The organism is Rhizobium sp. 862_C5_N1_2 (assembly GCF_051811205.1).
Taxonomy (GTDB): Bacteria; Pseudomonadota; Alphaproteobacteria; order Rhizobiales; family Rhizobiaceae; genus Rhizobium; species Rhizobium leguminosarum.
The window spans coordinates 1969161-2024558 of record NZ_JBPWPT010000001.1 but is presented as its reverse complement, the minus strand read 5'-3'; the positions used below and the strand labels follow the sequence as shown (position 1 = coordinate 2024558).

Annotated in this window: 60 protein-coding genes and 1 tRNA gene (1 of these 61 cut by a window edge); 35 read left to right on the top strand and 26 right to left on the bottom strand. The window is 61.0% G+C overall.

Annotated features, from left to right (window positions below):
* Positions 1-377, bottom strand: partial view of a hypothetical protein gene (locus ACD590_RS10265; protein WP_028733740.1) — the 5' end (the start) only. 721 nt of this gene lie to the left of the window's left edge; 377 of the gene's 1098 nt are visible here — the first part of the coding sequence; the start codon lies at positions 375-377; its stop codon lies off the left edge, out of view.
* A 114-nt stretch (positions 378-491) separates the two neighbouring features.
* Here ACD590_RS10265 and ACD590_RS10260 point away from each other — a divergent pair, with 114 nt between their 5' ends.
* The 3 genes from ACD590_RS10260 (at position 492) to ACD590_RS10250 (ending at position 2938) form a co-directional block, all read left to right on the top strand.
* Positions 492-1076 (top strand): nitroreductase family protein, encoded by a 585-nt coding sequence (locus ACD590_RS10260; protein ID WP_130652442.1) that lies wholly within the window; start codon positions 492-494, stop codon positions 1074-1076.
* Positions 1076-1687 carry a flavin reductase family protein gene (locus tag ACD590_RS10255; RefSeq protein ID WP_130652441.1) on the top strand — a complete coding sequence of 204 codons (612 nt, stop codon included), beginning with the start codon at positions 1076-1078 and terminating at the stop codon, positions 1685-1687. The genes ACD590_RS10260 and ACD590_RS10255 overlap by 1 nt, the downstream gene beginning before the upstream one ends.
* A 108-nt stretch (positions 1688-1795) precedes the next feature.
* Positions 1796-2938 carry a DUF2336 domain-containing protein gene (locus ACD590_RS10250; RefSeq protein WP_026230507.1) on the top strand — a complete coding sequence of 381 codons (1143 nt, stop codon included), beginning with the start codon at positions 1796-1798 and terminating at the stop codon, positions 2936-2938.
* On the opposite strand, the gene ACD590_RS10245 is transcribed toward ACD590_RS10250, so the two are convergent.
* Positions 2935-3357, bottom strand: a complete 423-nt coding sequence (locus ACD590_RS10245; RefSeq protein ID WP_130652440.1) for a hypothetical protein — start codon at positions 3355-3357, stop codon at positions 2935-2937. The genes ACD590_RS10250 and ACD590_RS10245 overlap by 4 nt on opposite strands.
* Positions 3358-3486: 129 nt before the next feature.
* Between ACD590_RS10245 and ACD590_RS10240 the strand changes: the two genes are divergently transcribed.
* Positions 3487-3945: a GNAT family N-acetyltransferase gene (locus ACD590_RS10240; protein WP_439002515.1), complete on the top strand. Its 459-nt coding sequence runs from the start codon at positions 3487-3489 to the stop codon at positions 3943-3945.
* Positions 3946-3965: 20 nt separating this feature from the next.
* Here ACD590_RS10240 and ACD590_RS10235 read toward each other — a convergent pair whose 3' ends face one another.
* The 3 genes from ACD590_RS10235 to parE form a co-directional block, all read right to left on the bottom strand.
* The gene (locus ACD590_RS10235; protein WP_018242106.1) at positions 3966-5162 is read right to left on the bottom strand and encodes an AI-2E family transporter; all 1197 of its coding nucleotides are present in this window, start codon (positions 5160-5162) and stop codon (positions 3966-3968) included.
* A 116-nt stretch (positions 5163-5278) separates the two neighbouring features.
* Entirely contained in the window at positions 5279-6412 is a 1134-nt protein-coding gene (locus ACD590_RS10230) for an esterase-like activity of phytase family protein (RefSeq protein ID WP_439002514.1), read from the bottom strand.
* A gap of 162 nt (positions 6413-6574) precedes the next feature.
* A complete protein-coding gene (gene parE, locus ACD590_RS10225; protein ID WP_130652437.1) occupies positions 6575-8674 on the bottom strand; it encodes a DNA topoisomerase IV subunit B in 2100 nt (699 codons plus the stop codon).
* Between the two features lie 208 nt (positions 8675-8882).
* Here parE and ACD590_RS10220 point away from each other — a divergent pair, with 208 nt between their 5' ends.
* Positions 8883-9782 (top strand): alpha/beta hydrolase, encoded by a 900-nt coding sequence (locus ACD590_RS10220; protein ID WP_130652436.1) that lies wholly within the window; start codon positions 8883-8885, stop codon positions 9780-9782.
* Between the two features lie 51 nt (positions 9783-9833).
* On the opposite strand, the gene ACD590_RS10215 is transcribed toward ACD590_RS10220, so the two are convergent.
* Complete coding sequence (locus ACD590_RS10215) at positions 9834-10058, bottom strand: hypothetical protein (protein WP_163925544.1); 225 nt, start codon at positions 10056-10058, stop codon at positions 9834-9836.
* Between ACD590_RS10215 and tpiA the strand changes: the two genes are divergently transcribed.
* The 4 genes from tpiA (at position 10006) to ACD590_RS10195 (ending at position 13762) form a co-directional block, all read left to right on the top strand.
* Positions 10006-10776, top strand: a complete 771-nt coding sequence (gene tpiA / locus ACD590_RS10210; protein ID WP_439020859.1) for a triose-phosphate isomerase — start codon at positions 10006-10008, stop codon at positions 10774-10776. The genes ACD590_RS10215 and tpiA overlap by 53 nt on opposite strands.
* 139 nt (positions 10777-10915) lie before the next feature.
* On the top strand, positions 10916-11446 hold the full coding sequence (gene secG / locus ACD590_RS10205; RefSeq protein WP_439002513.1) for a preprotein translocase subunit SecG: 531 nt from the start codon (positions 10916-10918) through the stop codon (positions 11444-11446).
* 143 nt (positions 11447-11589) lie between these two features.
* Positions 11590-13218, top strand: coding sequence for a CTP synthase (locus ACD590_RS10200; protein ID WP_018445280.1), 1629 nt, complete (start codon positions 11590-11592; stop codon positions 13216-13218).
* A 73-nt stretch (positions 13219-13291) separates the two neighbouring features.
* On the top strand, positions 13292-13762 hold the full coding sequence (locus ACD590_RS10195) for an SRPBCC family protein (RefSeq protein WP_018242099.1): 471 nt from the start codon (positions 13292-13294) through the stop codon (positions 13760-13762).
* A 41-nt stretch (positions 13763-13803) separates the two neighbouring features.
* On the opposite strand, the gene ACD590_RS10190 is transcribed toward ACD590_RS10195, so the two are convergent.
* Positions 13804-14892: a citrate synthase/methylcitrate synthase gene (locus ACD590_RS10190; RefSeq protein WP_439002512.1), complete on the bottom strand. Its 1089-nt coding sequence runs from the start codon at positions 14890-14892 to the stop codon at positions 13804-13806.
* Positions 14893-14976: 84 nt separating this feature from the next.
* Here ACD590_RS10190 and ACD590_RS10185 point away from each other — a divergent pair, with 84 nt between their 5' ends.
* From ACD590_RS10185 to ACD590_RS10160, 6 genes are all read left to right on the top strand, one after another.
* A complete protein-coding gene (locus tag ACD590_RS10185) occupies positions 14977-16122 on the top strand; it encodes a citrate synthase (RefSeq protein WP_130652433.1) in 1146 nt (381 codons plus the stop codon).
* 139 nt (positions 16123-16261) lie between these two features.
* On the top strand, positions 16262-16780 hold the full coding sequence (locus tag ACD590_RS10180; protein ID WP_130652432.1) for a FecR domain-containing protein: 519 nt from the start codon (positions 16262-16264) through the stop codon (positions 16778-16780).
* 5 nt (positions 16781-16785) lie between these two features.
* Positions 16786-18642 carry a CHASE2 domain-containing protein gene (locus ACD590_RS10175; RefSeq protein WP_130652431.1) on the top strand — a complete coding sequence of 619 codons (1857 nt, stop codon included), beginning with the start codon at positions 16786-16788 and terminating at the stop codon, positions 18640-18642.
* Between the two features lie 99 nt (positions 18643-18741).
* Positions 18742-20697 (top strand): DEAD/DEAH box helicase, encoded by a 1956-nt coding sequence (locus ACD590_RS10170; protein WP_130652430.1) that lies wholly within the window; start codon positions 18742-18744, stop codon positions 20695-20697.
* Between the two features lie 144 nt (positions 20698-20841).
* A complete protein-coding gene (locus ACD590_RS10165) occupies positions 20842-21276 on the top strand; it encodes a GNAT family N-acetyltransferase (protein WP_439003526.1) in 435 nt (144 codons plus the stop codon).
* 28 nt (positions 21277-21304) lie between these two features.
* Complete coding sequence (locus tag ACD590_RS10160; protein ID WP_439002511.1) at positions 21305-21967, top strand: class I SAM-dependent methyltransferase; 663 nt, start codon at positions 21305-21307, stop codon at positions 21965-21967.
* Positions 21968-21977: 10 nt separating this feature from the next.
* On the opposite strand, the gene ACD590_RS10155 is transcribed toward ACD590_RS10160, so the two are convergent.
* Genes ACD590_RS10155 through ACD590_RS10135 form a run of 5 tightly spaced genes read right to left on the bottom strand, consistent with a single transcriptional unit; the run spans position 21978 to position 27434 of the window.
* The gene (locus ACD590_RS10155) at positions 21978-23201 is read right to left on the bottom strand and encodes a molybdopterin molybdotransferase MoeA (RefSeq protein ID WP_130652428.1); all 1224 of its coding nucleotides are present in this window, start codon (positions 23199-23201) and stop codon (positions 21978-21980) included.
* Positions 23198-23695 carry a cyclic pyranopterin monophosphate synthase MoaC gene (gene moaC / locus ACD590_RS10150; RefSeq protein WP_130652427.1) on the bottom strand — a complete coding sequence of 166 codons (498 nt, stop codon included), beginning with the start codon at positions 23693-23695 and terminating at the stop codon, positions 23198-23200. Before moaC ends, ACD590_RS10155 begins: the two co-directional genes overlap by 4 nt.
* Positions 23695-24507, bottom strand: coding sequence for an indole-3-glycerol phosphate synthase TrpC (gene trpC, locus ACD590_RS10145; protein WP_130652426.1), 813 nt, complete (start codon positions 24505-24507; stop codon positions 23695-23697). Before trpC ends, moaC begins: the two co-directional genes overlap by 1 nt.
* A 9-nt stretch (positions 24508-24516) precedes the next feature.
* The gene (trpD, locus tag ACD590_RS10140; protein ID WP_130652425.1) at positions 24517-25533 is read right to left on the bottom strand and encodes an anthranilate phosphoribosyltransferase; all 1017 of its coding nucleotides are present in this window, start codon (positions 25531-25533) and stop codon (positions 24517-24519) included.
* A gap of 8 nt (positions 25534-25541) precedes the next feature.
* On the bottom strand, positions 25542-27434 hold the full coding sequence (locus ACD590_RS10135; protein WP_130652424.1) for a peptidylprolyl isomerase: 1893 nt from the start codon (positions 27432-27434) through the stop codon (positions 25542-25544).
* A gap of 219 nt (positions 27435-27653) precedes the next feature.
* Here ACD590_RS10135 and ACD590_RS10130 point away from each other — a divergent pair, with 219 nt between their 5' ends.
* A complete protein-coding gene (locus ACD590_RS10130; protein ID WP_026188395.1) occupies positions 27654-27935 on the top strand; it encodes a hypothetical protein in 282 nt (93 codons plus the stop codon).
* A gap of 78 nt (positions 27936-28013) precedes the next feature.
* Here the strand turns inward: ACD590_RS10130 and ACD590_RS10125 are convergent, their stop codons facing one another.
* On the bottom strand, positions 28014-28268 hold the full coding sequence (locus tag ACD590_RS10125; protein ID WP_018242084.1) for a GlsB/YeaQ/YmgE family stress response membrane protein: 255 nt from the start codon (positions 28266-28268) through the stop codon (positions 28014-28016).
* A gap of 900 nt (positions 28269-29168) precedes the next feature.
* Here ACD590_RS10125 and ACD590_RS10120 point away from each other — a divergent pair.
* The 3 genes from ACD590_RS10120 (at position 29169) to ACD590_RS10110 (ending at position 31649) form a co-directional block, all read left to right on the top strand.
* Positions 29169-29324 carry a hypothetical protein gene (locus tag ACD590_RS10120; protein WP_047622869.1) on the top strand — a complete coding sequence of 52 codons (156 nt, stop codon included), beginning with the start codon at positions 29169-29171 and terminating at the stop codon, positions 29322-29324.
* 518 nt (positions 29325-29842) lie between these two features.
* Positions 29843-30724 (top strand): transglutaminase family protein, encoded by an 882-nt coding sequence (locus ACD590_RS10115; RefSeq protein WP_028733729.1) that lies wholly within the window; start codon positions 29843-29845, stop codon positions 30722-30724.
* A 97-nt stretch (positions 30725-30821) separates the two neighbouring features.
* Positions 30822-31649, top strand: a complete 828-nt coding sequence (locus ACD590_RS10110) for a transglutaminase-like domain-containing protein (RefSeq protein ID WP_018242079.1) — start codon at positions 30822-30824, stop codon at positions 31647-31649.
* A gap of 19 nt (positions 31650-31668) precedes the next feature.
* On the opposite strand, the gene ACD590_RS10105 is transcribed toward ACD590_RS10110, so the two are convergent.
* Together ACD590_RS10105 and ACD590_RS10100 are read right to left on the bottom strand one after the other, a co-directional pair.
* Complete coding sequence (locus ACD590_RS10105) at positions 31669-31890, bottom strand: alkylphosphonate utilization protein (RefSeq protein ID WP_018242078.1); 222 nt, start codon at positions 31888-31890, stop codon at positions 31669-31671.
* A 566-nt stretch (positions 31891-32456) separates the two neighbouring features.
* Complete coding sequence (locus tag ACD590_RS10100; protein ID WP_130652422.1) at positions 32457-33182, bottom strand: 3-keto-5-aminohexanoate cleavage protein; 726 nt, start codon at positions 33180-33182, stop codon at positions 32457-32459.
* A gap of 468 nt (positions 33183-33650) precedes the next feature.
* Here ACD590_RS10100 and ACD590_RS10095 point away from each other — a divergent pair, with 468 nt between their 5' ends.
* The 4 genes from ACD590_RS10095 to ACD590_RS10080 all read left to right on the top strand — a co-directional run bounded on the left by ACD590_RS10095 (position 33651) and on the right by ACD590_RS10080 (position 35842).
* The gene (locus ACD590_RS10095; protein ID WP_130652421.1) at positions 33651-33932 is read left to right on the top strand and encodes a hypothetical protein; all 282 of its coding nucleotides are present in this window, start codon (positions 33651-33653) and stop codon (positions 33930-33932) included.
* A gap of 119 nt (positions 33933-34051) precedes the next feature.
* Entirely contained in the window at positions 34052-34384 is a 333-nt protein-coding gene (locus ACD590_RS10090; RefSeq protein ID WP_197728260.1) for a hypothetical protein, read from the top strand.
* A 714-nt stretch (positions 34385-35098) separates the two neighbouring features.
* On the top strand, positions 35099-35356 hold the full coding sequence (locus tag ACD590_RS10085) for a hypothetical protein (RefSeq protein WP_130759114.1): 258 nt from the start codon (positions 35099-35101) through the stop codon (positions 35354-35356).
* A gap of 123 nt (positions 35357-35479) precedes the next feature.
* Positions 35480-35842, top strand: coding sequence for a hypothetical protein (locus tag ACD590_RS10080; protein WP_205936027.1), 363 nt, complete (start codon positions 35480-35482; stop codon positions 35840-35842).
* A gap of 159 nt (positions 35843-36001) precedes the next feature.
* On the opposite strand, the gene ACD590_RS10075 is transcribed toward ACD590_RS10080, so the two are convergent.
* The 5 genes from ACD590_RS10075 to ACD590_RS10055 all read right to left on the bottom strand — a co-directional run bounded on the left by ACD590_RS10075 (position 36002) and on the right by ACD590_RS10055 (position 38454).
* The gene (locus tag ACD590_RS10075) at positions 36002-36673 is read right to left on the bottom strand and encodes a hypothetical protein (protein ID WP_439002509.1); all 672 of its coding nucleotides are present in this window, start codon (positions 36671-36673) and stop codon (positions 36002-36004) included.
* Positions 36674-36918: 245 nt separating this feature from the next.
* Positions 36919-37305 (bottom strand): hypothetical protein, encoded by a 387-nt coding sequence (locus tag ACD590_RS10070; protein WP_113543489.1) that lies wholly within the window; start codon positions 37303-37305, stop codon positions 36919-36921.
* Positions 37306-37510: 205 nt separating this feature from the next.
* Positions 37511-37654: a hypothetical protein gene (locus tag ACD590_RS10065; protein WP_162769136.1), complete on the bottom strand. Its 144-nt coding sequence runs from the start codon at positions 37652-37654 to the stop codon at positions 37511-37513.
* A 100-nt stretch (positions 37655-37754) separates the two neighbouring features.
* A tRNA-Ser gene (locus tag ACD590_RS10060) sits at positions 37755-37844 on the bottom strand.
* Between the two features lie 298 nt (positions 37845-38142).
* The gene (locus ACD590_RS10055) at positions 38143-38454 is read right to left on the bottom strand and encodes a hypothetical protein (protein ID WP_130652420.1); all 312 of its coding nucleotides are present in this window, start codon (positions 38452-38454) and stop codon (positions 38143-38145) included.
* Between the two features lie 309 nt (positions 38455-38763).
* On the opposite strand from ACD590_RS10055, the gene ACD590_RS10050 reads away from it, so the two are divergent.
* Positions 38764-39819 (top strand): type I restriction endonuclease, encoded by a 1056-nt coding sequence (locus ACD590_RS10050; RefSeq protein ID WP_439002508.1) that lies wholly within the window; start codon positions 38764-38766, stop codon positions 39817-39819.
* 234 nt (positions 39820-40053) lie between these two features.
* Complete coding sequence (locus ACD590_RS10045) at positions 40054-40380, top strand: GYD domain-containing protein (protein ID WP_165403090.1); 327 nt, start codon at positions 40054-40056, stop codon at positions 40378-40380.
* A 91-nt stretch (positions 40381-40471) separates the two neighbouring features.
* Here the strand turns inward: ACD590_RS10045 and ACD590_RS10040 are convergent, their stop codons facing one another.
* Both ACD590_RS10040 and ACD590_RS10035 read right to left on the bottom strand, forming a co-directional pair.
* Complete coding sequence (locus ACD590_RS10040) at positions 40472-40675, bottom strand: hypothetical protein (protein ID WP_028733723.1); 204 nt, start codon at positions 40673-40675, stop codon at positions 40472-40474.
* Positions 40676-40791: 116 nt separating this feature from the next.
* Positions 40792-41301 carry a hypothetical protein gene (locus tag ACD590_RS10035; RefSeq protein ID WP_439002507.1) on the bottom strand — a complete coding sequence of 170 codons (510 nt, stop codon included), beginning with the start codon at positions 41299-41301 and terminating at the stop codon, positions 40792-40794.
* A gap of 395 nt (positions 41302-41696) precedes the next feature.
* On the opposite strand from ACD590_RS10035, the gene ACD590_RS10030 reads away from it, so the two are divergent.
* The 4 genes from ACD590_RS10030 (at position 41697) to ACD590_RS10015 (ending at position 45904) form a co-directional block, all read left to right on the top strand.
* A complete protein-coding gene (locus ACD590_RS10030; protein ID WP_439002506.1) occupies positions 41697-42791 on the top strand; it encodes a septal ring lytic transglycosylase RlpA family protein in 1095 nt (364 codons plus the stop codon).
* Between the two features lie 71 nt (positions 42792-42862).
* Complete coding sequence (locus tag ACD590_RS10025; RefSeq protein ID WP_439002505.1) at positions 42863-44056, top strand: D-alanyl-D-alanine carboxypeptidase family protein; 1194 nt, start codon at positions 42863-42865, stop codon at positions 44054-44056.
* Between the two features lie 133 nt (positions 44057-44189).
* On the top strand, positions 44190-44870 hold the full coding sequence (gene tmk / locus ACD590_RS10020; RefSeq protein ID WP_018242067.1) for a dTMP kinase: 681 nt from the start codon (positions 44190-44192) through the stop codon (positions 44868-44870).
* Between the two features lie 8 nt (positions 44871-44878).
* Positions 44879-45904 (top strand): DNA polymerase III subunit delta', encoded by a 1026-nt coding sequence (locus tag ACD590_RS10015; protein WP_439002504.1) that lies wholly within the window; start codon positions 44879-44881, stop codon positions 45902-45904.
* Between the two features lie 39 nt (positions 45905-45943).
* Here the strand turns inward: ACD590_RS10015 and ACD590_RS10010 are convergent, their stop codons facing one another.
* Entirely contained in the window at positions 45944-46732 is a 789-nt protein-coding gene (locus ACD590_RS10010) for a sulfite exporter TauE/SafE family protein (protein WP_018242065.1), read from the bottom strand.
* Between the two features lie 234 nt (positions 46733-46966).
* Here ACD590_RS10010 and metG point away from each other — a divergent pair, with 234 nt between their 5' ends.
* The 3 genes from metG to ACD590_RS09995 are packed head-to-tail and all read left to right on the top strand — an operon-like array spanning position 46967 to position 50133.
* On the top strand, positions 46967-48517 hold the full coding sequence (metG, locus tag ACD590_RS10005) for a methionine--tRNA ligase (RefSeq protein ID WP_439002503.1): 1551 nt from the start codon (positions 46967-46969) through the stop codon (positions 48515-48517).
* Positions 48518-48521: 4 nt separating this feature from the next.
* On the top strand, positions 48522-49304 hold the full coding sequence (locus tag ACD590_RS10000; RefSeq protein ID WP_018242063.1) for a TatD family hydrolase: 783 nt from the start codon (positions 48522-48524) through the stop codon (positions 49302-49304).
* Positions 49305-49308: 4 nt separating this feature from the next.
* A complete protein-coding gene (locus ACD590_RS09995; protein WP_018242062.1) occupies positions 49309-50133 on the top strand; it encodes an MBL fold metallo-hydrolase in 825 nt (274 codons plus the stop codon).
* 36 nt (positions 50134-50169) lie between these two features.
* Here ACD590_RS09995 and ACD590_RS09990 read toward each other — a convergent pair whose 3' ends face one another.
* Positions 50170-50778: a TerC family protein gene (locus tag ACD590_RS09990; RefSeq protein WP_018445305.1), complete on the bottom strand. Its 609-nt coding sequence runs from the start codon at positions 50776-50778 to the stop codon at positions 50170-50172.
* Between the two features lie 271 nt (positions 50779-51049).
* Between ACD590_RS09990 and ACD590_RS09985 the strand changes: the two genes are divergently transcribed.
* Positions 51050-51712 (top strand): hypothetical protein, encoded by a 663-nt coding sequence (locus ACD590_RS09985; protein ID WP_439003525.1) that lies wholly within the window; start codon positions 51050-51052, stop codon positions 51710-51712.
* Between the two features lie 66 nt (positions 51713-51778).
* Entirely contained in the window at positions 51779-52156 is a 378-nt protein-coding gene (locus ACD590_RS09980; protein WP_018242059.1) for a hypothetical protein, read from the top strand.
* Positions 52157-52235: 79 nt separating this feature from the next.
* Here ACD590_RS09980 and ACD590_RS09975 read toward each other — a convergent pair whose 3' ends face one another.
* Complete coding sequence (locus ACD590_RS09975) at positions 52236-53498, bottom strand: MgtC/SapB family protein (protein ID WP_112903125.1); 1263 nt, start codon at positions 53496-53498, stop codon at positions 52236-52238.
* A gap of 288 nt (positions 53499-53786) precedes the next feature.
* On the opposite strand from ACD590_RS09975, the gene ACD590_RS09970 reads away from it, so the two are divergent.
* Entirely contained in the window at positions 53787-54608 is an 822-nt protein-coding gene (locus ACD590_RS09970; protein ID WP_018242056.1) for a universal stress protein, read from the top strand.
* A gap of 148 nt (positions 54609-54756) precedes the next feature.
* Here the strand turns inward: ACD590_RS09970 and ACD590_RS09965 are convergent, their stop codons facing one another.
* On the bottom strand, positions 54757-55281 hold the full coding sequence (locus tag ACD590_RS09965; protein ID WP_018242055.1) for a PAS domain-containing protein: 525 nt from the start codon (positions 55279-55281) through the stop codon (positions 54757-54759).
* Positions 55282-55398 lie beyond the last annotated feature (117 nt).

Here is a 55398-nt window from a genome sequence, read left to right as displayed (position 1 = left end):
ACGCCGGCGCGGCCGAAGGAGACGTTGACGAAATAATCGCCCGGAGCGAGCTGGAAGGCGGCGGGCCCGCCCTTGGCGCTGGCGATCAGCGGCAGCTTGCCGTCGGATCCGGCGATCGGGCTGAAGACGTACCAGGAGAGGCCTTCCTCAATCGGAGTGCCGTCCGCCGTCAGCTTGGCCTCCATCGGGACGTCGCGCAGCTTGACCCCTTCGGGCGCCGCACCGGGCGCGATGAAGGCATCGAGCTTCGGCATCTTCGGCGTCGATTCAAGCTGTTTGAATCCCTTGAAGGCATCCTGAGCGCCGGCGCCGAAGGGCGTCAGTATGATCAGGGCAATGGCAAGGCCGATGCGTGCAAAAGGCAAAATGCCAAACATCTGTTTCGTGAACCGATTGACTTCTGAAATCGCAAAGGCCACTTCAAGACCAACGCGATGGCAAATTCAAGACCCACCCTTTGCAGCAGCATAAATAATGAGAGCCTCTCCCGCATGAAATCCGATATCAAGCTGATCGACTACCTCGCCGTGCGCCGCTCCATCCCCGCTTTCCAGATGTGCGAACCAGGCCCCGAGAAGGCCGAGATCGAGGAGATCCTGCGTCTCGCCTCGCGTGTTCCCGATCACGGCAAGATCGCCCCCTGGCGGTTCATCGTCTATCGCGGAGAGCAGCGCGTGCGTCTCGGCGAGGAGCTTCTGACGCTGGCACTTCAGACAAAGCCCGAACTTTCCGAAGAGATGATCCAGGTCGAGCGTACCCGTTTCACCCGTGCGCCCGTGGTCGTCGCCGTCGTCAGCAAGGCAGGACCGCATATCAAGATCCCGGAATGGGAGCAACTGATGTCGGCCGGCGCGCTTTGCTTCAACGTCATTCTCGCCGCCAACGCCAATGGTTATGTCGCCAACTGGCTGACGGAGTGGTTCGCCTATGACGAGCGCGCCTATCCGCTGCTCGGCGTCGGTCCGGATGAAAAGGTGGCAGGCTTCATCCATATCGGCTCGACCACATTTCCGGCAATTGAGCGGCCGCGGCCGGAACTTGCCGATACGGTAACCTGGGTCGGCGGAGACGACTGATGTTCTACACCACCGACAGCAACCGGCACGGGCTCGCGCATGACCCGTTCAAGGCGATCGTGTCGCCGCGCCCGATCGGCTGGATTGGCAGCAAGGGCAGGGATGGCTCGATCAATCTCGCGCCCTATTCGTTCTTCAATGCCGTTGCCGACCGGCCGAAGCTGGTGATGTTTTCTTCCGCCGGGCGCAAGCACAGCCAGCGCAATGCGGCCGAGACCGGCGTCTTCACCTGCAATTTCGTCGGCCGCGATCTCGCTGAGAAGATGAATCTCTCCTCGGCGGCGCTGCCCTACGGCGACAGCGAATTCGATTTCGCCGGCCTGACGCCGAAGCCGGCCGAACTGATCGACGCGCCCTATGTCGGCGAGGCTTTCGCGGTGCTCGAATGCAAGGTCACGGAGATCATCGAGCCGAAGACGCTGTCGGGGGAACCGTCCGAAAACGTCCTGGTCTTCGGCGAAGTGGTCGGCATACGCATCGACGAAGCGATCGTCAGGGACGGCCGCCTCGACATGTCGATCGCCCGACCTGTCGCCCGCATGGGTTACATGGATTACAGCGAAGGCAGCGATGTTTTCGAGATGGTTCGGCCGAAGCCGCAGCAAGGCTGAGCCGAACCGGTAAGGCGTATAAAGACTTAAGAAATATGGTGAACCAATCTTAAACCTTTTACCGCTACGGTCGCAGCATTGAATGGAGCGCGAGGGAATCGCGTTCAAGTGCTGGGGCGTCGCGTGATCGTAGAAGCTTTCCTTCGTTGGATCGAAACGGCCAAGACCGGTGACCGGGCCCGAGCCGCAAACGCACTCGGGCGCGCCTATCTGCAGTCCGAAATGTCTGCGGACGAGCGGGCGGCGGCCGAAATGGCGATGACCTTTCTTCTCGACGATCCGTCGCCACGCGTGCGGCTTGCGCTTGCCGAGGCGATCGCCTGGTCGCCCGATGCGCCGCGCAGCCTGATCCTTTCGCTTGCCGAAGACCAGCCCGAGGTTGCCTGCCATGCGGTGACCTGTTCGCCACTTTTGAGCGACGCTGATCTGGTCGACCTTGCCGCGCGCGGCAATGGCGCGACCCGCATGCTGATCGCGGCGAGGGCGCATGTGACGCGCCCGGTCTCCGCCGCGCTTGCGGAGGTCGGCGACGAGGAAGAACTCCTCTGCCTGCTCGAGAATGACGGCGCGGTGATCTCCAGCCTGTCGTTGAAGCGCATCGCCGAACGGCTCGGGGACTGCTGCGATATCCGCAACCTGCTTCTCGACCGAAGCGACCTTCCGGCCGATGCCCGCCAGTTGCTCACCCAGCATGTCAGCAATGCGCTGATCGGGCTGCCGTTGGTGCAGGCGGCGATCGGCCTGCAGCGGCTCCAGCGCATCAGCCGCGAGGCGACCGAGGCTGCCATCGTCTCGATCGCCGGCGATATTGCCCCGCGCGAAATCCCCGACCTCGTCCAGCATCTGCGCCTCAACGGCCGGCTGACGCCATCCTTCCTGATGCATGCGCTCTGCGCCGGCAAGGTGGACTTCTTCGCCGGCGCGATCGTCGATCTGACCGCGTGCAGCGAGCGCCGGGTGCGTTCGATCCTGGCAACCGGGCGTATGCATGCCGTGCGTGCGCTCTACGAGTCCGCCGGCCTGCCGAGGAATATCAGCGTGATCTTTGTCGAGGCGACGATGCTGTGGCGCGACGCCGCCAGAAAAGCGCCGGGCAGCGTGCTCGGCAATGTCTGCGGCCGTCTTCTCGAAAAATTCCGCCATCATGATGCGCATGGCGCGATCGGCGAACTGCTCGACCTGGTGGAAAAGCTGCATGTTAACGAGCAGCGACAATCGGCCCGCGTCTACGCGGCGCTTGCGGCCGCCTAATCAGCGAGCCGCGTCACCACCCAGGAATAGCTGGCGGAGACGAAGTGCACGGGTTTGGTGAGTGTATCCCTGACGCTTCTGCCCGAGGGCAGATGGGCGCGGACCTGCCCGGCGATGCCTTCAGCAAAACCGGCGATCCTTCCTGCCGGTAACTCGGGCGCTGCGACAGCGACCTCGGGCGCAGCGGCAGGCACGGGCGCCGGCTTCGGCGGCTCGGCGGCGGCGATGGCTTTCGGCGCCTCGCACACCGCGATCACCGAGGGATAGTTGACATTGACATAGGTCTTCAGGCGTCGTTCGGCTTCCGCATCGCAGGCGGCAACGGTTTCCCAGCGTTTATCGACCGTCGCGACATAATTGCACTGGCTGATCGAATCGTCGCAGCCGAGAATGGTCATCGCGATCAGCACCGCTTGCATATTCTGCTTCCTTGATTATTGAGCACCTCATCGTCTTAGAGGGTGCAATTCCAACCGAATGAAGGCACCGGCATTAACTCTTCGTCATGTCGGGAAAAATTGTGCCCCGCGCCAGCAGAGGAAGTCAGCATGTCCGTGACCATCGCCCTGGAGCCGCCGCGCCAAGAGGGCGTCATTCGCCTTCTCGATCTTTCCGATGCCTATGCGCAATCGCTCTATCCGGCGGAAAGCAACCATCTGGTCGACCTCTCCGTGCTGGAGAAAGCTTCGGTGAGCTTCCTCGTCGCGCGCAGCGACGATGCGATCGTCGGCTGCTGCGCGCTGGTCGAGGCCGGTGACGGCACGGCGGAGATCAAGCGCATGTTCGTCGATCCCGAGGCAAGGGGGCTGAGGATCGCCAGCAGCCTGATGAATGCGCTCGAAGCAATCGCAGAGAAAGAGGGGCTGACGGCGATCCGGCTCGAAACCGGCATCTACCAACCCGAGGCGATCGCGCTCTATCGCAAATACGGATATCGGGAAATCGAGCCTTTCGGCGCCTACCTGCCGGACCCGCTCAGCCTGTTCATGGAAAAGCGGCTGGGGTAGCCCCGTCTGCGAAGGTATGTTCAGCCTTCGGCGACTCGCGGTACCGGCGGTGGGGCCGGTTCGTCGATGATGATCTGCGGCCCCGTTTCGCTCTTGTCGGCGCTGCGGGCCTCGTGGATCCATTCACGCCAGATGGCGACGATCAGCGCCATCAGCACCGGGCCGATGAAGAGGCCGAGGAAACCCATCGTTTTGACACCGCCGACGAGGCCGAAGAAGGTCGGCAGGAAGGGCAGCTTGATCGGACCGCCGACGAGTTTCGGCCGCAGGGTCTTGTCGACGATGAACAATTCAACCGTACCCCAGACGAAGAGACCGATGCCGGCGACATGCGAGCCGCTCGCCAGCAGATAGATGGAGACCAGCGTGAAGGAGAGCGGCGCACCGCCCGGTATCAGCGCCATCACGCCCGTCAGAACGCCGAGCGTCACCGGCGAGGGCACGCCGGCAATCCAGTAGGCAAGGCCGAGCACAATGCCTTCGCCGATCGCGATCAACGTCATGCCCATGACGGTGGAGCTGATCGTCGCCGGCACGACGCGGGAAATGCGCTCCCAGCGGTTCGGCAGGATACGCTCGCCCAGCATGTCGATCTGCTTGGAGAAGGAGAAACCGTCGCGATAGACGAAGAATAGCGCGATCAGCATGAAGAGCAGCGTCAGCAGCAGGTGGAAGGCGCCGCCGCCGGCCGCAAGCACGGCACGATAGATGTTGCCGATATTGGCGCCGCTGACTGCCTGGATGACTTCGCCCAAGGCGCCGGGACTGCCGATATATTTTGTCCAGACTTCATCGAGGTAGGCGCCGGCCCAAGGCAGCGCGACGATCCAGTCGGGTGTCGGGGCGCCGGCGCGGTTGGCGTGGATTGCCCAGGTGACCCAGGTGCGTACTTCGCCGGTCGTATAGGTCACAGCAAGCCCGATCGGGATGACCAGGAAAGTGATGATCATGATGATGGCGATGGTCGCGGCGATCGTCGTATTGCCGCCGACGCGGGCAAGAAGCTTGCGGTAGAGCGGCCAGCTGGCAAAGCCGATGACGAGGGCTGCGAGCACCGGCACGAGGAAGCCGTAGAAGAAATAGACGCCGGCAGCGACGACCAGGACCAGCAGCCAGCGCGCCGCCGAAATGGAGGGAATCAGCGGCGTGCGCGTCTGCGCCGATGATCCGAGCCATCGCGGCTCATGATTGCTTTTCTGACGGTCGAACACACCCACGCGCGCCTCTTCTTTTTCTTGTACTCTGGTTATGGGCCATCAACCCGGCGGTTTCAAGGTCCGCACCATGAAAGCGTATACAAAGCGTCGCTATTCGAGGCTCAGACCCGGGCGTCTTACTGCTGCGGGCGGCGCAGAATCTTGAAGGCGTAGAATTGCGTCTTCTGGCTGGTCGAGAAATTGTTGTCGGAGCCGAGAATGAGGACGTCGGTGCCGTCCTTGGCCTTCCCCAGCGACATGGCCTCGATATTGTCGGGAACAAGGCCGATCGCCCTCAAATCAAGGACCTGGCTCTTCCGGGCGGGAACGACACGCTGGTCGTTTTTGGCGAGGGACGCGATGGCGGATACATCGGTGGCATCAGTCAGATCCATCATCATGATCTTGATGCTGTTGCCGAAGCCCTGGGCATAACTCCGCTCGACGGCGAGCAGGCGGTGATCGTCGAGGGCAAGCATCTCCGACATGCCGTTGTCGTTGCCGCCGTCGGCCTTGGTGGCGGCCTGCGGGATCGGCGAGACCGGATAGACGTACTCGGCCTTCGGCTCGCCGGTAGCGCCGTCGTAGCGGACGATGCGCGACAGGCTGCCTGACGTCAGCGAAGGGTTCGGGCCGTCCTGATAGAGGGCGGCTTCGACACCGACGAAAACATCGCCGGAGGGCGCGACGGCGAGATCTTCGAAGGCGAGGTTGTCGCGGATACCGGTCGACTTGTCCGCGGTCGGCGCAAAGCCCTCCGGCAGCTTGAATTCGCGGACGAAGGAGCCGTCCGGCGAAGCGACACGGACGAAGGGCGCAAGCAGCGCCTTGCCGTCGCCTTCACTGCCCCAATAGATGCCGTCCTTGCCGAGGCGGATCGATTCCGGATCGACGGTCCTGGCGGCGAAGGGTGCGCCGTTCTTGTCCTTCAGGGTGACCTGCTTGACGACGGAAACACCCTTGAGGCCGGACGCGTCGACATCGACGTCGAGTTCATAGAAGCGGGCTGGGCCTCTTTCCGAGCGGTCGTCGCTGATGGCGAGATAGTGACCGGTGGCGGCATCGAAATCGAGGCCGGAAATGCCGCCGAATTCGACGCCGTTTTCCATGTGGCCCGTGGGGATGACGAATTCACCGAGATAGGAGAGCGAAATGCCGGCGGCGCAATCACCGAAGGGGCAGGCGGTCTCGAAGGTGGCGCCGATATCGGTGGCGCTGACGGTGCTGGACAGGAGAACAAAAGCGGCAGCCGCGAGAAAACGCTTGGTCATGACAAATATCCGGCAAGGGGTTTGAAAACGGTTCGAATCGGCGCTGCCGCTCCCTCAAGGGGAAAGCGCGCCGACCGCTTCATGCGCCGGTTGTTTGACGGAGTTGTTACGGTTCTTCGTCAGTTCCGTGAAATCGTCGATGCTAAAATGCGTGGCGACGCATTAAATATCGAGGTTCTCGGCGAAGGCCGCGCGATCTTGGATGAAGCGGAAGCGGGCTTCCGGTTTGGTGCCCATCAGATCGTCGACAGCGCTGCGGGTGCCTTCGAAATCCACCTCATCGATCAGCACCTTGAGCAGGGTGCGCTTGGACGGATCCATGGTGGTTTCCTTGAGCTGGGCGGGCATCATCTCGCCGAGACCTTTGAAACGGCTGATCTCGACCTTGGCCTTGCCCTTGAACTCCGTCTGCATCAGCTCGGCGCGATGATTGTCGTCGCGGGCATAGGCAGATTTCGACCCTTGGGTGATCTTGTAAAGCGGCGGCACGGCGAGGAAGAGATGGCCGCCACGCACCAGCTCCGGCATCTCCTGATAGAAGAAGGTGATGAGCAGCGAGGCGATATGGGCGCCGTCGACGTCCGCATCGGTCATGACGATGATGCGCTCGTAGCGCAGATCTTCGTCGCGGTATTTCGAGCGCGTGCCACAGCCGAGCGCCTGGATGAGATCGGCGAGCTGCTGGTTGGCGCCGAGTTTTTCGCGGCCGGCGCTGGCAACGTTGAGGATCTTGCCGCGCAGCGGCAGAATGGCCTGGTTGGCGCGGTTGCGCGCCTGCTTGGCCGAACCACCTGCCGAATCGCCTTCGACGATGAAGAGTTCGGCGCCTTCCGCGGTGTTCTGCGAACAATCGGCAAGTTTGCCGGGCAGGCGCAGTTTGCGCACCGCCGTCTTGCGGTTGACTTCCTTTTCCTTGCGGCGGCGCAGGCGCTCCTCGGCGCGCTCGATCACCCAGTCGAGCAGCTTCGCCGACTCGTTCGGATTGTCCGCAAGGTAATGGTCGAAGGGATCGCGCAACGCGTTCTCGACGATGCGCTGGGCCTCGACGGTCGCAAGCTTGTCCTTGGTCTGGCCGACGAATTCCGGCTCGCGGATGAAGACAGACAGCATGCCGACGGCCGAGATCATCACGTCGTCGGTGGTGATCTGAGCGGCACGCTTGTTCTGCGTCAGTTCGGCATAGGCTTTCAGGCCCTTGGTCAGCGCGATGCGGAGCCCCGCCTCATGTGTGCCGCCTTCGGGGGTCGGGATGGTGTTGCAATAGGAATGTACCTGCGGATCGCCGCCATACCAGGTGATCGCCCATTCCATCGAGCCATGGCCGCTGGTCTTCTCAGTCTTGCCGGCAAAGATCTCGCGGGTGACGGTGAACTCCTTGCCCATCGTCGCCTGGAGATAGTCCTTCAGGCCGCCGGGGAAGTGGAAGACGGCCTTGTCAGGGACCTCGGAGCCTTCGGGCAGCACGCCCGCCTCGCAGCTCCAGCGGATTTCGACGCCGCCGAAGAGATAGGCTTTCGAGCGCGCCATGCGGAAGACGCGGGCGGCATCGAACTTCATGTGCTCCCCAAAGATCTGGGGGTCTGGATGGAAGCGCACCCGGGTGCCGCGGCGATTGTGGACGTCGCCCAACTCTTCGAGCCCGCCCTGCGGCAGGCCGCGGGAGAAGCGCTGGCGGTAGAGCTTGCGGTTTCGCGCTACCTCGACCTCGAGGTCGTCGGAGAGCGCGTTGACGACCGAAACGCCGACGCCGTGCAGGCCGCCCGAGGTCTCGTAGGCCTTGCCGTCGAATTTGCCGCCGGCATGCAGCTTGGTCATGATGACTTCGAGCGTCGACTTGCCCGGCACCTGCGGATGGTTCTCGACCGGGATGCCGCGGCCGTTGTCGGAGACGGTGAGATAACCCTCGAGGTCGAGATAAACCTCGATGAAATTGGCGTGCCCGGCGACCGCCTCATCCATCGCATTGTCGATGACTTCGGCAAACAGATGGTGCAGCGCCTTTTCATCGGTGCCGCCGATATACATGCCCGGGCGCATGCGCACCGGCTCGAGGCCTTCGAGGACGCGGATCGACGAGGCGCCGTAGTCATCGGAGTTCGACGCGGCGGGCGCCGGGCGCGCGGAGGCTCCGGCAGGAGGTGCTGCTGCGGCGGCGGGCGCAGCCGTCACCGGCGGCCGCTCGGCCGGAGCGGCAGGCTTCTGCGCCTCCTCGCGTTTTTCAGAGAGGGGCATTCCGGAAAAGAGGTCGTTGCTATCGTCCATGGAGCCGTTCAGATCTTCATCCTGTCTTGGGCGGGCATCCGCCGCCGACCCAAAATCACCGCATTTCATGCCACGTTTGCGAATCAGACAGATTTTGCCAGAAAGCACCTCTATACGCGACACCGCCAGTTTTGGCGGGCTTTTCCCAAATGATTTGCGTTGCCGGGCGCGGAATGGCAAGCGGCGGCAGGCTTCAGGAACCATCCAAATGCGAATGTCCACAAGTCATTGCACCATCATCACCGCAATTGCGGCGTTTTTCTTGTCTGCGGCCATGCTATCCGCTGGTGGCCCGGCACAGGCAGCCGATGTGCTGGCGCCTTTCAAGGACGATCTGTTTTCGAAGCAGACCGTGCTGCAGACAGGCGATGATGGCGCCTTCGAGGCCATCGACTATGACGAGATGCGTGATATCAACGGCCGCGACCAGATCCCGCAAAAGCGGGTGCAGCAGAAATATGTGGCGCTCGGCATCCGCAAGGCCCAGGCGGACGAGACGCTGTCTCTCGACGGCATCAAGCTCGATGTCACCAGGGTGGGACCGGCTCAGAGTGCCGCTTTCACGGTGATTTTCATCCATGGGCGCGACGGTGACCGGCGGCTCGGCGCCAACGATTACAGCTTCGGCGGCAATTTCAACCGGCTGAAGAACCTCGTCGCCGGCAATGGCGGCGTTTATTATTCGCCGACCGTGAGGAGCTTCGACAGCAGCGGCGTCGCGGCGATCGCCGGCCTGATCCGCTATGCCAACGCGCAATCGCCCGGCCGACCGATCATCCTTTCCTGCGCCTCGATGGGCAGCCAAGTCTGCTGGGGCATTGCGCGCGACAGCGACAGTGTCAAGCGGCTGAAGGGCATGCTGATCATGAGCGGAGTCACCGATCCGGATTTCATCAAGAGCGCCTTCTATAGGGCGAAGCTGCCGCTCTGGTTCGCCCATGGCAGCCGCGACCCGGTCTATGCCGCCTCCGAACAACAGGCGCTGTTCGAAAGCCTGCACAAGGCAAAATATCCGGCGCGTTTCACGCTGTTTCAGACCGGAAATCACGGGACGCCGATCCGGATGATCGACTGGCGTGGGGTGTTGAACTGGATTCTTGCCGGCTAGCGTATCGGTCGGAAAATCGGAGACTATTTTTGGAAAGCACGATGCAGGAATTCAGAATGCTACCTTTGCGTGTCTTAAAAGACGCGCGGCGCTGTAGCAGTCGATATTCGGCAGAAATATGCTCCAGATCGCAGAGATTCCCCTTACGTCAAGGGCATGATGCTTTTCTTTGCTGCAGGCTTTTGATATTGCCCAAGGCATAAGCAGATTGTGGAAGGCCAGCATGACACCTGACGTGCGCCCGCTTGTGGCGGGAAACTGGAAAATGAATGGCATGCGTGCCTCCCTGGATCAGATCAAAGCGATCGCCGAGGGTGTTCGCCCGCCGCTGGCCGACAAGGTCCAAGCGCTGATCTGCCCGCCGGCGACTCTTCTCTACGTGGCGACGGCGCTTTGCACCGACAGCCCGCTGGCGATCGGCGCTCAGGACTGCCATCAGAACCCGTCTGGTGCACATACCGGCGACATCTCGGCCGAGATGATTGCCGATTGTTTCGGCACCTATGTCATCGTCGGTCACTCCGAGCGGCGCACCGACCATGCCGAAACCGACCATCTGGTTCGCGCCAAGGCGGAGGCGGCCTTCGCCGCAGAGCTGACGGCGATCATCTGCATCGGCGAGACGGCGGATGAACGCCGGACAGGCCAGGCGCTCGACGTCATCAAACGCCAGCTTTCCGCCTCCATTCCCGATGGCGCGACGGCCGAAAATACCGTCATCGCCTACGAACCGATCTGGGCGATCGGCACCGGTGTGACGCCGACATCAGGTGATGTCGAAAAGGCGCATGCCTTCATGCGGGCAGAACTTGTAGCCCGCTTCGGCGATGAGGGCCGCAAGATGCGTCTTCTCTACGGCGGCTCGGTCAAGCCGGCCAATGCCCATGAGCTGATGGGCATCGCCAATGTCGACGGCGCGCTGATCGGCGGAGCGAGCTTGAAAGCGGCCGACTTCCTCGCCATCTACCGGGCCTATGAGGCGCTGCTCGCCTGAGGCATTGTTTATTCCTGGGTTTATTCGTTTATCCCAGGGCATATTCCGGCCCGAAGGGCTTGGAATAGATGAAAGCCTCATGTAAAGAGCCGCCAGAATTCTTATTTATGTCCGTCTCCAGGCGGGCAGGACTGGACCCATGCAGACAGTATTGATTGTCATCCATCTTATGATCGTGCTCGCCCTTGTTGGCGTCGTGCTCATCCAGCGCTCTGAAGGCGGCGGCCTCGGTATTGGCGGCGGTTCGGGCTTCATGTCGGCCCGCGGCACGGCCAATGCGCTGACGCGCACCACCGCGATCCTTGCGACTCTGTTCTTCCTGACCTCGCTCGGCCTCGGCATATTGACGCGTTACGAGGGCCGTCCGAGCGATATTCTCGACCGCATTCCGGCAACAGGCGGCCAGGGCAACGGCATTCTCGATTCGCTCGGCGGCGCGCAGGCTCCGGCAAATCAGCCGGCCGGCAACGGCGTTCCGAGCAGCGGGGCAGCGGCGCCCGCACCGCAGGCTCCCGCCACTCAACCTCCGGCAACTGCGGCTCCGGCAACTCAGGCCCCTGCGGCCACCGCACCTGCTACGACTGCCCCGGCGACGACGGCTCCGGCAACGCCCGCAACTCCGGCCGCGCCGGCACCGGCCCAGCCTTCCGGCGTCCCGACGGGACAGTAAGCCGGTCTTCGACATAAACCGCCGGCAGGCCCTAGGGTCTGCCGGTTTTCTTTTGTTCAGATTCCCACGCCACGCTCCGAAAGTTCCGGAAAAGAATTTTTGGGCTGGTGGAATCGTTTTTGAAAAGGTATCCGGTGAATCCCATGGCGCGATACGTATTCATCACTGGCGGCGTGGTTTCCTCTCTCGGAAAAGGAATTGCGGCCGCGGCTCTCGGAGCGTTGCTGCAGGCCCGTGGATATCGGGTTCGGCTTCGCAAGCTCGACCCCTATCTGAACGTGGACCCGGGCACGATGAGCCCGACCCAGCACGGCGAGGTCTTCGTCACCGACGACGGCGCGGAAACCGATCTCGATCTCGGTCACTATGAACGCTTCACGGGGCGTTCGGCGACCAAGACCGACAACATCACCACTGGTCGCATCTACAAGAACATCATCGACAAGGAACGGCGCGGCGACTATCTCGGCGCGACGGTGCAGGTCATTCCGCACGTCACCAACGAGATCAAGGATTTCGTTGTCGAGGGCAATGACGACTACGATTTCGTCATTTGCGAGATCGGCGGCACGGTCGGCGACATCGAGGCGATGCCGTTCATGGAGGCGATCCGCCAGCTCGGCAACGACCTGCCGCGCGGCACCGCCGTCTACGTCCACCTGACGCTGATGCCCTATATTCCGGCGGCCGGCGAGCTCAAGACCAAGCCGACGCAGCATTCGGTCAAGGAACTGCAGGCACTCGGCATTCATCCCGATATCCTGCTGGTGCGCGCCGACCGCGAAATTCCGGAAGCCGAACGCCGCAAGCTCTCGCTGTTCTGCAACGTTCGCCCGTCCGCCGTTATCCAGGCGCTCGACGTCGCCAACATCTACGATGTGCCGATAGCCTACCACAAGGAAGGTCTGGACGACGAAGTCCTTGCCGCCTTCGGCATCGAGCCGGCGCCGAAGCCACGGCTCGACCAGTGGGAAGAGGTCTGCAATCGCATCCGCACGCCGGAGGGCGAGGTGACGATCGCGATCGTCGGCAAATATACCGGCCTCAAGGACGCCTATAAGTCGCTGATCGAGGCTCTGCATCACGGCGGCATCGCCAATCGCGTCAAGGTCAACCTCGAATGGATCGAATCCGAGGTCTTCGAAAAGGAAGACCCGGCGCCCTATCTCGAAAAAGTGCATGGCATCCTCGTGCCCGGCGGCTTCGGTGAACGCGGTTCGGAAGGCAAGATCCACGCTGCCCGCTTTGCTCGCGAGCGCAAGGTGCCGTATTTCGGCATCTGCTTCGGCATGCAGATGGCGGTCATCGAGGCGGCGCGCAATCTCGCCGACGTGGCTGGTGCCTCCTCGACAGAATTCGGCGCGACGAAAGAACCCGTGGTCGGCCTGATGACCGAATGGGTCAAGGGCAACGAATTGCAGAAGCGCACGGCAGCCGGGGATCTCGGCGGCACGATGCGCCTCGGCGCCTACAAGGCGGCGCTGAAGAAGGGCACGAAGATCTCGGATATCTACGGTTCCACCGATATTTCCGAGCGTCACCGCCACCGCTACGAGGTCAATGTCGACTACAAGGATCGGCTCGAAAACTGCGGTCTCGTCTTCTCCGGCATGTCGCCGGACGGCGTGCTGCCGGAGACGATCGAATATCCCGACCATCCCTGGTTCATCGGCGTGCAGTACCACCCGGAACTGAAGAGCCGGCCTCTCGATCCGCATCCGCTGTTTGCGAGCTTCATCGAAGCGGCGACGGAACAGAGCCGTCTCGTCTGACGAATGCCACCACCAGATCGCGCGCTTTCAAGCGCGATCTGGATCACATCCGTGCTCGCGCTATCTTGCCGGCATGACCACTCCACGCAGCACGACCGTCTCACGCTTCATCGCAGTATCGCGCGAGCGCATCTACCGTGCCTTCCTCGACGCAGATGCCGTCGCCACCTGGCTTCCGCCCGGTTCGATGAAGGGCATCGTTCATGCCTTCGAGGGCAGGGAAGGCGGCGCCTTCAGCATGTCGCTCGTCTATCCCGATGACGAGACATCGCAGCCGGGCAAGACCTCCGACAAGACCGACAAGTTCGAAGGCCGCTTTGCCAAGCTCGTGCCTGACGAAAACATCGTCTGGGCTACGGTCTTCGATTCCGAGGATGAAGGTTTTTCCGGCGAGATGACGGTCAGCACGACACTGGCGTCTGCGGACGGCGGCACCGATGTGACGATGGTCTGCGACAACATCCCCTCCGGCATTCGCCTCGAAGACAATGAGGAAGGTTGCCGTTTGACGCTCGACAACCTCGCCGCCTTCGTCGGCGGTTAATGATCGGCGGCAGAAAGATGCTCTGCCGCCGAATTCAACTTTCAGGCAGCGGCCGGTAGTGGCCCGATATAGACCGAACGTGGGCGGATCAGCCGGCCGTTGAGCGCCTGTTCACGCGCGTGCGCCAGCCATCCGACGGTGCGGCCGATCGCGAAGACACCGGTGAAGGCCTCACGGGGAAAGCCGAGCGTTTCGAGCAGCAGCGCGGTATAAAATTCGACATTGACCTCAAGCGGCCGGTTCGGCTTGCGCGCTTTCAGGATCGCCAATGCAGCGACCTCCACGGCTTCCGCCAGCGCGCCGCGGGCGCTGTTTACCTGTCCGGTTGATATCAGCGGCTTCAGCGCGCCCTTCAGCGCATCGGCGCGCGGATCGCGGACGCGATAGATGCGGTGGCCGAAGCCCATCAGCCTTTCGCCGCGATCAAGCGCTTCGCCGAGCCACGGGTAAGCATTCTCCGCCGTTCCGATCGCATCCAGCATGTCGAGCACGGGACCGGGCGCACCGCCATGCAGCGGCCCCTTCAGGGCGCTCAGCGCCGCCAGCACGGAAGAGGTGAGGCCAGCCTGAGTCGAGGCGATGACGCGCGACGCGAAGGTCGAGGCATTGAGGCCATGGTCAGATATCGTCACGAGATAGGCATCGAGTGCCGCCGTCTGCTCCCTGGTCGGCAATTTTCCGGTCAGCATGCGCAGGATATCGGCGGCCTGCGGCAGCGAGGCGTCTGGTGCGATCGGCTGTTCACCGCGTTGCAGGCGCAAAACCGCCGGCAGAAAGACGGCAGGCGCCGCCAGAAGGTTGAGCGCGGTATCGAAATCTTCGCCGTCAGGCAGCCGGGCGATCAGCGCCCGCATCGCATCGACCGGAGGCAGGGTGAGCAAAGAGGCATCGGCGGCCTTGATGTGGTCGAACACCCCAGTTCGCGCCTGCGCCAGCCAGTCGCGCAATTCCACTTCATTGAAGCTTCGCTCCATCAACCCGTCCAGGAACAGGGCTGCGACGCCTTCATAGGTGCCGTCTGCGACCAGATGATCCAGCGCTACGCCGCGGATGATCAGTCGTCCCGCTTCGCCATCGACATCCGAGAGCTGCGTTTCGGCGGCAATGACGTCTTCCAAGCCATTTTTCATGTTGTTTTCTCCTTTACGATCGGGATGATCCAACCTAGTCTCATTGACGTCAATCTTGACGTAATTGATCAATGTGAGGCTCCAATGTCGTGGCTGACTGCCGAGGAGGCGTTGCGGGCGCTGAAGACCAAGCCGCAGACGCTCTACGCCAATGTCAGTCGCGGGCGCATCCGTGCCAAGCCCGATCCCACCGACCCGCGCCGCAGCCTCTACCAGGCTTCCGACGTACAGCGGCTTGCCGAACGCCATGCCGGCCGCCGCAAGACCGAAACGGTCGCCGCCGAGGCGATCCGCTGGGGCGATCCGGTTCTCTCCTCGGCAATTTCCACCATCATCGGCGGACGGCTTTTCTATCGCGGAAAGGATGCCGCCGATTTCGCTGAAGTCGCGACGCTGGAGCAGACGGCGGCACTGCTCTGGAACGGCGCGGAAACACTTTCCTCCGGCAGCGGGACCGGACATGCCTCTCCGTCGCTTCAGGTTGCTTTCCTGGCACTGGCAGGGCGGGTAACGTCGGACCTGCCATCGCTCGGCCGCTCGCAGGCAGCACTTCGCCGCGAAGCAAGTGGCGTTCTCCGCACCGTCGCCGATGCGCTGGCGCCAGGACCTTCCGACCGGCCGCTGCATTTGCGGCTTGCGGCAAGCTGGCAGAGGCCGGACGCTGCCGATTGCCTGCGTCGCGCGCTGGTGCTGCTTGCCGATCACGAACTCAACGCCTCGACCTTTGCGGCGCGGGTCACGGCATCGGCGGGTGCAGCCCTTTCGGCCGTCGTGCTGTCCGGTCTGGCGACGCTGACAGGGCCGTTGCATGGCGCCGCGTGGCAGGGCGTCGACGCCTTGATCGAGAACGCTTCCGCCCTCGGGGCGGAGCAGGCGATCCGCCGCACGCTCGCCCAAGGCAATCGCCTGTCGGCCTTCGGTCATCCGCTCTATCCCGACGGCGATGTCAGGGCTCTGGCGCTGCTTTCGCACTTTGACTTGCCGCCGCAATTTGCCGAGATCCGGGAAACCGGCGAAGAGATGGTCGGCGAGAAGGTCAACGTCGATTTCGCGCTTGCCGCAATGGCCGCCGCCTTCGACCTCCCGAGGGAGGCGCCGATCATCATCTTCTCGCTTGCCCGTTCCGCCGGTTGGCTTGCACATGCGATGGAGCAGATCGACAGCGGTGAATTGATCCGGCCGCGGGCGCGTTATGCCGGACCCGTGCTTGAAACGGATAGTAGAACGTAAGAATTCCGCCGGCGATTGCGCCGGTTTACTTTTTTTGCCTAGGGAAATATTTGAATTCGTCTATCATCCCTCACATGGAAGAAGACGGTTGGCGGGCGCTTTCGAAAAGAGCTGTTCCGCATGGTCAAGGGGACTTTCCATGAATACGACGCTTCGCAGCCTGCTTGCCGCCGCACTCGTTCTCGGCCTCATTCCGCATGGGGCGGCCTTTGCGCAGTCTGCCGGCTGCACTGTATCGCGTGATGCCGGCGCCCGCCAGGTGCTCAGTTGTCCAGGCGGCGTCACGGTAACGGCGGAGGCCGACGCCGCCTACAGCCTCGTCGACCGCAACCGCGACGGCAGCCCTGATTCGGCATCGCTGCGGCGCAAGGCCATTCTCGTCGATGTCGACAGCAACCAGCACGCCGGTGGTTTTCAGGTCGTGACGCCGCAGGCGATCGCTGCCGTGCGCGGTACGCAATGGGCTGTCGATGTCGCTGGCGGCAAGACCTCGGTGCTGGTCGTCAGAGGCAGTGTCGCGGTCCGCCGGCCGGCCGGCGAGGCAGTGGTGTTGTCGCCGGGCGAGGGCGTCGACGTTACCGGCGGAACAGAACCCCTCGTCGTGCGCCGCTGGCCGGCGCCACGCGCCGCCGCCCTTCTTGCCCGCCTCGGCCAATAAATCCCATGAACCATCGTCTGCTGACCGTGATCGCGCTGCTGCTCGCCGGTCTTTGGGCGACTGCGCTCGGCTATACCCATCTCAATGCCGGAAACGGCCTTCTCGACCGGATAGAGGCCTCGCTTGCCGATATCCGCAGCGCCATCGTCGGCGCGAAAACACCGCCGCCCGTCGTCTCGATCGTTGCGATAGATGACCGCACCGCTAGGGCGCACGGTTATCCGCTCGATCGGGCGACACTTGCGCGCCTCGCCGAGGCGATCACCGCGTTGAAGCCGAAGGCTTTGGCGATCGACATTCTGCTCGTCGATCCGGGGCCGGAGGCGGGTGATGCGGCGCTGACTGCTGCCCTTCGCCAGGGGCCGAGCGTGATTGCGGCTGCTGCCACTTTCGCGCAAAGCAGCCAGCGGGTCACGGATGCGGCAGGCGATCCGCTGGCCGCCATCCCTGAGGCAAACCAGCTGCTCTTGCCGCTTCCGCGCTTTGCCGAGGCAGCGGCGGTCGGCATCGTCAATGTCGCAACCGACCAGACCGGCACGCCGCGCTTCATTCCGCTGATCTCGCGTTCCGCAGACCGGCTGGATCCGGCTTTTCCGCTGCGTGTCGCGTCGGTGGCGCTCGGCGTCGACCCCACCATCGAACCCGATGCCATCATGCTCGGAAAGCTGCGTATTCCCACCGATATCGGCCAGCGCCTGCCGGTGACTTTTTATGGCGGGCATGGCAGCATCGCCACCTTCAGCGCCGCCGATGCGCTGGATGGCAAGCTTTCGGCGGATGCGATCACTGATCGCATCGTCGTTATCGGTTCGACGGTGACTGGCGGCGGCGACGTCTTTCCGACGCCGTTCGATCCCGTCATGCCGGGCGTCGAGGTGATGTCGACCGCGATCACCCATCTCGTCACCGGCGACGGCATGGTGCGCGACCGTAGGATAAGGCTGATCGATGCCGGCGTTGCCGTCGGTCTGACGCTCGTGCTCGTTTCGCTGATTGCCTGGCGCCGCAGTGCGGCAGGCTACATCATCATCGTGCTGACGCTGATTGTCTGGGCGATGATCAATCTGTCGGCTTTTGCGCATGGCTACTGGTTGAGTGCGGCGCTGCCGATCGCCGCAGCGCTGCCGCCGGCGCTGATCTACGGGGCGGCCGAGCTCTGGCTCGACCGCGGCCGCGCCCGCCATTTCGCCGAGCAGAGCGCGCTCCTGCAGCGCATCGAGGCGCCCGGCCTCGGCGAGTGGCTGGCGCGCGATCCGAATTTCCTTGCTGCGCCGGTGCGCCAGAACGCCGCCGTCATCTTCATTGATCTCTCGGGTTTCACCGGCCTCAGCGAAAATGTCGGGCCAGTGGCGGTCAGCGAGATGCTGAGCGGCTTCTTCGAACTGGTCGACGAGGAGGCGCGCGCCCATGGCGGCGCCATCACCAGCTTCATGGGCGACGGGGCGATGATCCTGTTCGGCCTACCGGAGCCGGCCGATGACGATGCCGCCCGCGCCGCTGCCTGCGCGGTCAGCCTGTGCGAGCGCACACGGGCCTGGCTTCAAGCGCATGCGGGCTTTGCCCCGAAGAAGATCGGCTTCAAGGTCGGCGCCCATTGCGGCCCGATCGTCGCCTCGCGATTAGGCACCGGCGACCGGCAACAGATCACGGCGGCGGGAGACACCATCAATGTCGGCAGCCGGCTGATGGAGGTGGCCGCCCGCCATGGTGTCGAACTGGCGCTGAGCGCCGAAATCGTCCGCGCTGCCGGCTCCGATAGTGTGCTCACGCAGTCCGGCCGCATGGAGGGACCGTTGGAAACGGCGCTGCGCGGCCGGGCAAGCCGCATCGACGTCTGGCTGTGGCGTAGCCGTACGCTTTGACAATCGCCGCGGGAGCGGCTAGGAACGGCGCAAATACCCCGCCGGCTGGCTCCGGCCATGGCGCAGCAACGCGCCTGACAGCTCCGAAAGATCGAATCCATGACAGAATTTAACGGCGTCGTCCCGGCGATCGCCAAGGCGTTGCAGAAGCGCGGTTACGCCGAACTCACCCCGGTGCAGAAGGCGATGCTCGATCCGGCGCTTGCCGCTTCCGACGCGCTGGTCTCGGCCCAGACAGGTTCCGGCAAGACCGTCGCCTTCGGCTTGGCGCTGGCGCCGACGCTGCTCGAAGGCAGGGAGCGCTTCGGCAATGCCGGCGCGCCGCTCGCCATCGTTATCGCCCCGACGCGCGAACTTGCCCTGCAGGTCAAGCGTGAGCTCGAATGGCTCTTTGAGATGACTGGCGCGGTGATCGTCAGCTGCGTCGGCGGCATGGACATCCGCAGCGAGCGCCGCTCGCTCGAACGCGGCGCCCATATCGTCGTTGGCACGCCCGGCCGGCTCTGCGACCATATCCGCCGCAGGGCGCTCGACATGTCGGAACTGAAGGCTGCCGTGCTCGACGAGGCCGACGAGATGCTCGATCTCGGCTTCCGCGAGGATCTCGAATTCATCCTGGATGCGGCACCGGACGAACGCCGGACTCTGATGTTTTCAGCAACGGTGCCGGCGGCGATCGCCAAGCTTGCCAAGAGCTACCAGCGCGATGCCGTGCGCATCAGCACCGCGGCCGAGGAAAAGCAGCATATCGATATTGAATATCGCGCGCTCATGGTTGCCCCGAGCGACCGCGAGAATGCGATCATCAACGTGCTGCGCTATTACGAGGCGACCAACGCCATCGTCTTTTGCTCAACGCGCGCTGCCGTCAATCATCTGACCGCGCGGTTCAACAACCGCAATTTCGCCGTGGTGGCGCTGTCCGGCGAGCTGACGCAGAACGAACGCAGCCATGCGCTGCAGGCGATGCGCGACGGGCGCGCCCGGGTCTGCATCGCGACCGACGTCGCCGCCCGCGGCATCGACCTGCCGGGCCTCGATCTCGTCATCCACGCCGACCTGCCGACCAACCCGGAAACGCTGCTACACCGCAGCGGCCGTACCGGCCGGGCCGGACGCAAGGGCATCAGCGCCATGATCGTGCCGCTGAACGCACGGCGCAAGGCAGAGCGCCTGCTCGAGAATGCCGGTATTTCGGCTGCCTGGGCGCGACCGCCCTCGGCCGAGGAGGTGAGCGAACGCGACGACGAGCGGCTGCTCGCCGACCCGATCTTCAACGAAACGCCGCAGGAAGAAGAGCAGGGGCTGGTACAGCAGCTTCTTGCCAGCCACGGCGCCGAAAAGCTTGCCGCCGCCTTCCTGCGTCTTTACCGCACCAATCATTCGGCGCCGGAAGATCTCATCGAAGTTACCGTGCAGGACGAACGCAGCCGCAAGCGCCGCGACAATGCCGAGCCCTACGAGCCGGCGCAGAAGGGACCGCGCGAGGATTTCGGCGCTAGCGTCTGGTTCTCCGTCTCGGTCGGGCGCAAGCAGAATGCCGAGCCGCGCTGGCTCATCCCGATGCTCTGCCGCAACGGCAATGTGACGAAGCGCGAGATCGGCGCGATCAAGATGCAGCCTGAGGAGACCTTCGTGGAGATCGCTGCGGCGAGCGCCGAAAGCTTCCAGGCGGCGATCGGACCGAACAAGGCGCTCGAACGCGGCATCCGCGTGACCAGGCTTCCCGGCACGCCGGATTTTAGCCGGGCGCCGTCGCCGAAGCCTTATGCCGGCAGGCCATCCCGCGACGAGCGGCCGGACGATACGTTCCGCGGCGAGCGGCCGAAGAACAAGTTCGGCAAGGGTCCGGGCGGCGGATACGCCGCAGCCGACAATGCAGGCCAGGAGAGACAGGATAGCAAGCCCTGGAGCAAGAAGCCGGGCAAACCCGGCTTCGATGGCCCGAAGTCAGACAAGCCGAAATTCGACAAGCCGAAATTCGAAGGCGCCAAATATGACGGCAAAGGCGGCGCCGGGCCGAAGGGCAAGTTTTCGAAGAAGAGGCCCGGCTGATTTTGTCGCTGCAGCACCGCGCTGTAATGCTTTGAATTAATGCATAATTTGTCCTTAAAATCGTTTCCTATTTGAGGAATTATGCAGCAACCCTTCGCCGGTCTTGGCGGAGGGTTTTGGGTCGTATCCCTCAGCGAGGCAAGGATGATGGCGGAAACGGCAATCCTCAGCGTTCCGGTTTTCAGTACGCTCTGCAATGAGGCCTTCCGGCTGCGACGCGCAGTTTTCGTATATGAGCAGAAGGTTCCCGAAGCCGAGGAATTCGATGCCGACGATCTCAGCGCCCATCATCTCGTCGCTGTCACGGCGGGCGAGGTTTCCGGCACGCTGAGAGCCATTTACGCCGAGGAACATGTGAAGATCGGCCGGGTTGCGGTTGCTGGCCGATGGCGCGGCCGCGGCATTGCGGCTGATATGATCGGGCGTGCAATGGAACTGCATCGCGGCGCACGCGACAACCGCTTCTATCTCACAGCGCAGGCGGACAAGCTGCCGCTCTACGAGCGTTTTGGCTTCGTTGCCTATGGCACTGAATTCCTCGACGGTGGCATGCCGCATCTTGCCATGAAGAACTATTGAGCTTCGGTGGCGGCAGGAGCAGACGACGATGAAACGCCCGGGCATGCAGCAACCCGATCCGGTCGCCTTTATCAAAGCTAATCTGCCGATCTCACCCGTTCCGTCCATTCCCGAGATCCGGCTTCATACGGCAGGCCCCGCAAGCGGGCTCTGGCGGCTTGCTGGCCGCAGAGAAGCCGATCCGGCACCTTATTGGGCCTATCCCTGGGCCGGCGGCGCCGTGCTTGCCCGCTATCTGCTCGACCGGCCGGAAATAGTCGTGGGTCGCCGTGTCCTCGATCTCGGCGCCGGCTCGGGGCTCGTCGCCATCGCGGCGGCGAAGGCCGGAGCCGCCACGGTGACGGCGGTCGACATCGATGCCAATGCCATTGCCGCGATCGGCCTCAACGCGGCGATCAACGGCGTGGATATCATAGCCCGGGCCGCCGATATCATCGAGGATCCACCACCGGAGATAGACCTCCTCGTGGTCGGCGACCTGTTCTACGATCCCACGCTCGCCTTGCGGGTGATGGCCTTCCTGCGGCGTTGCGAGGCGAGCGGCATCGAGGTGCTGATCGGCGATCCCGAACGGGCCCACCTGCCGCGGGGCGAACTCCGCCGAATCGCCACCCATATAGTTGCGGATTTCGGTGGGGGCACCGGCGGTGCCGCGCCGGCGGGCGTTTTTGCGCTCTTCGGCAACGGCTGAAAGGCTGAGATTATGCCAAGAGATCCGGCCGCAACAGCATGACCGGGCAGGGCGCTCCGGCCGGCAGTTCCGGCGCATGCGGTGGGCGGATGACGAGGCAATCGGCTGCGGCGAAGACCTTCATCATCGAGGAATCCTGCTTGCCGAAAGGCTCGGCGAGCCAGGCGCCGGCAGCGGATTTCGAAAGTTTCGCCCTGATATAGTCCTGCCGGTGGTCATTGGCGCGCAGTGTGACGGCCGCCTCCACCGTTGCCTCGCGCCGCACTGGCGGCAGGGAGGCGAGCTTGCGGATCAGCGGCTCAAGGAAGAGCAGCGAACAGACGAGGCTAGAGACCGGATTGCCGGGCAGGCCGAGCACATGCGTCTCACCGAAGCTGCCGACCATCAGCGGTTTGCCGGGGCGCATGGCGATGCGCCAGAAATCGAGCTGCATGCCGGCCTCGATCAGCGTGGCCTGCACCAGATCATGGTCGCCGACCGAAGCGCCGCCGAGCGTGACGATCACATCGACCTTGGCGTCCCGCGCCGTGCCGATCGCCGCGGTGATCTTGGCCTTGTCATCAGGCACGATACCGAGATCGAGTACATCGGCGCCGGCTTTGCGGGCAAGGGCTGCAATACCAAACGTATTGGATGCGATGATCTGCGAAGGGCCGGGCGTGCTTCCGGGCGGCAGCAGTTCGTCGCCGGTTGCGAGGATGGCGATCAGCGGGCGCCGCAGCACCTCGACATCAGGCCGGTTCATGCCCGCAGCGACCGTCAGCCGCGAGAAATCGAGCACGGTGCCGGCCGACAATACGGCTTCGCCTTCGGCGAAATCCTGGCCGCGGGGACGCACGTGCTGGCCATGCCGCACAGGGAAATTGGTTCTGATGCCGCCCTCGATCTTCTCCGCATCCTCCTGCAGCAGGACGCTATCAGCGCCTGGCGGAACAGGCGCGCCGGTGAAGATACGGACGGCCTCTCCCTGGCTGACGCTTCCCTCGAAGCCGTGGCCGGCGGAAGACATGCCGATGACCGTCAGCACGGCGCCTGGCTCCGGCGCGTCTTCGCGGCGTAGCGCATAGCCATCCATGGCAGAGGCGTTGAAGGGCGGTTGGGTCAGGCGGGCCGTCAGCTCGACGGCCAGGACGCGGCCCTCAGCCTCGGCAAGCGGCAGCGTCTCGGACGCCGCAACGGGCTTTGCGCGAGAGAGCAAGCGGTTCAGAGCCTCGGCGACCGGAAGAAGGTTCATCTTGCCTCCGGATGACGGAAATCGCCGGATTTTCCGCCGGACTTTTCTAGAAGTCTGATGCCGCCGATCTCCATTGCCTTATCGGCCGCCTTGGCCATGTCGTAGATCGTCAGACAAGCGACAGAGACGGCGGTCAGCGCCTCCATCTCCACACCGGTCTTGCCGGTCAGCTTGGCGGTTGCCGTAACGCGCAGGCCGGGTAGGGCGGTATCTTCCTCGATCTCGACCGTGACCTTCGTCAGCATCAGCGGATGGCAGAGCGGGATGAGATCGGCGGTGCGTTTTGCCGCCATGATGCCGGCAAGGCGCGCCGTCCCGATCACATCGCCCTTCTTGGCATTGCCTTGGACGATGAGAGCGAGCGTTTCCGGCGCCATCTTCACATGGCCCTCGGCAGTGGCGATGCGCACCGTCTCGGCCTTATCGGAGACATCGACCATATGCGCCTCACCGGAGGCATCGATATGAGTGAGCCCTGGCTTTTGGCCGCTCATCATTCGGCCGCGATGGCGGCTTCGCCAAAGAGCAGCGCGCGGGTGGCGGCGGCTACGTCGTCCTTGCGCATCAGGCTCTCGCCGACGAGGAAGGTATTGATGTCGACGGCCTGCAGGCGCTTGCAATCCGCATGGGTAAAGATGCCGCTTTCGCCGACCAGCAGCCGGTCGTCCAGCACCATGGGGGCAAGCGTCTCGCTGACGCTCAGGCTGACTTCGAAGGTCCGCAGATTGCGGTTGTTGATGCCAATGAGCAGCGAGGAAAGCTTCAGGGCCCGCTCCATCTCCTCGGCGTCGTGGACCTCGACCAGCACGTCCATACCGAGGCCAAAGGCTTCGTCCTGCAGGCGTTCGGCCTCGTCGTCAGAAAGCGAAGCCATGATCAGCAGGATGCAATCGGCACCCCAGGCGCGGGCTTCCTGCACCTGATAGGTCTCGAACATGAAATCCTTGCGCAGCGCCGGCAGCGTGCAGGCAGCGCGAGCGGCCGTCAGAAATTCCGGCGCGCCCTGGAAACTCGGCCTGTCGGTCAGCACCGAAAGGCAGGCGGCACCGCCGGCCTCATAGGCGCTCGCCAGCGACGGCGGATCGAAATCCGGGCGAATGAGACCCTTCGACGGGCTCGCCTTCTTGATTTCGGCGATCAGGCCGAAGCGGCCGGCATCACGCTTGGCAACGAGCGCCTTGTGGAAGCCGCGCGGGGCGGACTGATCAGCCTGCATCGCCTTCAAGTCGGCAAGCGACACCGTCGCCTTGGCGGCGGCGATCTCCTCGCGCTTGTAGAGTTCGATCTTCTTCAGGATATCGGTCATCGGGCAATCCTAGTCGATATCGTTGGAAACGGCGATGAGTTTGTCGAGAGCGAGTGCGGTAGAGCCGCTATCCAGCGATTGCGTGGCCAGCGTCATGCCGTCGCGGATCGTTGCGACCTTGCCTGCGATCACGAGCGAGGCAGCCGCATTGGCGAGCGAGATATCGCGATAGGCATTCTTGGCGCCGCCGAGCACCTCGCGAAGGGCTGCGGCATTGGCGACACCGTCACCACCCTTGATGTCGGCGAGCAAGCAAGGGCTGACGCCGAAATCGGCGGGCGAGAGATCGAAGGTGCGGATCTTGCCGTCTTCGAGTGCCGCGACGTGTGTAATGCCGGTCGTGGTGATCTCGTCGAGGCCATCGCCATGGACCACCCAGACGCATTCGGAGCCGAGATCGCGCATGACTTCGGCAAGCGGCACCAGCCATTGCGGCGAGAAGACGCCGAGCAGCTGGCGACGGACGCCGGCCGGGCTGGAAAGCGGCCCAAGCAGGTTGAAGATCGTGCGCGTGCCAAGCTCGACCCGGGAGGGGCCGACATGACGCATGGCGGAATGATGCAGCTGGGCGAACATGAAGCCGACGCCGGCTTCCGCGATGCAGCGGGAAATGATCTCGGGACCGACGTCGAGCTTGACGCCGAGTGCCGCCAGATTGTCGGCCGCGCCCGATTTCGAACTCAGCGCCCGGTTGCCGTGTTTGGCGACGGGAACACCGGCGCCGGCGACGATCAGCGCCGCCAACGTCGAGATATTGTAGGTGCCGCTGGCATCGCCGCCGGTGCCGACGATGTCGATCGCATCGGCCGGGGCCTCGACGGTCAGCATTTTCGAGCGCATCGCGGTGACAGCGCCGACGATCTCATCGACGGTCTCGCCGCGCACGCGCAGCGCCATCAGGAAGCCGCCGATCTGCGAGGGCGTCGCCTGGCCCGACATCAGGATGTCGAAGGCGGCTCGGGCCTCCTCACGCGTCAGCGGCTCGCGGCTTGCGGCCTTGGCCAGGAACGGCTTCAGATCGGTCATAGAGCCTCCTAGCGGACCGTCGCCTGTTCGGCGAGGGTCTGGTTGATCTGCGCGCCGTATTGCGTCTGCAGCAGGTTGACCATCTGATCGAGAATATCATCGCCGGCGGCATTGGCCATGGCGGTGATCTGGGCATCGCGGTTGTTCAGCACATCGCCGGTCGGCTGCGTGTTGACCTCGGTGACCTTCAGCAGGATCTGCGTCGAGGGATCGGCGCCGACGGCACTTGCGACCGTGTCGACGGGGCCGGAGAAGGCGGCGGTGATGCCGGCCCGGCCGAGGACCGCATCATCGGTGGAGCGGGTGACGCCGCTCTTGCTCTCGACGGCGATGCCGAGCGGCGTCGCGATATCGGCAAGTGCCGTGCCCTTGGCCGCTTCGGCCTTCAATTCACCGGCCTTCTTGGCGAGCTCGGCCTTCTGCTGCTCCGCCGTCCAGTCTTCGACGGCCTTTTCGTGCACCTCGGCCACCGGGCGCTCGCGGTCCGGCGTGATTTCGCGGACGTTGAACCAGACATAGCCGTCATTGCCGATCGGCAGCGGCGGCGCATCGACGCCGACCTCGGTCTTGAAGGCTTCGCCGAGCAGCTGCTGTTTGGCGGGGAGATCCTTGACCTCCTTGCCGTCCTTGTCGGCGCCGGTCATATCGACGGCGTCGACGGCCACGGCGGTGAGCTTCAGCTGGCCGGCAATATCCTCGAGCGTGGAACCGCCCGCGCGCAGGTCCTCGATGCGATCGTGAACGTTGATCACTTCCTGAGAGGCATTGGAGAGTGCCAGCTGCTTGCGGATATCCTCCTTCACCTCGTCGAAATTCTTCGTCGTTTCAGGCTTGATGTTGGTGACGCGCAGGATGACGGGGCCGAAGGAGCCATCGACGACAGGCGTCGTGCCGCCATCACGCGAAACCGCAAAAGCCGCATCGGCAACGGCCTGGTCGGGAACCTTGTCCTTGGTGAACTCGCCGAGCAGCACGTCGCTTGCCGTCTTGCCCTGGTCGGAAACCAGCTGGTCGAAGCCGGTGCCGCTCTTCAGCGCCGTTTCGGCGGCGACGGCGAGATCCTTGCTGGTGAAGGTCAGCTGTTCGATGGTGCGGCTTTCCGGCGTTCGATAGGTATCCTTGCTCTTGTCAAACGCTTCGTGGATCTGGTCGTCGGTGACGGTCGCCGCATCGGCGATATCGGCGGGCTGCAGCTTGAGATAAACGAGCTTGCGGTATTCCGGCGCCCGGTAGCGCTGCTTGACGCCATCGAACCATGTCGCCAGCACGTCGTCGGCAGGCGCCTTGATCGGTTCGATATTGGCGTTGGTCAGCAGCAGGTAGTCGATACTGCGGCTTTCATCGCCATAGAGTTTAAGGGCATCGACCAGCGTCTTCGGGGCCGTGAACCCGTTGGAGATGGCATCGACCACCTGGCTGCGGACAGCGACCTTGCTGCGCTCCTTGATGTAATCGTCCTGGCGGATGCCGGCATTGCGAAGACGCGAGACGAAGAGCTCGCGGTCGAACTGGCCGTTGACCGCCTTGAACGCCGGATCGTCGGCGATCAACTGGGCGAGGCGATCCTGCGACAGGCCGAGGTTCATGTCTTCGGCGAGCTGGTCGAGAGAGGCGCCGGCGACGAGCTGGGCGAGCACCTGCTGCTCGATGCCGAAGGCGCGGGCCTGCTCGGGGGTGAGGCGCGTGCCGAACTGCTGGCTGACGCTTGCCACCTGGCGCTGATAGGCGAGGTGGAATTCGTTGACGTCCACATGCTGATCGCCGACGGTCACGACCGTGGTGCTATTGCTGCCCGTTATCAGCGACCGGGAGACGCCCCAGATGCCGAAGGACGCGACCAGCAGAAGCATCAGCAGCTTGGCGACCCAGGTCTGAGCGGCCCTTCTCAGGATATGGAACATAGAAACGCAAACCTCGCAGTATCATTGACCCGCGCGCGGGCAGACATTCGACGTTCCTTAAAACAAACCCGACAGGAAATGAAGGGTTTGTCACGCGAAAAGCTGCGCGGACCGACGGCAGCGCGGCAGCAGCTTTGCGGCGAACAAAAGATCGGCTCCAACGGAACCTTTTTGGCCGCCATTTCGTTGAAGCGGCATCCCATGAAACAGGAGCAGACCATGGCAGAATTGAAAACCGCTTCCGCCGAATCCACCGCTGCGCGCGTCAAGGCTGACATAGCAGCAGACGATCTGTCGGCGCAGGTCGCAGCCCTTCGCAACGATCTTTCCCGGCTGACGGAAAGCGTGGTGGCGCTGGGGCAGGGGGCGAAGTCGGCGGTTACCGACGAGGCTTCGCTGATGACGGAGCAACTGCGCGACAAGGTGCGCGAAGAACCGCTCATGGCACTCGCTGTGACGGCAGGCATTGCCTACGTGTTCGGCCTGCTCAGCCGCCGTTGAACGGGAATATAGGTGAAGAAAAGCCGGACGTCATGAACGCCCGGCTTTCAATACTTCCGCTGACGGCAAAAGCTACCGTCAGCGGCGGATGACGCGCCCGATCGCGATCAAGATGCAGGCACCGACGAAACCGGTGATCAGATAACCCAGCCAACCGGCGAGCGGCTGGATGTGCAACAAACCGAGGATCCAGTTGGCGACAATCGCGCCGATGATGCCGAGCAATATGTTCATGAGCAGGCTCATGCTGCTGCGCATGGCCTTTTCCGCCAGCCATCCGGCGACACCGCCGATAATGATGGCTGCAATCCAACCCACGCCTGCGTCTTCCATGGTTATCTCCCTCCTGGCAAAACGAGTCACAGAATGCACGAAACGAAAGGAAGTTCCACTCCCAGTTACTGAGATTGCTTGCAGGTTCAGCAACTTATGTGACTCACGGCTGCAGCAAGGTGACCGGAGAGTTCAGCGCGTGGGCGGCAATCTGGAAGAGCAGGCCGGCAATGGCGAGCATTGCGAATCCGAAAGGCATGATCAGGCTTTTGCTAAACATCTTTCCTCTCCCCTTTTGCGTAAAGCATAAGCGGAAGCGGAAGGAGCGCAACTATATTGTTAACAGATAGTTAAGCCTCACAATTGATTAAACTTTAACACATTTTTGATTGTCGTAATACTTTCGGATGTCGAAACACTTCTTCTTCACGCTTCCCCTGTTTGCTGACGGATCTTCGGCGATCTATGCTCGCCAGACATTCCGGTCTACGCCGCCTGATCAACGCCGACTGCAGACGCAATAGCACTTGGTGCTGCCATCTCTCCGGATCGCAAAGTGGGTCGGCGATGGTCAAGTGATCGAGCGCCTCAAGCCCAATCCGCCGCCGGCTTGCAATCAGGTCCGGTGGACGATCAACATGAAGAAGAGGAAGGATGCTGTTGCGACCGTCGCAGCGAAGGCAATCTGATAATCCATGTCGTTAACCCCGGTTGGATAGCTCCCGTTAACGCCGATCCGCGTCATGGAGTTCCATACCGCCAGTTCGCGCTTATCTCCTGCGGATTGATTTTGGCGAGGAGTGCATCATTTTCTCTAGAATAGGATGATTTTAGGCCCAGTCGGCCTAAAATCTGAATCCTGTTCTAAATTAAGAGTTAGAGCATGATGTCGTCCGAAAACCGCTCACACTTCTCGGCATCATGCTCTGAACCGCCATTCAATCCGGGGGAAAACACTTGATGCCAAAAGCTGCAATCGCCATCGCCTGCATCTGCCTGCTGACACTTTCCGGTTGCGGCAATACCGCATACGGGCTGAAGAAGGATGGACAGGAAGCGAGCCACGCCATGGACAACGCGACCCATCGGGTGCTTTCCGCCGGCTCAAAGAAGTGACGCAGGCGACAGAATAAAAAAGCCCGCCTGGGGTGAGGCGGGCTTAGAATAACAGGGAGAATGGACGGATAGACTCCGTCTCAGCTAATAAAGCACTTTCTTAAACGTGTGGCTTTACGTCATTCGACGTAACCGCGACCGGCAACGGATCCGATGCGCACCATGATTCAAAATTGAATCAGAGATATCCGGATCGAATCAATGATATTGGGATCAGGTCAGAAGTTGCCCCAGTTTTGAGCGCGGGCACGGGCGCGAATAATCCGGTATTCGCGACCGCCATAGAGCGAGCCGATTGTCAGCAGAAGCGTCAGAACGTCCCAGATGATATGCATGTTATCCTCTTAGGTTGGACGGCCCTGCCGTCGATCGGTTGAAGATACAATAGCAATCTTTCGAATGTGCTTATATGACAAGAAATCGGGATGAGCGGGAAAGCGGGCTGGGCGCTTCCGCAGAGGAGGGGCGGCATCGCCGTCTTGGAGCAGCAAAGTGAACAGATTACCGGACGGCGGCTCATGACGATTTTCTCCGTCCGCCACATCACGTCCTATCGCTACGTCAGGGAGGTCGAATTCGGCGAGCACCGCTTGATGTTCCGACCGCGCGACAGTTTCGACCAGCGGCTGATCGAAGCGTCATTGACGATCTATCCTGAGGAAAGTCATGTGCGCTGGATCCACGATGTTTTCGGCAATTGCGTGGCGCTCATCAATATTTCGAGGCCGGCGTCCGAGCTTCGTTTCGAAACCTGGATCACGCTCGATCATACGCCGCAGGTCGCCCTGGATCTCAAGGTCGACGACGAGGCCCTGACCTATCCATTCTCCTACGACAAGGATGAGATTGCCGATCTGACGCCGGCGATGCAGCGCCATTATCCCGATCCGAACGACGAGGTCGGACGCTGGGCGCGCCAGTTCGTGCGCGTTGGACGTCCGACGGAGACCGGGCACCTACTGATGACGCTCTGTTATGCCATTCGGGAAAGCTTCGTCTATGCGCGGCGCCAGGAACATGGGACTCAGACGCCGGTGCAGACCTTGCAGCTTCGTTCCGGCACCTGCCGGGATTTTGCGCTGCTGATGATGGAGGCGGCACGCGTCCTCGGCCTCGCGGCGCGGTTCGTCACGGGTTATGTCTATGTTCCCGACCGGGACGGCTCCACCGTGCTCGGCGGCGGTTCGACGCATGCATGGTGCCAGATCTATCTTCCCGGCGCCGGCTGGACGGAGTTCGATCCGACCAACGGCATCGTCGGCAACCGCGATCTCATTCGTGTCGCCGTTGCCCGCGATCCGCGCCAGGCAGTCCCGTTGAGCGGCAGTTATGACGGGGATGGGAAGGATTTCGACAGCATGACGGTGCAGGTGAACGTCACCACAAGGCAATCTGGCTAGCCAGGCGGTGACAGTCCCGGTCTTGCGGGAACCGGGTAGCGCGATCAGCGTTCCCTACTCACCTCTGCCAATGCAGAGACGCGACAAGGAAGCCACCATGAAGATACGCGCCGGGTTTCATCTGGGCTACGAATGCATGCAGCCAACGCCAATGCTGCTCGTCCTCAATATCCACCCATCCCGTCGTGCCGATCTTCTCAGCGATCAGATCCTGACATTCGACCAGCCGATCGAGGCCTGGAGCTATACTGATGTGTTCGGCAATGCCTGCAGCCGGATCGTCGCCCCGCCGGGCCTGACGACAATCTCGACGGAATTCGAGATCTACGACAGCGGTCAGCCCGACATCGTTCCCGACGATGCCGTCCAGCACGCGATCAATGACCTGCCAGATGATGTGCTGGTCTTCCTGCTTGGCAGCCGCTATTGCGACACCGACAGGCTTGCCGATTTTGCCTGGGCCACATTCTCATCGACGCCGCTCGGCTGGGCGCGTGTCCAGGCGATCTGCGATTTCGTCCATGACCACATCACCTTCGATTACCTGAAGGCGGACGTTCTCCGGACCGCGCATGGCGGCTTCACCGATAAGGCGGGCGTCTGCCGCGACTTTGCCCATCTCGCCATCGCGCTTTGCCGATGCATGAATATCCCAGCCAGATATTGCACGGGCTATCTCGGCGATATCGGCGTTCCGATCGATCCCAATCCAATGGATTTCAGCGCCTGGTTCGAGGTGTTTCTCGGAGGCCACTGGCATACGGTCGATGCCCGCCACAACACGCCACGCATCGGCCGGATCCTGATGGCGACCGGGCGTGACGCTACCGACGTCGCCATGTCGACGGCCTTCGGCCCGGCAACGCTTTCCCGCTTCGAGGTGATCACCGAGGAACTGCCGCAGGAGGCACTCAAGGACGATTGATGGTGGGCGAGGAGACCCTCTATGCCTTCTTCAAAAACTCGGTTTTCAGTACGAGGCCTTTGACCTGCTTGGTGTTGCACTCGATCTCACCAGGATTGTCGGTCAGGCGAATTCCCTTGACCAGGGTTCCGCGCTTCAGCGTCTCCGAAGTTCCCTTGACCTTGAGGTCCTTGATCAGCGTCACGGAATCGCCGTCTTGAAGCTGAGTCCCGTTGCTGTCCTTTACAATGATGTCGGCCATGATGTCCCCGCAGTAATTCAAAGTGCTGCAGCGTCTTTTGCGCGTCTGAAAAGACGCACAGCGCTGTCGTGATCCGGACGGGAAATCATGTTGGCATGGGATAGTCAATGCGACGGGGCCGGCCAGGCTGCTCTTCAGTCCTACGCGACCCTTCTTCAATCAACTCACGCGCAGGCCTCCAGAACGCCGGCGATCCCTTACCGGCAGCGCCCAGCGCGTGGGGATAAATGGGCATCCGCCGCAGCCAAGCTCAGACCAAGGTCCGACCTGTCTCGGACTTCGTGCCCATACTAACGCTTCGGCCGCTGCCATAGATTTTGCGCCGGGTCGGAGTTTGCGGAGTTTTTGCTGTGACTAAGATTATTGTCGCCGGGATGATACTGGCACCGCTTATCTTCTGGGGTTCTATTGGCGTCCTCATATACTCGTATTTTTCGTGAATATTTATCAGGCGCCCCGAATTCCGAAAACCGGAAAGCTTCTATTCAGTTGTCATGGTTCTAGTTCGCGAGCAACGATCGGCCGGGATCAAGGGGACCGACAACGGCGAAAATTCGACAGTGGGATCAGTTCGATTGGCCGCGGAAGATTGCAACGGCCGCCGCGACCAATGCAGCATTGTCACTCGCAATCGTTCCATCCGGGAGGTGCTTACCATCTTCCAGGCCGATGCGGGTGGAATAGCGGCGTTCGCGCGCCGATCGGACGAAGGGCCAGACAGTCCCGTCGAAGCCGTGCAGGAGGATCGGCCGATTGACGCGGCTGCGCTCAAGCACCTCGATGATGCCATCCCTGATATCGCATGCGCGCTGCAGATCCTGTTCGTCGTCAAGCTCGATCAACAGTCGAAAGACCCGCTCATGATCTTCGAGGCTGGTGTAGCGCTCCGCATCGGCGACCGATGCCAGCCCGACTTCAATCCCGACGCCCTTCTGCCGGAGCAGCTGGATGACACCAGGCGCATCGTCTTCCGACAGGTTCACCGACGCATAATCCGGCAGAACGCGCCAGCAGCGGATGCCTGCCCGCGTTTTCTCCCGATCGCCTTCGATCCAGGCGCCGGTGGACACACCGATCAGCGTTCCCGGACAGGCGCGGCGGATCGCGCCAAGCGTGTCGTCTACGGCGGCAAGGCTCTCCTTGCCGTCGGCTCCGCGCGGATGAATGTGGAGCTCCGCGGCACCCGCCGCGACCGAAGCGGCGGCATCGCGCACCATGGCATCGATCGTCAGCGGAATGAGCGGATGGAAATCCCTCGGCCGTGCGCCGTTGATGCAAGCTTGAACGATCATAAGGGAGCCTCGCGCTTGTTGGGCCGCTTAAGACACTGGGTATACCAAAATCTGGAAAATTCGAAGAACCTTGGCGCCGCCGCTATCACGGCTGTTTCCCTTGCTGTTGAAGCCCCAATGATATCAAATCAGCCGGGATATGCCTCTCGCGCAGGATCAAGCTGCGCGAACGCCGAGAACCTAAAGCGGCGCAAGGTTGCCGTGTCATGTCAGGACGTCTTTACGACTCCGGCTCAGAGGACGGCCACGTGATCTCGTGGCAGCGACGTGACGTCAATCTGCCGCCCGACCCCATTCTTGAGTTAATGGCAGTCGCGTCCTGCCGCAGCCTGTACATCATCTCATCATCGACGCAAAGGTCGCCGGTCGGTCTTGGTCTTCTCGCGTTGCTCCAGCCGCAATGCGGACGTTATTTCCCAGCCTCGCCGTTCACGGAGAACTCGATCTCACGCCACCAATGACAATGGTGTGGCGTTTGTGGCGGTGCTGGCGATAGCCGGCGTCTGGTTGGCGGCTCGACCTGCATGGAGACAGGTCGAGCTCCTGAAGATCCAAACTGCCGGGCTAACAAGGGAGCGCCTGGCGGAGCGCTACAGGATGATTAGAGACGCAATCAAAGCATTGGAATGGGACCAGTGGGTACAGGAGCATCGATTGCATCCCGGCACGCCGGTAGACAAAGATGCTTTCGTGGAGGAGATGCTGGATACTTTTCGTAATCGAAAGAAAAGGCTTCACTTTGGTTTGTGAAAGAGGTGGCTAGACGCGGCGTTACAAGCCGCCGCGATGGCTAGATCAAGGCAGCGCCCATCCGTTCATCCTAGGTTAATGCTTATTAACCCAGGCTAGACGCCTGAAAGGATGCGCCGATGATGAAGAAACTTTTTCCCGCACTTGCAGCCGTAGTCCTGGCTGCATCTTTCGCCCTGCCGCTAAACGCCACACCGATCGTCGTGCCGAAAGCAGTGCCAATGCACGCCGCCGACATCGAGCAGGTCAAACACCGCAGCCATGGCAAAAAGCATGCGAATGGCCACTGGAAGCCCCGGCGATACGCTTACCGAGACTGTCGGTATTACGGCTCATGCTACCGTCCGCGGAACTATGGCTATCCCAGAAATTATGAATACCCCCACTACGGCTATCGCGACTATTACCCCTACCAACGTAGGTCAGGTGTGAGCCTGTATTTTAATTTCTAGCCGTCCGCGCAGGACGACGAGAAGTACGACACGGGCATCAGAGGTCGTTATTTCGGTGCCGATCCGTCCAGTCGATCATCGGGGCGACAGCAAAACGGAAGCCCTCCCTTAGCGCTGTCAGCCTCACCCTCGGGCGGGGCTTTTTTTGCTGTCGGCGCCAGCAAAGAAAAAGGTCGGGGCGAGTGCTCGCGCCGACCCTTCTTTGATTGCATCAGCACGGTGCCAGTACATCCGTGGTCACCAGCAAAAGCTATCTGATGGACTGAATCTATTCGCCTTGTAAATTTTTGCAAGGATTAGGGGGTGCCGATTTAGGGCTAGGTGAGGGAGGCCCAATACCCACGGTACGACGAGAAGTACGACTTAACACGAAGTCACCTTGTTTCTAGGCCGATCCGTCCAGTCGATCATCGGGGCGACAGCAAAACGGAAGCCCGACCACTGCGCGCCGGTTCCGCTTAGATGGCATCTTATCGTTATGATAAGCGTACAACTTTTGGGCAGAAAGCGGAAATTATGCAGCAAATTCAATGTTGCATGGCGGAAGAGGTGGGATTCGAACCCACGGTACGGTTTCCCGCACGACGGTTTTGCCGTTTCGCGCTTCGTTGCGTTTCTCAGCGTAACATCTTGTTATTTAAAAGCGAATCTCGGCGCTTATCGGCTTCGTGATTCGTCGTTCTGCGGCGCATGGTACCGTTTTTGAAACGGCGAATGCCGAAAAAATGCCGAAATCAAGGCTCGCCCAAAACTGAAATGTCGAAACCGGATCAACAACTGTTGGAACATTCGGTTTTCTTAGGTTCGTGGGCCGATGGCCGCGATGAAATGCGCCTCGCGCTCTCTGCACTCGCGGAGCGTTTCGTGATCGAGCATCGCCGCTCGATCGAAAAGCTAGCGCTCGCCCTTGATCAACGCCGCACCATGTCAGGCGCCGAGGTGGGGGAAATCATTCGGAGCATTGGGCAATGACAGACAAGGACGACGACGGGCAGCTCGCCCTTATCGCGGCGCGCGCTGAGGCTTGAACGGTCATTGAGCAGGCGGAGTGTTCACGCTCTCATCGCTGCCACGGCCGCCAGTACAGAAGCGAAGATGAAGACGCTCGCCGCCCGCGTCGCCGAACTCGAAGCCGGCGGCGTCCGCTATGCCGGCTGCTACCAGAGGGCCTTGGAATATCGACGGGGAAGTGTGACTACCTTTGCTGGGTCGATGTGGATAGCGCTTGACGACGTGCCAGCGGGCGTTCAACCCGGTTCGAATGTTGCTCTCTGGCAGCTTTCTCAAAAGGGTGAGCCCCGGGCCGGCAAACAGACGCAAGGACGGCAGCAACGACCCTCGAAGAAGTTCTTCGTCGGACAAAGACGTCCCTGGACGCCCAAGCTGACGCTGCGCTGGAGAGGTCGCGCGAAAGCCTCCACTTCAGCCCGCTCACCGACAGTGAGATCGATGAGCTAATGGCGCAACAGTATGTGTACCTTGTTCAATGGAAGATAGACGCCCTTGCTGAGATCGAGCGAGAACTAAGGGCATGGCAATGAACATGCGCCCGAGGACGGAGTATCGGTTCCAATCCAACCGCGATGTACGGCTCGATTGAGCCCGTCGTTCACAAATTCAGATAGAAATCTTACCTGGATTTCTGGCGCGAAAATCCGCCAGTGCTCTTTCTGTGTCCTCTTTTGACTTGCTGGCAATGATTTCAAATGGCGGTTCGGGCACCGTTAGGATAGCCCCGCTATCAGATATCATCAGAAAGAACTCCGACTGATCTTCAAGTCGAAACAGGAAGCAATAGCCTTCAGGCTCGTTGAGCCCCATACTTGGGTAGGTGAACCTTGCATGAAAGTAAATCGGTTTGGGCTTCGACATTTCTCGAAGCATCAGGGTACCCACGGCACCGGCGTACTCTGCATACCCCGCATGCTCTACGCTATGCTCCCACTCGAGTGGAACGCATACACGGGCAGTGCGCAGGAAAGCCGATCTACCTTGTGTCGTGGATATGTCGACGTCATCGAATGGTGCAAGCACCATGCCCTCAGCCATCTTCACTGCTCGAAACGGACCAGTCGCGGTTTTAAGGTAATAAGTCTGCACTTTCTTGCCTCGTGTATTGAGTAAATGTTCCGCTTCCTGAATTTCCGTGATTAGTGGTCGTTCTGGAAGTACATTGCAGAAGCACTGAAAGAATGGTTTCAGATCATAAGGATCTTTGATCTTGAAGACCGTGGAAAGCAGCCACTTATCATCCCTTCGAACCGCTTCCTCTTTGTTGATTGGGGTCATGTCTGCGTTCTCTCCTTGGTTCATCTGGAACACCAATAGGAACAGAATGTCGTTTCTTCCGTCAATTGATGCGCGTAATTAAACATGGCGGTCGCAACCCAGCGCCAGAGCCCCGGGGGGCGGGCGAACGTTGAAAAGGGAAGCCCTCGGGGCCTCGCGTGCAATCTCATCCGGAAATTTTTTTGACGCTGACGAAACATCAGGTGGGCTGTATTTCGCCGGATTAGCGATTGCCACCAAATCCGTCATCTATCGTGCTGCAACGGCGACGTAACTTGGAATTGGGATGCCCGTTGTATCTTGGCCTCATAGCGATTCCAGAGCGCCAGAAAAAGGGTTGTCGCGATGAAGAAGGCGAGCGCTGCCAGATGGATTTTGCCGAGGCGGCGCGCGAAATAGGATTTGGCCTTAGCTTCGACAGCCTGGGCCACGGCCCTATTCCGCCTGTCGCCTTCGAGGAGAGACCGGACTATGCGTCCACGTGAACGATCCTGCGCGCGGGACCGATCATCGTCCTTCGGCTCTGCATTCAACCCATGACGCACGGCGCTAAAGATCAGGATTACCAGCAACACCCAGAGCATTATGAAGGACAGGCCCAAAAGGTGTCCGCTGGGGGTGGTCATATCCATCGGAGTCTCCGGGCCACAGAGCAATGATCGCTCCTGCCATCAAAGAGGAACAGACGCATGATTTCAACCTCGGGGCGCAACCTTCGGTCATTCACATCTTCATGGCAGCTGCCAACTCACATGCGTATATTTCCCGTCTATGGATGAAGCACCCAAAAAACACGCTGGCAGACCCCCGCATCACCCTACGGACATGCAACGCCGTCTAGTCGAGTTGCTCACGGCCGAGGGTGTTTCGCAACTCGAAATCGGCCGCGTCATTGCAATCGACGGAAAAACGCTGCGGAAGCACTATCGGCGTGAGCTGAACATCGGCGCCGCAAAACTCGAAAGCGCGCTTGTCGACCATCTGCTCCGCATTGCCTGCGGCAGGGACGGGACCGCCTTCCGGGCGCGGAGAGCATGGCTGGGGATCGTTCGCAGGGTCTTCGCGTTCTCGCGATGCGGGTTGGCGGAAGAGGTGGGATTCGAACCCACGGTACGGTTTCCCGCACGCCGGTTTTCAAGACCGGTTCCTTAAACCACTCGGACACTCTTCCATCTGCTTGAAAAGGTGGTGAAATCGGCATTCTGTTGATTTCTGCGAACCGGCTATTGCGACCGATTTGCTACCCAATCACTCGATGGCTGGCTTTTTAGCAGCTTTGATAGCAGCGTCAACTTGCTCTGCAGCATTTGCCAGCACTCCCGGCCTCACTTGCGAATATAGGTCGAGCGTGGCTCGGCACCAAGCTGGGTCGAAGAGGGAGCCAACCCACGTCTGCCGCACTGTGGAGGCGCGCTTTGACCTCAACCAGACGGCGAGAAGACGCTCCGTTGCTGACTAAGAGCTCCTGCTTAGTTGCCTGCTCTCGTATTGAAATCATTGACGGCCTGGCTGTGATCAGAACTGAGCCTTTCAACTTCATTCTTGGCCTTGCTCGCAACGTCTTGTGCCTCAGTGGCCTTGCTCCTAGCTTCCTCCGCAGCTTGCTCCGCCTCATCGTCAGCTTCATTGATTTCTCGTAGCTTGCAGTCAACGAAGCTCTCAATCTCCGATTTGAAGTTCTCGACATTGCGTTGGCAATTGTCGAAGTCGTATTGGTCATCAAATCTGCCGGACCCGTTCACGCATGATGGTGCGGTCGGCTCAATATGCCCAATCTGCAACTGACACGCCGATCAGCATGGCCAATGCTACAATCTCAAACTTCATGATCCCCCATCGTTAACGCCGCCGTTGTAGCACCGGATCTGAAATAAAGCGCTGAGGCTGCAAAAGGTACCGGACGCATCCAATCCTCGCTCATTAAGTCGGTGTCTTCTGCATCTTGAATGGAGATCTAGGACTGGCAGGAAAGCTTTTTGTCGATAACCACCCGATCGCGCATACAATCAATTCGTCATTTGCCCCGCAATTCTGGATTGACTGGAATTCGTACTTCAGCAACTCTTCCTTTTATAACTGCTGGGGGAATCATGAGCACGATAGAAGAAAGTCTGCGCGCGATATCTGAACGCGTGAAATCGCATTCAAGCACCATGGCTACGGAAGAAGCCGTAAAGACAGCCGTCGTGCTGCCTTTCCTTCGGTCCTTGGGCTACGATGTCTTCGATCCAACTGAGGTGGTGCCGGAGTTCACCGCCGATGCCGTCGGGAAAAAGGGCGAGAAGGTCGACTATGCGATCAAGATCGATAAAGAGATCCGCATCCTGATCGAATGCAAGCCGATCTCAGTGTCACTCGACAAGAAGCACCTCGATCAGCTTTACCGATATTTCAGCGTAACCAACGCGAAATTCGCAATCCTAACTAATGGACGGACATTCAATTTTTACACCGACCTCGACGCTCCCAATAAACTCGACACTAGGCCATTTTTTGTTTTTGACGTGACAGACTTCAGTGCTGGCATAGTCACCGAACTACGAAAATTCGAGAAGTCCGCATTTGATGTTGCGGCGATCCTGGCGACGGCCGAGCGCCTGAAATACACCTCCGGTATAAAGCAGGTAATCTCCAAGCTGATCGAAGAGCCGACCGATGATTTTGTGCGCACCGTTTCTGGCGGCGTCTACGAGGGCCGAATGACCGCACAGGTCAAAGAAATGCTGACCGGCGTTGTTAGGACAGCCTTTCGTGAAGTCATTATGGACACCGTGAAGAGTAGGCTTTCCAGTGCCCTCGCTGACACCGAGGAGGTAATTGAGAAGATCGATACGCCCGTCGAGGAGGAGCCTGATGTCGTAACGACAGAAGAAGAACGCGAGGGCTATATGATCGTGAAGGCAATTGTCCGCGACACCATCTCTTCGAAGCGCGTAATGATGCGAGACCAAAAGTCCTATTGCGGTATCTTGATCGACAACAATAACCGCAAACCGCTCGCTCGACTTTGGTTCAATCGATCGGTCAAATACATCGGTCTATTCGACGGCGAGAGTGAGGAGCGGCTAATCGTGGATAGTCTTGACCAGATCTATGACTACAGCGACCGGCTTCGGGTTACGGCCAAGAAATACGCGGATTCGTGATGGGATGGGTTTTCTGGCCATCCGGTAGGCGTCTACTACCGCTTTTCCCGTAGTTATTACGTCCTCAATGAATGCAAGGCGACATCCCGTCCCTCATTCGCGCGACACGTTCGCTCAGTCTCTGCCTCTTTGCGAAACGAAACAGGCAGGGCGGCCTGTTCCGTACATTGGAAATGACTCGCGTTCGCCCCGGCTTGAGCGTTTACTGTGTTGTTCTGGCGGAGGAAACGAACCATGGCCATGTATCTCACGCGCTTCAGCTACACGCCCGAGACGTGGGCGCGAATGATCGAAAACCCCGAGGATCGCCGAGAGGCGGCACGCAGTTACATGGAGTCTGTGGGCGGAAAGCTCCATGGATTCTGGTACGCCTTCGGCGAGCGTGATGGTTGGAATCTGTGGGAGGCGCCTGATAACGTATCGATGGCGGCAGTCGCGCTTGCGATCGGTGCAGGAGGCGCGCTCAGCTCCATGGAGACCACTGTCCTCCTCAGCGTCGAGGATACGATCGAAGCCTTGGAAAAGGCGAAGTCTATTCGGTATCGTCCACCGGCAGCGTAGGTGGCGGTCCACCGATGTGGAAGAAGTGTTTCGCGCGGATCGCATTCCCCGGCGCAAGCTCTCCGTGAATTGCGCCGGAGACATGCGAGACCTAGCCCCCGTCAGATCCGAGGCCCTTCGGACCGTTGAGCTGGTTCATATCCTCGCAGAGAGAGCGAACCGCCTCCATCGTCACAGCGAGTGCCGACATCAGGATTGCGATGTCGTTGTCTTTATCTGGTTGGGAAAGCGCCAGAGATCGGGCATGCAGCTGTTGGCTGACCGTGTCGAGCTGCGTCAGGGTTTCATCGTTCATGGTGATCCTTCAAAGGTCTAAACCTTCAAAGCCTGCGGCGGCCATTTCGTTCCCATACAGCCGCGAAGAGTCAAATACGCGATCCGCGTTGCATCATAGCCAGTCGGCGGGGTGACCTACCCATTCGGCTTGCGCAGGGGTGGAAGCCGCAGGTAGGGATTTTGGGGATCGTAGGGTCCCTTCGGTTCACCCTTGCCGGCCTTTACCAGATTGGGCACCAGCTTTCCCTTCGGCCCGAAAATATAGTCGATGCCGGCGCAGAGATGGGCGAGGGAGCGGTAGTTGAAATATTTGAACCAGTCGTCGGCGAGGAAGGCGGCTTCGTCCCACGCTTTTCCCCGGAGGCGGTCATATCCGGCCCGCTGCAGATAGGCTTCGCCTGTCCTCCTATCGACGGCGGCGCCGAGGCAAAGGTTGCCGGCGATCAGCGACAGGCGGAGCACCTTGAGAGTTTCGGCATCCTTGTTCGGCAAGGGTTTTAGGGTCTCAGCAAGATAGAAATTCGTCGAGGGATCATTGGTCATCGTCTTGCGCCAATAAGCGGGGAAACTCTCCGTGGCGGCGCCGACCGCCGATGGGGCTGACATCACCACCAGCAAGATCAAGCTTTTGAAAGTTCGGCCCATTCTTATGCCCCCAACCCGCGATGAGCGTGCATAGCGTCATATCGCCGGGATAGGCAAGGAGTGCCGCGCTGCCGCTCGCGAAATACGCGCAGACCGTGTTTCAATATGGAGCTTTTGGGGCATCCGGAAGCGCCCAGATGTTCACCATATGCCCCGCATCGGCACGATGATTTCGGGCCTCATTGCGGCGGCGGGAGGGTAGGCGGAAAGGGCTCGCGTTAGTGATTTATAAACCATAATCATTAGAATTGTCGCTATCGCTGCGAAATCGTTCGTAAATTTGCCATGAACTTAACAAGATTAAAGCCTCGTTAGGCGGGTGGGGATAAGGCGTTATTGGCCCAGGATGGGGCAAGGTTCCTTAACCATAACGATCTTTGAGCGGCGTGGGACATATGAAACTGGAATACGGGGCGGCGTCTTTCGCAACGACAGCACGGTGGCTGGCGATCTCGGCGATGTGTGCAACGGTTGCGGCGTGTGGCACGACGCAGGCAGTGCCGAAGAAAAAATCCCACGGCAAAGAATATTTCTCCGAATCCGAATATGGCGTGAAGGCGAGCCCGCGGGTCGCCACCGGCAACAATATCCCCAAGGGCGGCGGCCGCTACATCGTCGGCAACCCCTACGAGGTGAAGGGCAGGTGGTACTACCCGAAGGAAGACTTCGCCTATAACAAGGTCGGCGTCGCCTCCTGGTATGGTTCGGCCTTTCACGGGCGTCTAACGGCGAACGGCGAAGTCTACGACCAGATGCATCTTTCCGCCGCGCATCCGACCTTCCCGCTGCCGAGCTATGCGCGCGTCACCAATCTCGAAAGTGGCTCCTCCGTCATCGTGCGCGTCAACGATCGCGGCCCCTATCACGAAGGCCGTATCATCGACCTTTCCAACAAGACGGCCGATATGCTCGATCTGCAGCACAGCGGCACCGGCAAGGTGCGCGTGCAATATGTTGGCCGCGCCCGTATGGACGGCCACGACATGCCCTATCTGATGGCTTCCTACGTGCCGAAGGGCAGCCGTATTCCCGGCGTCAATCCGGAAGGCCAGATCGCAACCGGCGTGATGGTCGCCTCCAACAGCCGCAAGATCACCCGCGACCAGCTGCAGAGTTCGGAAGATTACGAGACGCCGGTCAACGTGCCGGTGCCGATGTCGGCAACCTCCTATGCCGGCTCGACGCCGAGCGCACGCTACAACGCAGCACCCGCTCTGGCACCGGCTGCCCATGTTCTGGTCGCGCCATCGCCGCCGTCCTTCAACAATGGCGCGCAGGCCATGGATCAGATGGTCGTACTGCCCGAGATCGGTCCGATGCCTTATGAGCGGCCTCAGAATTCGCTGGCGCTCGGCTACCAGGACGAAGAGGTGAAGACGGTGACCGTCGATCTCGCTTTCGATGCGGTGATGGTGCGCAATGACGGGCTGACGCAGGATTCGATCCTTGCCGCAGCCAAGCGTCATCAGGCCAAATCCGTCGCGCGCTGAGCATGGCATTGCATCGGATTCTCCCTGGCTCTAACCTCTCGACATACGCCGCTCCATAAATGGAAATTGCGATGCTGAAGCCTGCGCTTCGCCTGCTTGCATGCCTGATGCCGTTTGCCACCGGCGCGTTTGCAGCCGATGGCGGTGCCGCCGGTTTCGCTACCAAGGCGGCGCAGGCCTATATGATCGAGGCTGCCACCGGCACTGTGCTTCTCGCCAAGAACGAGGACCAGGGCTTTTCGCCGGCTTCGCTCGCCAAGCTGATGACGATGGATCTCGTCTTCGAGGCGGTGACGAAGGGCCAGATCACGCTCGATACCGAATATCCCGTTTCCGAATATGCCTGGCGGACGGGCGGCGCGCCGTCGCGGACGGCAACGATGTTTGCCAGCCTCAAATCGCACGTGCGCGTCGAGGACCTGATCAAGGGCGTCGCCATCCAGGGCGCCAATGACAGCTGCATCATCCTCGCCGAAGGCATGGCCGGTGGCGAGCAGCAATTTGCCGTGTCGATGACGCGCCGGGCCCACGAGCTCGGCATGGAGAAAGCAGTGTTCGGCAATTCCACCGGCCTTCCCGACGGCAAGAGCAAGGTGACGGCGCGCGAAATGGTCACGCTTGCCGCGACCCTGCAGCAGACCTATCCGAACCTCTATCCCTATTTCGCCCAGCCGGATTTCGAGTGGAACAAGATTTTCCAGCGCAACCGCAACCCGCTGCTCGGGCTCGATCTCGGCGCCGATGGGCTGGCGACCGGCTTTACCGAGGGCGAGGGGTATTCGATCGTCGCGTCGGTTGAGCGCGACGGCCGGCGGCTGTTTCTGGCGCTTGCCGGCATCGATTCCGACAAGGAGCGGACGGAGGAGGCCAAGCGGGTGCTCGAATGGGGGCTGACGGCCTTCGAAAACCGGCAGATCTTCGCCGAGAAGGAAGTGATCGGTGCCGCCAGCGTCTATGGCGGCACGGCACGCACCGTCGATCTCGTCGCCAAGGCGCCGGTCAGCGTCTATATTCCGATCAGCAATCCCGATCGGCTGTCGGCGCGCATCATCTATCGCTGGCCGCTGACGGCGCCGGTCAAGCCGGATACCCAGGCAGGCACGCTGAGGATTTTTGCCGGCAGCCGGCTGCTCAGGGAAGTGCCGCTCTATACCGTGCAGGCGGTCGGCGAAGGCTCGCTCAGCAGCCGGGCGGTCGACGCCGTGTTGGAACTCGGCGAATCGCTGTTCTTCTCCTGGCTCTGGGATAAGTCCGCGCCCGGCTAAAAGCCCGGTCCTTTCATGCAATTTGCCGGGAAAGGTGAATATGTCGCCGCGGCAAAAGGTTTTCCTACCTGATATCTTCGGATAGATAGAAGGAGCAGGGCGCGTGCGGCGCCTGGAATGCGGGAAGTTGTCATTGTCATCCGGTACGGGATTGTTCGTTACGTTTGAAGGCGGGGAAGGTGCTGGGAAATCCACGCAGATCCGCCGCCTCGCCGAGGCGCTGAAGGGCGAAGGTCACGACGTGCTGGTGACGCGCGAACCAGGCGGATCGCCGGGCGCCGAAGCGGTGCGCCATGTGCTGTTGTCGGGGGCTGCCGAAGCCTTCGGCACGCGAATGGAGGCGATCCTCTTTGCCGCGGCCCGCAACGACCATGTCGAAGAGGTGATCCGGCCGGCCCTTGCATCAGGCAAGGTCGTGCTCTGCGACCGCTTCATGGATTCCTCCCGGGTCTACCAGGGCGTCACCGGCAATCTCGAGCCCGATTTCATCGAGACGCTGCAGCGCATCGCCATCAACGGTGTCATGCCGGATTGCACCGTGATTCTCGACATCCCCGCCAAGGTCGGGCTGGAGCGGGCGCAAAAGCGTGCTGCGGCCGATGCTCCCGATCGCTTCGAGAAGGAGCGGCTGGAAACGCACGAGAAACGGCGCGAGGCCTTTCTCGATATCGCCGCCCGCGAGCCGGAGCGCTGCCACGTGGTCAACGCCATGCAGGCGGAAGAGACGATCGGCGCCGAGATCCTGGCGATCGTCAAACAGCTGCTATCGCCCGCAGGCCGTGCCCGAATGCCGGAAGCCGCACATCATGAGTGAGGCCCAGTATGAGTGAGGAAAGGCCCGGACTGCTCGACGGCGCCATCTGGCCGGGAGAAAATACCAGGCTGTTCGGCCATAAGGATGCGGAAGCCTTCCTCGCGCAGTCCTACCGGTCCGGCAAGGGCCACCACGCCATCCTGATCGAGGGGCCGGAAGGCATCGGCAAGGCGACGCTCGCCTTCCGCTTCGCCAATCACGTGCTCTCGCATCCCGATCCCGAGACAGCGCCGGAGACGATCGGCGATCCGGATCCTGCCTCTCCCGTCAGCCGGCAGATCGCGTCGGGCGCCTCGCACAATCTCCTGCACCTTGCCCGGCCGGTGGACGAAAAGACAGGCAAGGTGAAATCAGCGATAACAGTCGACGAGGTGCGCCGCGCCGGCAAATTCTTCTCGCAGACCTCCGGTACCGGCAACTGGCGGATCGTCATTATCGATCCGGCCGACGACATGAACCGCAATGCGGCCAACGCCATCCTGAAGATCCTGGAAGAACCGCCGAAGCGGGCGCTTTTCCTGGTGCTCTCGCATGCGCCGGGACGGCTGCTACCGACGATCCGCTCGCGCTGCCTGCCGCTGAAGCTGGCGCCGCTCGCCGACGATGAACTCGTCGCGGCCCTTGCCCATCTCGGCATATCAGGCGAAGGCGGGGCGGTGCTTTCGGCCGCCAAGGGCAGCGTCGGTGAGGCGCTGAAACTCTTGAACTACGGCGGCGGCGAGATCGTCGCCGCCTATGACGAGATGCTATCCGCCGAGGGACCGACAGCACGCAAGGCAATGCATCGGCTGGCCGACGCGCTTTCGGGGAGGGAAAGCGACACGATTTTCGATTTCTTCGTCAGCCACGTCGGCGACGACATCATGAACCGGGCTCGCGTGGCAGCGGGCGAAGGGCAGATCACTGCTGCGGAGCGGCTGGCGCGGCTCTATTCCGAGATCACCGAACGGCTCACCGTTTCCGATGCCTACAACCTCGACCGCAAGCAGACGATCATCAGCATTCTCGCCGATATCAAGCAGCCAGGCCTCTAAAGCGCGTCACCGCTGATACTTTTCGGCACCATGCTCTGATCAGCCGGTCAACAGCTTCAATGCGACGACAGCAAGCGTGGCGGCAAGGACGATGCGGATGGTGCGTTCGTGCAGCTTCGGCGCCAGAAGGCTTCCAATGATGATGCCGGGGATAGAGCCGATCAGCAGGGCAAGCAGCATCGGCCAGTCAATCTCGCCGATCAGCCAATAGCCCGTGCCGCCGATCAAGGTCAGCGGTACCGCATGGACGATATCGGAACCGACGATCTCGCGCACATCGAGCCGGGGATAGAGGACCAGCAGGATCGTCACACCCAGCGCGCCGGCCCCGACCGAGGTCAAGGTGACGAGTACGCCGAGAACGAACCCGAGAATGACAGTGAGGGCGAGGATGGTCGTCGGCTTTGGCGGCGTTCGATCACCGATGGCGCGGCGCGCCAATTCGAGGATCGGGCCACGGAAGACCAGCATGATCGCGGTCATGACGAGAAGCCAGCCGAGCGCGGTAGTGATGGTATTGGTCACGCCGATGCTTTTGCGATCGACGCCTGCCAGCAGCCACAGCATCAGCAGGGCGGCCGGCAGGCTGCCGGCTGCGAGGCTGCCGACGATCTTCCAGTTGACCCGCCCATGCATGCCGTGAACGGCTGTGCCCGCCGTCTTGGTGATCGCCGCATAGAGAAGATCGGTGCCGACGGCAGTGGCCGGATGAACGCCGAAGAGCAACACCAGCAGGGGCGTCATCAGCGAACCGCCGCCAACGCCGGTGATACCGACGAGGGCGCCGACACACAGACCGGAAAGCGAATAGAGCGGCTCGAATGTCAAACAAGCGCCCCTGGCTGCGCGGGGCCGCGACAAATCCGGTAGATGAAAACTGGCACTTCGTTCTTGTCCCGCCCTCTTTCCCAAGACGGGTAGATTGGGCGAGAAGCCGAGTCAAGTTCACCACGCCAGCGTCTGGGAAATCATCGACAGCTGGAAAGTTGAGGTTTCGCTCGGCGGTGACATGCGCTAAGAGCGGCTGACCATTTTTATAGAGTTAGCCGGACATTGGCCGCCATGACAGACAAGATACCCTTCTACATCACCACCGCGATTTCCTACCCTAACGGTAAGCCGCATATCGGCCATGCCTACGAGCTGATCGCGACCGATGCAATGGCGCGTTATCAGCGCCTGGATGGCAAGGATGTCTTCTTCCTGACTGGCACCGACGAACACGGCCAGAAGATGCAGCAGACGGCGCGCGCCGAGGGCATCACCGCACAGGCGCTCGCCGACCGCAACTCCGGCGAATTCCAGGCGATGGCGACGCTGCTCAACGCCTCGAATGATGATTTCATCCGCACCACGCAGGAGCGTCATCACGAGACTTCGCGGAACATCTGGAAGCTGATTGCCGACAATGGCGACATCTACAAGGACAGCTATGCCGGCTGGTATTCGGTGCGCGACGAGGCCTATTACCAGGAAAACGAGACGGAGCTGCGCGCTGACGGCGTACGCTACGGGCCGCAGGGCACGCCTGTCGAGTGGGTGGAAGAGGCAAGCTATTTCTTCAAGCTCTCCGAATACCAGGAAAAGCTGCTTGCGCATTACGAGGCAAACCCCGACTTCATCGGTCCGGCCGAGCGCCGCAACGAGGTGATCTCCTTCGTCAAGTCGGGCCTCAAGGACCTCTCGGTCTCGCGCACGACCTTCGACTGGGGCATCAAGGTGCCGAACGATCCGGCCCACGTCATGTATGTCTGGGTCGACGCACTGACCAACTACATCACCGCAACAGGCTATATCGAGGACAGGAACGGCCCGCGGGCGAAATACTGGCCGGCCGACGTGCACATCATCGGCAAGGACATCATTCGCTTCCACGCCGTCTACTGGCCAGCCTTCCTGATGTCGGCGAAGCTGCCGCTGCCGAAGCGGGTCTTTGCCCACGGCTTTCTGCTCAACAAGGGCGAGAAGATGTCGAAGTCGCTCGGCAACGTCGTCGATCCGGTCAATCTGGTGAACCATTTCGGCCTCGACCAGGTGCGCTACTTCTTCCTGCGCGAAGTGTCATTCGGCCAGGACGGCAGCTATAGCGAAGAGGCAATCGGAACCCGCATCAACTCCGACCTCGCCAACGGCATCGGCAATCTCGCCAGCCGCTCGCTGTCGATGATCGTCAAGAATTGCGACGGCAAGATCCCGGAATGCGGGGTACTCAGCGACGAAGACAAGGCGATGCTGGCACAGGTCGACGCGCTGCATGCCTCGACCCGCGAAGATATGGGCAAGCAGCAGATCCATCGGGCGCTCGCCTCGATCATTTCGGTCGTCTCCGAGACCGACCGTTATTTCGCCGGCCAGGCGCCGTGGGCACTGAAGAAGACCGATCCGGAGCGGATGGGCACGGTGCTCTACGTGACCGCCGAAGTCGTGCGCCAGATTGCCATCCTGCTGCAGCCCTTCATGCCGGAATCATCCGGCAAGCTGCTCGATCTTGTCGCAGCACCTGCAGACAAGCGCGATTTTGCTGCCCTCGGCGAAGCTGGCCGTCTGGTTGCCGGAACGGCGCTCGAAGCGCCGACGCCGGTCTTCCCGCGCTACGTGGCTCCGGAGGCTTGAGGCCGTGTTGATCGACACGCATTGCCATCTTGATTTCGCCGACTTCGAGGCGGAGCGGGACGAGATCGTCGCGCGCGCCCATTCGGCCGGTGTTGCGCAGATGGTGACGATCTCGACGCGGGTGCGCAAGCTCGAGACGCTGCTTGCCATCACCGAGAAATATCCCTCGGTGTTCTGCTCGGTCGGCACGCATCCGAACAATGCCGACGAAGAGCTGGATATCCAGACGGAAGAGCTGGTGCGTCTCGCCAATGCCCATGAGAAGGTGGTGGCGATCGGCGAGGCCGGTCTCGATTATTTCTACGACACGCAGAAGCCTGAGGATCAGCAGACCGGCTTTCGTCGGCATATTGCGGCGGCGCGCGAGACCCGGCTGCCGCTCGTCATCCACAGCCGCAGCGCCGACGAGGACATGGCTGACATACTGACAGAGGAAAGCGGGAAGGGGGCCTTCCCCTTTATTCTCCACTGCTTCTCCGCCGGCCCGGAGCTTGCCAAGACCGGTGTCGCACTCGGCGGCTATATTTCCTTCTCGGGCATCCTGACCTTCCCGAAGTCGGAAGAGCTGCGCGAGATCGCCAGGACGATCCCGCATGAGCGGCTGCTTGTGGAAACAGACGCGCCCTATCTCGCGCCGAAGCGCTGGCGCGGCAAGCGCAACGAGCCGTCCTACGTCGTCAACACGGCAGAGGTGCTCGCCGATACGATCGGCCTGTCCTACGAAGAGGTCGCGCGGATCACGACGGAGAACGCTTTCCGGCTGTTCTCGAAGATGCCGAGGATCTAGCGGCGTGCTCTACCGGCGGCGTTTCACCATTCTCGGCTGTTCGTCGTCACCGGGCGTGCCGCGCATCACCGGCGACTGGGGCGCCTGCAATCCCGACAATCCGAAGAACCGGCGCACGCGCGCAGCCTTCATGGTGCAGCAATTCGCACCGGATGGTGGGGTGACCACCGTCGTCATCGACACCGGGCCGGATTTCCGCGAGCAGATGATCAGGGCAGGGGCCGACCATGTCGACGCCGTACTCTACAGCCATCCGCATGCCGATCATATTCACGGCATCGATGATCTGCGCGGCTATTTTCACAATACCCGCCGCCGGGTCCCGATCTTTGCCGACCAATTTACGATGGACAGGTTGCGGGAAGCCTTCGGCTATTGCCTGGAAACGCCGCCGGGCAGCAATTATCCGCCGATCGTGCTGCCGATTGTCATCGAAAATCTCGACGAACCTCTGGAAATCCGCGGCCCCGGAGGCACGATCGCTTTCCATCCGCATATCCAGCAGCACGGCGACATCCACTCGCTCGGCTTCCGCATCGGCGATGTGGCTTATTGCAGCGATATCAGCGACTTCCCGCCGCAGACAGTCGAGAAGCTTCAAAATCTCGACATGCTGATCATCGACGCGCTGCAATATACCTACCATCCGAGCCATCTGTCGCTGGAACAATCGCTCGACTGGATAGGCCGGCTGAAGCCGAAACAGGCGATCCTCACGCATATGCACACGCCGCTCGACTACGACGTGGTGATGGCTGAGACACCGGACCATGTGGTGCCGGCGTATGACCAGATGAGCTTCGAGACCGAGGTCAGGATCGAGACCTGAGCCGCGTTACCGCATGCCCGGTCCCTGCATGCAGGGTCACTGCATGTAGGGCAGAACCTCGACGGCGCCGCGGTGGATCATGTCGAGCGAGACATAGAGGATGATCAGCAGACCGACATAGGCGATCCAGCGATGGTTGGTGAGCAACCGGGCGATCAGGTTTGCGGCAATACCCATCAGCGCGATCGACAGGCCGAGACCGATGACCAGCACGCTCGGATGTTCGCGCGCCGCACCGGCAACTGCCAGAACGTTGTCGAGCGACATCGAAACGTCGGCGATGACGATCTGGGTCGCCGCCTGGAAGAAGGTCTTTTTCGGCGCGCCTACGGCACCTGCGGCTTCGTGGTTCTCGCCATGGCCGGCGCGAAGCTCACGCCACATCTTCCAGCAGACCCAGAGCAGCAGCAAGCCGCCTGCCAGCAGCAGGCCGACGATTGCCAGCAGATAGACTGCGACGCTGGCAAAGAGAATACGCAGAACGGTCGCGGCCAGAATGCCGACGATGATCGCCTTGCGGCGTTGCGTGGCCTCGAGGCCGGCAGCGGCAAGACCGATAACCACGGCGTTGTCGCCGGCGAGAACGAGGTCGATAGCGATGACCTGCAGCAAAGCCGTCAGACCGGCTGCCGTAAACATGTCCATATGAATTATCCCCAATGCGTCAAAGCCGTGCTAGCGTCTCGACGGTTTGACGTCAACCGCTGAGGGATTTCGCGAGCGGCGCAATTTGCAACTTTGCGTATCTGATGGCAGGCGGCAACGTTATGGAACCGCGAGCGACATGCTAAGCATCGTCATTCCCATTGCCATTCCCTTGGAACATTCAACTCAGCCGCCGGTTCTTCAAGTCAGGACACCAGACTTCGCCAAACTTCGGATTGGCGACTGGGCCAGACATCGAGAGGAGAGTCCCATGGGCAGCATTTACAACGATACCAACCCGGCTTTTTCAGGACCGACAGGCGGGAGCAGCCTTACTGCATTCTTCGACAGCCGATCGGAGGCCGAATCCGCCGTCTCCCGTCTTGAAGATGCGGGCGTGCCGGTTGCGAGAATAAGGCTGATGCCTGGATATGAGGCGGATGGAAAAAATGCCGGCGCGATGAGCGACCGCAGCGGCTTCTTCGACGCGCTGGCAGACTTCTTTTTCCCCGACGAGGATCGTGCGGTCTACGCAGAAGGGCTGCGGCGAGGCGGCTTCCTCGTCCAGGTCAACGATATCGATGACGCGCTTTATGAGACCGTCCACGATATTCTGGACGACGAGGGCAGCATCGACATGGATGAGCGGGCAGATCTCTGGTCGTTGGAGGACAGACAGCAAGGCGCATCCAATACCGGCTTTGCCGGCCAACCCTCTGGCGGCAAATCGTCGGAAGATCTCGCTGTGTCCGAGAGCGCGTTCGACGATGCGCGCCCGGTTGCAATGCGCGACACCACGCATGGAAGCGCCAAGGTGCGTGCCTATACCTTGCCCAACCCCGACACCCCGTCATCGGACGAAACCAATCGCCAATCGCAGACCCAATCGCAAGGCGGATCTCACCAGAGCCAGGGTTTCCGGCGCGACCACTGATATTATGAGGCCCGGCCGCAATGCCGGGCCTTATTGCCTCTCGCTCACCTATTCGAGGATACGTCCATGCAATCATCCATCAACCGCCACGGCCTTCCGCCAGATCCCGACGAACTGATCGCGGAAGGCGATCCGCCCTTTGCCGATGCCGCTGAGCAAACCGCGCGTGAAAAGGCCGACGAGAGCCTGAACGCTCTGCAGCATGAGGTCAGGCTGCTGAATGCCCGCATAGGCATGCTGCGCGAGGATGCGGAAGCGGCGCTGAAAGCCAAGGCCACATCGGTCGATGCAAGCGCCCATGTCCAGCTCGGCGACTATCCCTGGCTGAAACTTGCCGCGGCGATCGGCGCAACCTTCATTGCGGCCAGACTGGTTCGACGTCTTCCGCTCGGCGTGCTGCTTGCGGGATTTGCCGGTCATCTTTCTGAGGCGAGACCGCGGTGACGATCGTTGATGGTGTCCCCAGGCACCGACTGGTTGGACGAACGTCATTGGAGCCGGTGATCGAAATGCGAACAAGCGCTCATGTCAAAACCAAGCCGGCAATTCCGGCCAAGGTCGCGACACCACCTGCGATCGCAAAACGAACCGCATAGGCGATGCTCCCCATACTTGCTGCAAGAACGGCTTTCGCCAGAAGATTGGCGAAAGCGGCGACCGCGATGGCTCGAGCGGCCGCATCTGCAGGCACCTGGATGGATGACAGTTTCGCAACGGCTAGCGTTATCGCATCGAGGTCGCCCAGTCCTGTGATGAATGAAAGGGCGATCAGCGACTGAGTTCCAAAGACGATCAAGGTCATTCGCGTCAGGACTGTCACGACGGCGAGAACGAGTGCGAAGCGCAGCACGACCATCACCTCGAGCGGGTTTCGGGGTGAAAAATCGGTGCTGTCATCCGGGCGTTGCAGCAATGCGGCGAAGCCGCCTGCTATGGCGAGGGTGGCAGCAGCCGGAGCGAGTAATGGAGCAAGCTCCCTGAAAACAGCTGGTGCAATGACGCCGCAAATCAAAAGCACGCGGGCGAGAGAAACGGCTCCCGCCAGCATTGCTCCCGCAGAGAGGAGTGGCGAGAGGGCAGGCATCTCTTTCGACTGACGGGCGAAGGAAAGCGTCAAGGCCGTCGAGGAAACGATGCCACCGCTGGTCCCGGTCAGCAGTATTCCGGCGCGGGCGCCGCTCAGCCTGATGAGGATATAACCGGCAAAGGAAACGGCTCCCACCAGGATTGTCATCATCCAAAGCTCGAAAGGATTGATTGTCTGCCAAGGATCAATCGGTTCGTTGGGAAGGATAGGGAGGATGACGATGGTCATCGTCAGCAGGATCAGAGCGGCCCTGAGTTCAAGCCAGGTCAATCGGCGAAGAAATCCATGCAACGGCTCCCGCGCTGCAAGAAGGGCCGTTATTGCCACAGCGCTTGCGGCCGTTACCGTCATATCCGCCACGACCGCACCAAAGCCGAGCGCAAAGACCGCCAGGGCGGCGATGGTGCCGGTGGCGCTGTAATCCTCTTCTTGTGCCGCCTGCATGCGGCTGAAGAGGAGTACCGTGATGCAAAAGAATATAAAGATAGCTGTCGGCAGAATCGGCCCTGTCACCGGCTGCAGGAAACCGCAGAAGCCGCCGAGGAAACTTGACAGGCCATAGGTGCGGATACCGGCAACTCTTTTGCCTGGCGCAGCCTCACGATCCTGCCAGCCGCGCTCAATGCCGACAAGAATGCCGATTGCAAGCGCCAGACTGAGGCGCTGGAATGCTTCTGTCGTCACCAATGATGTCATCATCCGATGGGTCCAGGTGCGCCGGCCGATTCATCGAAGGCAGCTGCGCCGTATATGCCATTGCTGTTCATCCACAAGCTGCTCTGCGAAGTGCTGATATTCAATCGTGCATCGCACTTCATCGCTTAGCATAGATCTTTGCCGTTTCGCCCAACGAATTCCGCTTCCTTCCGGTTGAGGACGTTCATTATCACGCTCGCGCTTTCGCGGTTTCGCGACCTTGATCTTCGTCAAAGCGCGAGAGACCCCCCATATGTAATGATACCTGCAAGCATTCGGAGGACTTCAGCCATGAAAGCGCAATTCCATTTACCGCTGGCCACCTATCCAGACGCAAGCTCCTTCTCGCTTCTTCAGAATGCTGTCGATTTTTGCCTTCACCAAAAGGCCGGTTTGACGGCAAGTATACCGCTGGTCAGGATCGAACCCGTTCAGCCGCGATTTCCATCACTCCTTGACGTCGCCAACATGCGTGCGGAGGCGGAGCGCTTGAGTAAAGACAATGGAACCGTTCTCGGGCAGACGCTCCGTGATTATGCGAAAAAAGCCGAGGTCGAGGTCGAGATCCAGCCATTAGATGTGAGGCAGCCGTTTGTCGCACAAACGCTTGCCGAGCTGTCGCGCGCATATGATCTTTCTATTTTGGAAGCATCTGAGCTGATGAAGCCGCTGATCGAGAGCGTGCTGTTTGAAAGCGGTAGACCGCTCCTGCTTTTTCCCCCGGATAATTTCTCCGGCCGGATCGATGCTGTTGCCGTCGCCTGGGATGGAGGAGCCACTGTCGCGCGGACACTGGCGGGTGCCAGGTTCTTGCTGGAACGGGTTTCGCGTATCGTCCTGATTTCCATCACCGATGATAAGCAGATTGACGAGGGCGGCCGAGATCACCTTGCGACGGCGCTCCGCAAGGCTGGTCTTGCCGTCGATGTCGCCGCCGTGCAAGCGAAGGGAGACTCGCCAGCTAACGTCATTCAAGGCGCAGCCCTGGAACGCAAGGCAGATTTGCTCGTCGCCGGCGCATACGGCCATTCGAGGCTACGCGAGTTCATCTTGGGAGGGGTTACACGGTCCCTGTTGACCCGCCTCGAAATGCCCACTGTCCTTTGCCACTGACTGCGGTGCGCGCGGCGCGTTGCTGATGACCGAAACATCGATCACTGCCCGGAGAAGAGCGTCCTCTGCGGGTGTCAAGTATCAAAGGCTCGCACAGACCATCGCAATCGCCAAAAATCTGATGCGACAACTAGCACTTGGGAAGGAATCAATGAACCTGCGCGACGTCTGAAGGCATCGGCTTGGCAAGCTCTTTGAGAATCGCTTCAAGCGCATCGGCCGTCGCCTGCAGGCCGGATGACCGCGCGATTTTCAGTGCCGCACTGCAGTGAGCAGACAATTCGTCCTGCTGGACGTGATCATTCGTCGGAAATACGATGCCCGCATATTGCGACGGGTTTCCGTCTTCATCCCTGAAGCAGCGACCTAAGGCAGCCACGGCTACTATTTGCCCGCTTCGATCAAACACCCGATAGTCACAGCGATACGGATTTCCTGTGATCACCGATTCGGAAATCGCCTTGGCCACAGATGGCTTGTCGTCAGGGTGAATTCGGTCGAGGTATCGTATGACCGGCAGCCCTGTGAGGGTCTGTTCCGGATCAAGCCCAAAGAGGTTTGCCAGCGCCGAATCCGCATAAACCTTGTCGGTCGCCAACTCCCAGGTGAAAATCCCAGGCTCTTCGGCATCCGAAAATTCGGACGCTCCGAAAGCTCTGTCGACAAGGTTCATTCCGCATCCCCAGTCTGCGCGCCAATGCTGCCGGTCGATCACGTCACCCCGGCTCTTTAGAAAATACGACGTGCTCGACCATTTCGCCGCCGATCTTACTGCATAATTCCTCAAATC

Bases quoted from the DNA above. Each gene is read 5' to 3' on its own strand.
- ACD590_RS10260 (WP_130652442.1), top strand. From the start codon at position 492: ATGAAATCCGATATCAAGCTGATCGACTACCTCGCCGTGCGCCGCTCC.
- ACD590_RS10255 (WP_130652441.1), top strand. From the start codon at position 1,076: ATGTTCTACACCACCGACAGCAACCGGCACGGGCTCGCGCATGACCCG.
- ACD590_RS10245 (WP_130652440.1), bottom strand. From the start codon at position 3,357: ATGCAAGCGGTGCTGATCGCGATGACCATTCTCGGCTGCGACGATTCG.
- ACD590_RS10240 (WP_439002515.1), top strand. From the start codon at position 3,487: ATGTCCGTGACCATCGCCCTGGAGCCGCCGCGCCAAGAGGGCGTCATT.
- ACD590_RS10230 (WP_439002514.1), bottom strand. From the start codon at position 6,412: ATGACCAAGCGTTTTCTCGCGGCTGCCGCTTTTGTTCTCCTGTCCAGC.
- parE (WP_130652437.1), bottom strand. From the start codon at position 8,674: ATGGACGATAGCAACGACCTCTTTTCCGGAATGCCCCTCTCTGAAAAA.
- ACD590_RS10220 (WP_130652436.1), top strand. From the start codon at position 8,883: ATGCGAATGTCCACAAGTCATTGCACCATCATCACCGCAATTGCGGCG.
- tpiA (WP_439020859.1), top strand. From the start codon at position 10,006: ATGACACCTGACGTGCGCCCGCTTGTGGCGGGAAACTGGAAAATGAAT.
- ACD590_RS10215 (WP_163925544.1), bottom strand. From the start codon at position 10,058: ATGCCATTCATTTTCCAGTTTCCCGCCACAAGCGGGCGCACGTCAGGT.
- secG (WP_439002513.1), top strand. From the start codon at position 10,916: ATGCAGACAGTATTGATTGTCATCCATCTTATGATCGTGCTCGCCCTT.
- ACD590_RS10200 (WP_018445280.1), top strand. From the start codon at position 11,590: ATGGCGCGATACGTATTCATCACTGGCGGCGTGGTTTCCTCTCTCGGA.
- ACD590_RS10195 (WP_018242099.1), top strand. From the start codon at position 13,292: ATGACCACTCCACGCAGCACGACCGTCTCACGCTTCATCGCAGTATCG.
- ACD590_RS10190 (WP_439002512.1), bottom strand. From the start codon at position 14,892: ATGAAAAATGGCTTGGAAGACGTCATTGCCGCCGAAACGCAGCTCTCG.
- ACD590_RS10185 (WP_130652433.1), top strand. From the start codon at position 14,977: ATGTCGTGGCTGACTGCCGAGGAGGCGTTGCGGGCGCTGAAGACCAAG.
- ACD590_RS10180 (WP_130652432.1), top strand. From the start codon at position 16,262: ATGAATACGACGCTTCGCAGCCTGCTTGCCGCCGCACTCGTTCTCGGC.
- ACD590_RS10175 (WP_130652431.1), top strand. From the start codon at position 16,786: ATGAACCATCGTCTGCTGACCGTGATCGCGCTGCTGCTCGCCGGTCTT.
- ACD590_RS10170 (WP_130652430.1), top strand. From the start codon at position 18,742: ATGACAGAATTTAACGGCGTCGTCCCGGCGATCGCCAAGGCGTTGCAG.
- ACD590_RS10165 (WP_439003526.1), top strand. From the start codon at position 20,842: ATGATGGCGGAAACGGCAATCCTCAGCGTTCCGGTTTTCAGTACGCTC.
- ACD590_RS10160 (WP_439002511.1), top strand. From the start codon at position 21,305: ATGAAACGCCCGGGCATGCAGCAACCCGATCCGGTCGCCTTTATCAAA.
- ACD590_RS10155 (WP_130652428.1), bottom strand. From the start codon at position 23,201: ATGAACCTTCTTCCGGTCGCCGAGGCTCTGAACCGCTTGCTCTCTCGC.
- moaC (WP_130652427.1), bottom strand. From the start codon at position 23,695: ATGAGCGGCCAAAAGCCAGGGCTCACTCATATCGATGCCTCCGGTGAG.
- trpC (WP_130652426.1), bottom strand. From the start codon at position 24,507: ATGACCGATATCCTGAAGAAGATCGAACTCTACAAGCGCGAGGAGATC.
- trpD (WP_130652425.1), bottom strand. From the start codon at position 25,533: ATGACCGATCTGAAGCCGTTCCTGGCCAAGGCCGCAAGCCGCGAGCCG.
- ACD590_RS10135 (WP_130652424.1), bottom strand. From the start codon at position 27,434: ATGTTCCATATCCTGAGAAGGGCCGCTCAGACCTGGGTCGCCAAGCTG.
- ACD590_RS10130 (WP_026188395.1), top strand. From the start codon at position 27,654: ATGGCAGAATTGAAAACCGCTTCCGCCGAATCCACCGCTGCGCGCGTC.
- ACD590_RS10125 (WP_018242084.1), bottom strand. From the start codon at position 28,268: ATGGAAGACGCAGGCGTGGGTTGGATTGCAGCCATCATTATCGGCGGT.
- ACD590_RS10120 (WP_047622869.1), top strand. From the start codon at position 29,169: ATGCCAAAAGCTGCAATCGCCATCGCCTGCATCTGCCTGCTGACACTT.
- ACD590_RS10115 (WP_028733729.1), top strand. From the start codon at position 29,843: ATGACGATTTTCTCCGTCCGCCACATCACGTCCTATCGCTACGTCAGG.
- ACD590_RS10110 (WP_018242079.1), top strand. From the start codon at position 30,822: ATGAAGATACGCGCCGGGTTTCATCTGGGCTACGAATGCATGCAGCCA.
- ACD590_RS10105 (WP_018242078.1), bottom strand. From the start codon at position 31,890: ATGGCCGACATCATTGTAAAGGACAGCAACGGGACTCAGCTTCAAGAC.
- ACD590_RS10100 (WP_130652422.1), bottom strand. From the start codon at position 33,182: ATGATCGTTCAAGCTTGCATCAACGGCGCACGGCCGAGGGATTTCCAT.
- ACD590_RS10090 (WP_197728260.1), top strand. From the start codon at position 34,052: ATGATGAAGAAACTTTTTCCCGCACTTGCAGCCGTAGTCCTGGCTGCA.
- ACD590_RS10085 (WP_130759114.1), top strand. From the start codon at position 35,099: ATGCCGAAAAAATGCCGAAATCAAGGCTCGCCCAAAACTGAAATGTCG.
- ACD590_RS10080 (WP_205936027.1), top strand. From the start codon at position 35,480: ATGAAGACGCTCGCCGCCCGCGTCGCCGAACTCGAAGCCGGCGGCGTC.
- ACD590_RS10075 (WP_439002509.1), bottom strand. From the start codon at position 36,673: ATGACCCCAATCAACAAAGAGGAAGCGGTTCGAAGGGATGATAAGTGG.
- ACD590_RS10070 (WP_113543489.1), bottom strand. From the start codon at position 37,305: ATGGATATGACCACCCCCAGCGGACACCTTTTGGGCCTGTCCTTCATA.
- ACD590_RS10065 (WP_162769136.1), bottom strand. From the start codon at position 37,654: ATGGTCGACAAGCGCGCTTTCGAGTTTTGCGGCGCCGATGTTCAGCTC.
- ACD590_RS10050 (WP_439002508.1), top strand. From the start codon at position 38,764: ATGAGCACGATAGAAGAAAGTCTGCGCGCGATATCTGAACGCGTGAAA.
- ACD590_RS10045 (WP_165403090.1), top strand. From the start codon at position 40,054: ATGGCCATGTATCTCACGCGCTTCAGCTACACGCCCGAGACGTGGGCG.
- ACD590_RS10040 (WP_028733723.1), bottom strand. From the start codon at position 40,675: ATGAACGATGAAACCCTGACGCAGCTCGACACGGTCAGCCAACAGCTG.
- ACD590_RS10035 (WP_439002507.1), bottom strand. From the start codon at position 41,301: ATGGGCCGAACTTTCAAAAGCTTGATCTTGCTGGTGGTGATGTCAGCC.
- ACD590_RS10030 (WP_439002506.1), top strand. From the start codon at position 41,697: ATGAAACTGGAATACGGGGCGGCGTCTTTCGCAACGACAGCACGGTGG.
- ACD590_RS10025 (WP_439002505.1), top strand. From the start codon at position 42,863: ATGCTGAAGCCTGCGCTTCGCCTGCTTGCATGCCTGATGCCGTTTGCC.
- ACD590_RS10015 (WP_439002504.1), top strand. From the start codon at position 44,879: ATGAGTGAGGAAAGGCCCGGACTGCTCGACGGCGCCATCTGGCCGGGA.
- metG (WP_439002503.1), top strand. From the start codon at position 46,967: ATGACAGACAAGATACCCTTCTACATCACCACCGCGATTTCCTACCCT.
- ACD590_RS09990 (WP_018445305.1), bottom strand. From the start codon at position 50,778: ATGGACATGTTTACGGCAGCCGGTCTGACGGCTTTGCTGCAGGTCATC.
- ACD590_RS09985 (WP_439003525.1), top strand. From the start codon at position 51,050: ATGGGCAGCATTTACAACGATACCAACCCGGCTTTTTCAGGACCGACA.
- ACD590_RS09980 (WP_018242059.1), top strand. From the start codon at position 51,779: ATGCAATCATCCATCAACCGCCACGGCCTTCCGCCAGATCCCGACGAA.
- ACD590_RS09975 (WP_112903125.1), bottom strand. From the start codon at position 53,498: ATGATGACATCATTGGTGACGACAGAAGCATTCCAGCGCCTCAGTCTG.
- ACD590_RS09970 (WP_018242056.1), top strand. From the start codon at position 53,787: ATGAAAGCGCAATTCCATTTACCGCTGGCCACCTATCCAGACGCAAGC.
- ACD590_RS09965 (WP_018242055.1), bottom strand. From the start codon at position 55,281: ATGAACCTTGTCGACAGAGCTTTCGGAGCGTCCGAATTTTCGGATGCC.